Source organism: Pantoea sp. CFCC18177, assembly GCF_059412425.1.
On record NZ_JBNBPL010000037.1, the window covers coordinates 1 to 41,131 of the forward strand.

General features: G+C 52.3%; 37 protein-coding genes and 1 pseudogene. 15 read left to right on the forward strand and 23 right to left on the reverse strand.

What is annotated here, in order from left to right; genetic code table 11:
- Positions 1 to 262: 262 nt before the first annotated feature.
- Positions 263 to 1,129 carry a DeoR/GlpR family DNA-binding transcription regulator gene (locus ACPUC8_RS24510; protein ID WP_039328665.1) on the forward strand — a complete coding sequence of 289 codons (867 nt, stop codon included), beginning with the start codon at positions 263 to 265 and terminating at the stop codon, positions 1,127 to 1,129.
- A 228-nt stretch (positions 1,130 to 1,357) separates the two neighbouring features.
- Positions 1,358 to 1,567 (forward strand): YMGG-like glycine zipper-containing protein, encoded by a 210-nt coding sequence (locus ACPUC8_RS24515; protein WP_034823502.1) that lies wholly within the window; start codon positions 1,358 to 1,360, stop codon positions 1,565 to 1,567.
- A 71-nt stretch (positions 1,568 to 1,638) separates the two neighbouring features.
- Here ACPUC8_RS24515 and ACPUC8_RS24520 read toward each other — a convergent pair whose 3' ends face one another.
- Complete coding sequence (locus ACPUC8_RS24520) at positions 1,639 to 3,009, reverse strand: amidohydrolase (protein WP_494927639.1); 1,371 nt, start codon at positions 3,007 to 3,009, stop codon at positions 1,639 to 1,641.
- 919 nt (positions 3,010 to 3,928) lie between these two features.
- Between ACPUC8_RS24520 and ACPUC8_RS24525 the strand changes: the two genes are divergently transcribed.
- From ACPUC8_RS24525 to ACPUC8_RS24545, 5 genes are all read left to right on the forward strand, one after another.
- A complete protein-coding gene (locus tag ACPUC8_RS24525) occupies positions 3,929 to 5,371 on the forward strand; it encodes a cytochrome ubiquinol oxidase subunit I (RefSeq protein WP_039328663.1) in 1,443 nt (480 codons plus the stop codon).
- A 17-nt stretch (positions 5,372 to 5,388) separates the two neighbouring features.
- Positions 5,389 to 6,435: a cytochrome d ubiquinol oxidase subunit II gene (locus tag ACPUC8_RS24530; protein ID WP_494927640.1), complete on the forward strand. Its 1,047-nt coding sequence runs from the start codon at positions 5,389 to 5,391 to the stop codon at positions 6,433 to 6,435.
- A 7-nt stretch (positions 6,436 to 6,442) separates the two neighbouring features.
- Entirely contained in the window at positions 6,443 to 8,203 is a 1,761-nt protein-coding gene (gene cydD, locus ACPUC8_RS24535) for a thiol reductant ABC exporter subunit CydD (protein ID WP_494927641.1), read from the forward strand.
- Entirely contained in the window at positions 8,200 to 9,846 is a 1,647-nt protein-coding gene (gene cydC, locus ACPUC8_RS24540; RefSeq protein ID WP_494927642.1) for a thiol reductant ABC exporter subunit CydC, read from the forward strand. The genes cydD and cydC overlap by 4 nt, the downstream gene beginning before the upstream one ends.
- Positions 9,847 to 9,957: 111 nt before the next feature.
- A complete protein-coding gene (locus tag ACPUC8_RS24545; RefSeq protein ID WP_071885740.1) occupies positions 9,958 to 10,128 on the forward strand; it encodes a YlcI/YnfO family protein in 171 nt (56 codons plus the stop codon).
- A 341-nt stretch (positions 10,129 to 10,469) separates the two neighbouring features.
- Here ACPUC8_RS24545 and ACPUC8_RS24550 read toward each other — a convergent pair whose 3' ends face one another.
- The 5 genes and pseudogenes from ACPUC8_RS24550 to ACPUC8_RS24570 all read right to left on the reverse strand — a co-directional run bounded on the left by ACPUC8_RS24550 (position 10,470) and on the right by ACPUC8_RS24570 (position 13,595).
- A complete protein-coding gene (locus ACPUC8_RS24550; protein ID WP_494927643.1) occupies positions 10,470 to 10,991 on the reverse strand; it encodes a hypothetical protein in 522 nt (173 codons plus the stop codon).
- A gap of 85 nt (positions 10,992 to 11,076) precedes the next feature.
- Positions 11,077 to 11,280, reverse strand: a complete 204-nt coding sequence (locus tag ACPUC8_RS24555) for a helix-turn-helix domain-containing protein (protein ID WP_494927644.1) — start codon at positions 11,278 to 11,280, stop codon at positions 11,077 to 11,079.
- A complete protein-coding gene (locus tag ACPUC8_RS24560; RefSeq protein ID WP_494927645.1) occupies positions 11,280 to 11,837 on the reverse strand; it encodes a hypothetical protein in 558 nt (185 codons plus the stop codon). The genes ACPUC8_RS24555 and ACPUC8_RS24560 overlap by 1 nt, the downstream gene beginning before the upstream one ends.
- A gap of 426 nt (positions 11,838 to 12,263) precedes the next feature.
- A pseudogene (locus ACPUC8_RS24565) lies at positions 12,264 to 12,923 on the reverse strand (ISNCY family transposase); the annotation flags it as partial.
- A gap of 369 nt (positions 12,924 to 13,292) precedes the next feature.
- Complete coding sequence (locus ACPUC8_RS24570) at positions 13,293 to 13,595, reverse strand: hypothetical protein (protein ID WP_156138033.1); 303 nt, start codon at positions 13,593 to 13,595, stop codon at positions 13,293 to 13,295.
- A gap of 237 nt (positions 13,596 to 13,832) precedes the next feature.
- On the opposite strand from ACPUC8_RS24570, the gene ACPUC8_RS24575 reads away from it, so the two are divergent.
- Positions 13,833 to 14,492, forward strand: a complete 660-nt coding sequence (locus ACPUC8_RS24575; protein ID WP_039328686.1) for a DUF1345 domain-containing protein — start codon at positions 13,833 to 13,835, stop codon at positions 14,490 to 14,492.
- On the opposite strand, the gene ACPUC8_RS24580 is transcribed toward ACPUC8_RS24575, so the two are convergent.
- Positions 14,489 to 14,797, reverse strand: coding sequence for a hypothetical protein (locus ACPUC8_RS24580; protein ID WP_039328659.1), 309 nt, complete (start codon positions 14,795 to 14,797; stop codon positions 14,489 to 14,491). The genes ACPUC8_RS24575 and ACPUC8_RS24580 overlap by 4 nt on opposite strands.
- A 110-nt stretch (positions 14,798 to 14,907) precedes the next feature.
- On the opposite strand from ACPUC8_RS24580, the gene ACPUC8_RS24585 reads away from it, so the two are divergent.
- Positions 14,908 to 15,186, forward strand: a complete 279-nt coding sequence (locus ACPUC8_RS24585; RefSeq protein WP_039328657.1) for a VF530 family protein — start codon at positions 14,908 to 14,910, stop codon at positions 15,184 to 15,186.
- 191 nt (positions 15,187 to 15,377) lie between these two features.
- Positions 15,378 to 16,808 (forward strand): purine-cytosine permease family protein, encoded by a 1,431-nt coding sequence (locus tag ACPUC8_RS24590; protein ID WP_039328655.1) that lies wholly within the window; start codon positions 15,378 to 15,380, stop codon positions 16,806 to 16,808.
- Positions 16,809 to 16,845: 37 nt separating this feature from the next.
- On the opposite strand, the gene ACPUC8_RS24595 is transcribed toward ACPUC8_RS24590, so the two are convergent.
- The 4 genes from ACPUC8_RS24595 to ACPUC8_RS24610 all read right to left on the reverse strand — a co-directional run bounded on the left by ACPUC8_RS24595 (position 16,846) and on the right by ACPUC8_RS24610 (position 21,539).
- Positions 16,846 to 17,397 carry a YbhB/YbcL family Raf kinase inhibitor-like protein gene (locus ACPUC8_RS24595; RefSeq protein WP_039328654.1) on the reverse strand — a complete coding sequence of 184 codons (552 nt, stop codon included), beginning with the start codon at positions 17,395 to 17,397 and terminating at the stop codon, positions 16,846 to 16,848.
- Positions 17,398 to 17,473: 76 nt separating this feature from the next.
- On the reverse strand, positions 17,474 to 19,573 hold the full coding sequence (locus ACPUC8_RS24600) for an FUSC family protein (RefSeq protein ID WP_039328653.1): 2,100 nt from the start codon (positions 19,571 to 19,573) through the stop codon (positions 17,474 to 17,476).
- A 350-nt stretch (positions 19,574 to 19,923) separates the two neighbouring features.
- Complete coding sequence (locus ACPUC8_RS24605; RefSeq protein ID WP_494927646.1) at positions 19,924 to 21,039, reverse strand: lactonase family protein; 1,116 nt, start codon at positions 21,037 to 21,039, stop codon at positions 19,924 to 19,926.
- A gap of 248 nt (positions 21,040 to 21,287) precedes the next feature.
- A complete protein-coding gene (locus tag ACPUC8_RS24610) occupies positions 21,288 to 21,539 on the reverse strand; it encodes a helix-turn-helix domain-containing protein (protein WP_052205924.1) in 252 nt (83 codons plus the stop codon).
- 127 nt (positions 21,540 to 21,666) lie between these two features.
- Between ACPUC8_RS24610 and curA the strand changes: the two genes are divergently transcribed.
- Positions 21,667 to 22,698 (forward strand): NADPH-dependent curcumin/dihydrocurcumin reductase, encoded by a 1,032-nt coding sequence (curA, locus tag ACPUC8_RS24615; RefSeq protein WP_039328650.1) that lies wholly within the window; start codon positions 21,667 to 21,669, stop codon positions 22,696 to 22,698.
- Between the two features lie 310 nt (positions 22,699 to 23,008).
- Here curA and rluF read toward each other — a convergent pair whose 3' ends face one another.
- Positions 23,009 to 23,890: a 23S rRNA pseudouridine(2604) synthase RluF gene (rluF, locus tag ACPUC8_RS24620; RefSeq protein WP_494927647.1), complete on the reverse strand. Its 882-nt coding sequence runs from the start codon at positions 23,888 to 23,890 to the stop codon at positions 23,009 to 23,011.
- Positions 23,891 to 24,080: 190 nt separating this feature from the next.
- Here rluF and ACPUC8_RS24625 point away from each other — a divergent pair, with 190 nt between their 5' ends.
- Positions 24,081 to 24,794, forward strand: a complete 714-nt coding sequence (locus ACPUC8_RS24625) for an HPP family protein (RefSeq protein ID WP_039328648.1) — start codon at positions 24,081 to 24,083, stop codon at positions 24,792 to 24,794.
- 20 nt (positions 24,795 to 24,814) lie between these two features.
- Here ACPUC8_RS24625 and ACPUC8_RS24630 read toward each other — a convergent pair whose 3' ends face one another.
- The 11 genes from ACPUC8_RS24630 to ACPUC8_RS24680 all read right to left on the reverse strand — a co-directional run bounded on the left by ACPUC8_RS24630 (position 24,815) and on the right by ACPUC8_RS24680 (position 36,683).
- Complete coding sequence (locus ACPUC8_RS24630) at positions 24,815 to 25,720, reverse strand: metallophosphoesterase (RefSeq protein WP_494927648.1); 906 nt, start codon at positions 25,718 to 25,720, stop codon at positions 24,815 to 24,817.
- 12 nt (positions 25,721 to 25,732) lie between these two features.
- Positions 25,733 to 26,551, reverse strand: coding sequence for a carbohydrate ABC transporter permease (locus ACPUC8_RS24635; protein WP_039328645.1), 819 nt, complete (start codon positions 26,549 to 26,551; stop codon positions 25,733 to 25,735).
- Complete coding sequence (locus ACPUC8_RS24640; protein WP_058972748.1) at positions 26,548 to 27,459, reverse strand: carbohydrate ABC transporter permease; 912 nt, start codon at positions 27,457 to 27,459, stop codon at positions 26,548 to 26,550. Before ACPUC8_RS24640 ends, ACPUC8_RS24635 begins: the two co-directional genes overlap by 4 nt.
- 10 nt (positions 27,460 to 27,469) lie before the next feature.
- Entirely contained in the window at positions 27,470 to 28,747 is a 1,278-nt protein-coding gene (locus ACPUC8_RS24645; protein WP_039328642.1) for an ABC transporter substrate-binding protein, read from the reverse strand.
- 27 nt (positions 28,748 to 28,774) lie between these two features.
- Positions 28,775 to 29,878 (reverse strand): ABC transporter ATP-binding protein, encoded by a 1,104-nt coding sequence (locus ACPUC8_RS24650; protein ID WP_494927649.1) that lies wholly within the window; start codon positions 29,876 to 29,878, stop codon positions 28,775 to 28,777.
- Between the two features lie 202 nt (positions 29,879 to 30,080).
- A complete protein-coding gene (locus tag ACPUC8_RS24655; RefSeq protein ID WP_039328640.1) occupies positions 30,081 to 31,046 on the reverse strand; it encodes a sugar-binding transcriptional regulator in 966 nt (321 codons plus the stop codon).
- A gap of 107 nt (positions 31,047 to 31,153) precedes the next feature.
- The gene (locus tag ACPUC8_RS24660; protein ID WP_039328639.1) at positions 31,154 to 32,011 is read right to left on the reverse strand and encodes a phosphogluconate dehydrogenase C-terminal domain-containing protein; all 858 of its coding nucleotides are present in this window, start codon (positions 32,009 to 32,011) and stop codon (positions 31,154 to 31,156) included.
- A 5-nt stretch (positions 32,012 to 32,016) separates the two neighbouring features.
- Positions 32,017 to 32,826, reverse strand: coding sequence for a sugar phosphate isomerase/epimerase family protein (locus ACPUC8_RS24665; RefSeq protein ID WP_494927650.1), 810 nt, complete (start codon positions 32,824 to 32,826; stop codon positions 32,017 to 32,019).
- Complete coding sequence (locus ACPUC8_RS24670) at positions 32,826 to 33,599, reverse strand: triose-phosphate isomerase family protein (protein ID WP_494927651.1); 774 nt, start codon at positions 33,597 to 33,599, stop codon at positions 32,826 to 32,828. The genes ACPUC8_RS24665 and ACPUC8_RS24670 overlap by 1 nt, the downstream gene beginning before the upstream one ends.
- A gap of 2 nt (positions 33,600 to 33,601) precedes the next feature.
- Entirely contained in the window at positions 33,602 to 35,347 is a 1,746-nt protein-coding gene (locus ACPUC8_RS24675) for a dihydroxyacetone kinase family protein (RefSeq protein WP_494927652.1), read from the reverse strand.
- A 1-nt stretch (position 35,348) separates the two neighbouring features.
- Positions 35,349 to 36,683 carry an MFS transporter gene (locus tag ACPUC8_RS24680; protein WP_494927653.1) on the reverse strand — a complete coding sequence of 445 codons (1,335 nt, stop codon included), beginning with the start codon at positions 36,681 to 36,683 and terminating at the stop codon, positions 35,349 to 35,351.
- A gap of 442 nt (positions 36,684 to 37,125) precedes the next feature.
- Between ACPUC8_RS24680 and ACPUC8_RS24685 the strand changes: the two genes are divergently transcribed.
- The 3 genes from ACPUC8_RS24685 to lplA all read left to right on the forward strand — a co-directional run bounded on the left by ACPUC8_RS24685 (position 37,126) and on the right by lplA (position 40,825).
- Positions 37,126 to 37,584, forward strand: a complete 459-nt coding sequence (locus ACPUC8_RS24685; protein ID WP_039328632.1) for an RpiB/LacA/LacB family sugar-phosphate isomerase — start codon at positions 37,126 to 37,128, stop codon at positions 37,582 to 37,584.
- Positions 37,585 to 37,613: 29 nt separating this feature from the next.
- Positions 37,614 to 39,605, forward strand: coding sequence for a transketolase (gene tkt, locus ACPUC8_RS24690; RefSeq protein ID WP_494927654.1), 1,992 nt, complete (start codon positions 37,614 to 37,616; stop codon positions 39,603 to 39,605).
- A 203-nt stretch (positions 39,606 to 39,808) separates the two neighbouring features.
- Complete coding sequence (lplA, locus tag ACPUC8_RS24695; protein ID WP_494927655.1) at positions 39,809 to 40,825, forward strand: lipoate--protein ligase; 1,017 nt, start codon at positions 39,809 to 39,811, stop codon at positions 40,823 to 40,825.
- Positions 40,826 to 41,131: the final 306 nt, after the last annotated feature.

Sequence of the window (41,131 nt, forward strand, 5' to 3'; positions counted from 1 at the left end):
AAAAAGCTGCTGCAGCTGGCTTATGGAGTGCTGAAATCAGGCCGCCCGTTCGATGCAGAAATATGTCTTGCCAGGTAACTGGCAAGACGGTATCTACAACGTTGGGTGCGCATGATGCGCACCTGGTTCCGGCATGAGTTGTAGAGTGCCCATTTATGCGCACTGAGTTCCTCGCATTAAATGCAGTTTGTTTGCAAAAAGCCCATTTCCGCGTTGTAATCATGACGAACCCGCATTTCTGCATCACTTTCCCGGACGAAACATGGCGCACAACCCGCAGGACTCTTCTCTAAACGTATTTATGGCCGAACCCTTACCCAGCGATAGCCGACAGGCGCGACAACTGGCGCGGCGCCAGCTGATTGCAGAAGCGGTTATGGCAGAAGGTGCGATTCGTATTGAAGATATCACTGAGCGTTTCGGCATCAGCCTGATGACCGCGCACCGTGATATTGATGAGATGGTCGAGCGCGGGTTACTGCATAAATCACGCGGCGTGGTGTCAGCCACCTCAACCAGCCTGGTTGAATCCAGTGATATTTATCGCGCCACACGTCAGTTGGAAGAGAAGCAGGCGATTGCCGAAGTGGCCGCCAGCTATCTTGAGCCTGGGCAGGCGATTTTTCTCGATGATTCCACCACGGTGCTGCAGATGGCGCGTTTATTATCTGCCCGAGCGCCTCTTACCGTGATCACCAACTCACTGACGCTGATGAATGAGCTTCGTAATGGGCGAGACATCACACTGATGGGGTTGGGAGGGCAGTTTTATCACTGGTGTAACGCCTTTATGGGGCGGATGACGCGTGAGGAAATCGCCAGCCTGCGCGCCGATGTGTTTTTCGTCAGTATGTCGGCAATTATCGATGATGCGGTATTCCACCAATCTGCTGAAACCGTGGAAACCAAACGCGCGATGTTTGATGCCGCGCAAAAACGCATTCTGATGATGGATAACACCAAATTTGAACGCCGGGCGCTGCACCGTTTTGCTCACCTCAGCGAGTTTGATGTGGTGATTGTTAATCAGGGCACACCGGTTCCCATTTTGCGTCGCCTGCAAGATCTCGGGGTAAACGTGGTGGTTGCGCCAATGAAGAGCAGTTATATCCCGCACGAAGAACAGTAACTTCCCACACCGTACGGCGCGGCCTACGAGAGCCTCAGGCACTGAAATGCCTGGCTTTTCGCCGCTTCGCCAGTACCGTCTTAAAATAGGAATTTTTACCTATCCCCGTTTTCGATTTCGCCATAAATTAGCGCCGACGAGCAGTGCAAGCCGCCAATGTCCTGGCGCCTTAACAACAATCAAATTAAAACAATGACATTCCATTGAATAATGGTAATGAGGATTTCGATGCTTTTAAAACGCAGCTGCAGTATCGCCATTGTCGCATTAGTGTGTTTGTCCGTCACCGCTTGCGGTATGTCGCATCGTGGCCGTAATACCGCGATTGGTGCAGGTGTCGGTGCAGTCGGTGGTGCCGTATTAACCGGTGGCAGCACCTTCGGTACTTTAGGTGGCGCGGCTATCGGCGGTTTAATCGGACACGAAGTCAGCCGCTAATGTTTAATTCCGCCGCGCAGATTTTGCGCGGCGGAATATACCTGTCACATCTCTCTCTTCATTCCCTGCAATTACACCTTCGCAAGGCTACCAAATACCTGCTTACCGTTATGGAATGTCGCCACCACTGGCGCAACATGGGCGACGGCTTCAGCCGAACAACTGGCTGCGACCAGCATCATGGTTGCCGTATCCTGCGCTTTTGGCCATTGCTGCTCCCCTTGGCTGTTCAGCGGTAACACCTCATTAGTGGCAATACCCAGCGCACGACTCAGTGAAAATTCATCTGGCCCACGGTAGAGCTGTGAATAGACGTTGGCTTTTTCCAGCATGCTACCACTGCCAAACGGCTGCCAGTGGTCGGCAATGGTATCGGTGCCTGACCACACGGGAATCCCTGCAGCGCGCAGTTGCGGCAATGGCATGATGACGCGCCCAATCGGTACTGTGGTGGCAATGCTGAACTGCTGCTCCTTCAGTTCCTCAATCATCGCATCCAGCTCTTTACCCGAGAGTGTGCCTAAAGCGAATGCGTGGCTGATCGTCACTTTACCTTTCAGCTGCGGATTTTCACGCACCGTTTTCAGCATGTAACGGATCGCCGCCACGCCGTGGGGTTCGGTTTCATGCAGGTGAATATCAATTGGGGCAGCAAAATCCAGTGCGATGCTGAACATGGTATCAAGCGACTTCTCCATCGCGCCGTCCACATTGGTGGGGTCCAGCCCGCCGACATAGTTAGCCCCCATCTTCATTGCCTCACGCATCATGCCTTCGGCATGTGAGCGCAACAGGCCGTGCTGAGGAAAGGCAACAATCCTGGCACTGAAATCGCTACGATGACTGGCAATGGCTTGCTGGAGATGGGCTAAACCCTCCAGCTTGCTGATCGGGTCTATGTTGCAGTGGCTGCGCGCTTCGGTACTGCCTTTCGCTTGCAGCAGGCCAATCAGCTTTTCCGCACGCATCTCAGAGGTTGGCACCAGCTCCGGCAGGATCTGCTCTTCCTGATGGATCATATCGATAACGCTTTTACGCGGCAGCGGGGCGCGCCAGCCTTCACCATAGAAGGTTTTATCGAGATGAATGTGCATATCTCGCGTGGCGGGCAGCAGAATGTGCCCACCGGCATCCCAGACCGGAAGAGGGCTGCTCACCCCCGAGGCATGGATCGCGGCGATACGGTCACCGTTGATTTCAACATCATATAAGCCGGTACGGGTCGCGGTGATGACATCCTGCTTACGAATGAATCCTTCTTCGAGGCGGACATTGCGCAGCAGGTAATGGCTGACATTAATCGAACTATGATTTTCCGGCACACAGGTTTGTGCCGCGGACGCACGGCTGACTAAGCCTGTGCCAAGCAAAGTGCCTGCAGCGGTTAACTTGATGCCAGAAGTGAGAAAGTCACGGCGATTGCCGGCAGATAAGAGGCTCATGTTTTATCTCCTTGTAGGGGAGATTTACCCTAAAGAAGCAGGTAGCGCTGTGCTGTGATTTTTTCCACTGATGGCTATGGGGAAAAGTAATGATGCCGGAGGAAGCAGGAGTGTGAGGGGGACATTTATCAATGTGCGCACAGTGTGACTTAATTGTTGCGCATTGGTGTCTTTAAATTAACGTATATAATAAATTAATTACATGACTGTGAAAAATTCACAAGGTAATAATTGTTCCTTGTCTGTTAAATTAATTAACACCCGCTGTTATAGAAAAATATCAAACGATCCATTGTTAATTATCTGTGTCATTAATGTTGAGTGGGTGTCTCAATAATTTGTCACTCAGATAAACAATGCTGCATAATGACTATTGTTGTTATTAGCCATGCACTTATCTAAGTCGTCTAAACTTGTTTCATATCAATGAAATTTTATGTTATTGAAATTAAATAAAAAAATCCAAATCCGCTTGTGTGTGACTCTTCGCAACACATTGATTTAACTGCAATCAAAACCCGACCAGGAAACTCCCATTAGCTTTTTGTTACAAGTTACCCCTGTAATTGGGGTGCCTTTGTGTAAGTGAGAATATAGAATAATTTACAGAAGTTTTCTTATCTCGAGCATGTTCCATCGCTTATTTCTGTGAGTTTCACCTGCCAACAATCAGTTCACATTGTTGATTGTTTATTTGTGCTCATTCAGAGGTAAGCACCGCAGTGGATATTATATTTTTCAGCCAACCCCTGTCTGGAAAATATACTGTCGGTTGCGGATCGTAGATAAGTGGAAGACGACAGTGTGACACCTTTTCTACTTGTTATGCCTGAGCTTGGCTCATCTCACTTGTATGACAAGAGAAACGGCGCTGCGTTGCCGTTAACTAACACGGTCACTCATATATAAGAAGATAGTCATGTTAAGTAACGATCTTACATCGCTGATCACGCGCATAGACTTCGCGCTAATTTCATCTATTCACATCATTTTTCCTCCGCTAACCATCGGCCTGGCAGCACTGCTGTTCTTTTCAGAGTTGATGTGGGTCCGTAAGCAGGATGAGAAGTGGTATCGACTGTGTCGCTTTTTTGAAAAGCTGTTCATCGTTAACTTCGGTGCGGGTGTCGCCACCGGCGTCACCATGGAGATGGCCTTTGGTATTCTTTATGGTCGCTTCTCTCAGGCTGCCGGTCCTTTCTTCGGCCAGGTTTTAGGCTACGAGACCATTACGGCCTTTATGTATGAAGCCGGATTCATCGGTCTGATGATTTTTGGCTGGGGCAAAATCAGCCGTGGCATGCACCTCTTTGCCACCTTCAACGTTGCGCTCTCTTCAACGCTTTCTGCCATGTGGATTCTGGTCGCCAACTCGTGGATGCAAACCCCGACGGGCGTTGAGCTGCACAATGGCATCTTCATTGTCACGGACTGGTTGGGTGCACTGTTTAACCCGAATGCGCGCAGTGCTTTCCCGCACATGCTGTTGGCCAGTTTTGAGCTGTCGCTTTGTTTTGTGGTGGCAACCTGTGCGTGGTTCGTATTGAAGCAGCGCCATGTTGAACTGTTCCTGAGACCGCTGAAATACGCGCTGGTGGCACTGGCGGTGGTCGCTGCGGCACAGATTTATATGGGTGACGTCTTGGGTGAAGATACTCTTGAGCATAAGCCTGCAGCGCTGGCTGCAATGGAAGGTCATTACGACACCTATGATGCTAACGGTAACGTTAACAGTGCCTGGCACATCCTCGGCTGGCCAAACAAAGAAGGCACCGGTCTGGCGTGGTCTCTTGATATTCCGCACGGCCTGAGCCTGATTGAAACCAAAACCTGGAATGGTCCGGTGAAAGGTTTGAACAGCTTTGCGAAAGATGAACAGCCGCCTGTCGTTTTACCGTTCTACGCTTTCCGTGTGATGTCCGGTGCAGCAGCTGCGATTCTGGCCGTTGCGGTTTGGGGGCTGTGGTTAATGGCACGTCGTCGTATGACGGTTGAACTCGCGCCACGCAATAAGCTGTTCCTGTTACTGGCAGTCGTTATGGTGGTTCTGCCTTACCTGGCGGTGATTGGTGGCTGGTGGACGCGTGAAATTGGACGCCAACCGTGGATCGTGTACGGCCTGATGCGCACCGAAGATGGTATGAGCGCGATGACCTTAGGTCTGGCTATCTTCTGGCTGGTGGGCTTCGCCATCTTCGAAACGGCCGTCGTGGCGGGAACCATCTGGTTCCTGGCGAAGGTGGTGCGTAACGGACCGGACTTGACCAGCAAAATACCGGGCGAAGGGCATGAACATCTGGGGCACCTTGAGATGCCAGCCAGTGGTCACGCTGATCATCCTGAATACATCCGTCCGGTTTAAGGGGAGCAGAGACACTCATGGACATTAATTCTTCACAGCATTTCCTGATCATCGCGTGGTGGTTGGCATTTGGCATCAGCGTTCTTTTATATATCGCGCTGGATGGCGCGGACTTGGGCGCAGGGATCTTCTCGCTGTTCGTGCGTGACCATGATGAACGTGGCGCGATCATGGCGGCGATGGCAGGGACCTGGGATGCCAACGAGACGTGGCTGATCGTCGCCGGGGGTATCATGTTCGGTACTTTCCCGTTTGTGTACGGTTCCGCGTTTAGCTATTTGATGGTGCCGATGGCGCTGGTGTTATGGGGCATTATGTCCCGCGCAGTCGCGCTGGAGTTCCGCCACCTTGCGTCACCATTCTGGCAGAAATTTTCAGATGGCATTTTCGGTGTCGCCAGTCTGGCGGTGACCTTCTTTGGTGGTATGAGTGTCGGTGCCATCTTGCAAGGTTTTGGTCTGGACCACCCAACCCAAGGCGTTCCTCACTATATCGGCGGTGCGTTCAGCTTTGTCTCTGCCTTCTCCATCTGGACGGGTGTGGCTTCCTGTGTCGCCATGACGTTAGCGGGTGTTCTGTTTGTCCGTGCTCGTTTTGAAAAAAATGAGCCAATCCGTCAGGATGCCGCGCGTTGGACGGCGGTAATCTTCTGGCTGGCAATTGCTGCAGTTGTGATTACCTGGGTGTGGAGTGCGGTGCTGTTCGACTGGGCGCGTGCTAAGTGGTTCGGCCCACACTTCTGGATCTGGGGCCTGTTTGGTCTGCTTGCGCTCTACTGCATTGAGCAGGTGCGTCGTGACACCCTGAAAGACAAAGATTTCGCTGCCGTGCTGTGGTTCAATGCTGCCGCTGTGATTCTCGGTTTCGGCATGCTGATCACCATGTTCCCGTATATTGTTCCGGGCACATGGACCATCTGGGATGGCGCAAGTCCTCAGGTTTCAATGATCACCTTCACCATGACCATGGGCGGTTTTGTTCCGGTCATGCTGATGTACAACTGGTATCAGATCTGGGTATTCCGCGGCCGTATTTCTAAACTGGTCGGTCACGGGGGGCACTAAGCGCATCATGTCTGCTAGTCCTCCTCCTAGTGGAATAGCAGCCCGGCTGGCTGAACGGTGGCTTTCGAGCCTCCGTCGCCAGGCGGGCGGTTTATTTTCACTATCCATCAGTATGGCGGCACTCAATGCCATACTGATGATTGCACAGTGTTGGCTCCTTGCCTGGCTGATTAATCAAGTGGTCATGCACGGTACGCGCTTTACTGGGTTGATGCCTTTCCTGTGGTTGCTGCCTCTCGTGATGTTGTTGCGAGCCGGGGTGGAAGTATTACGTCAGGGATTTGCTTTTGAAGCTTCAGCGCGTATCCGCCAAGGGTTGCGCGGTATGTTACTGGACCGTATTGCAGCGCTGGGCCCAGCCTGGAGTCAGAACCAACGCACCGGCAGCATCGCCAACTCACTTGGCGAGGGCGTCGAAGCCATCGAAGCCTATTTCTCCGGTTTTCTTCCGCAAAAAATCATCATCGGCATTGTGCCGCTGGCCATTCTGGTCGCGCTATTTCCTTTTGACTGGGTATCCGGTCTGATCATGCTGATCACCGCACCGCTAGTTCCGCTGTTTATGATTGTGGTGGGTAAGGGCGCGGAGAAGATGAGCCTCAAGCAGTGGCATAAACTCAGCCTAATGAGTGCCCACTTCTTTGACGTGATCGCCGGTTTGACTACGCTGCGCCAGACCAATGCCGCACGCCGCCAGGCGAACATTATTGCGGCGATTTCTGACAGCTATCGTCAAACCACCATGAAGGTGCTGCGCCTGGCCTTCCTCTCTTCTCTGGTACTGGAGTTTTTCGCCACCATCAGCACCGCCATGGTGGCCGTGTACGTTGGGTTCCGTCTATTCTATGGCGAGATGAGTTTTCTGCCCGGTTTGTTTGCATTGTTGTTGGCACCGGAATTCTTCCGCCCACTGCGCGATCTGGGTACGCACTATCATGCGCGTATGGATGCCATCGGCGCGACAGAAGGGTTCCTGGCGATCCTGAATGCTGAACTGCCTGCGTCTGCACAGGGCAAAGCATTACTCTCCGCGCAACCGCGTGAAATCAGCATCGAGGGTGTGAGCTATCAGTATGAAGAGGGCGGCGGCGTAACGGATATCTCCTTCACATTGCGCCGTGGCGAAACGCTGGCGATTGTCGGGAGCAGCGGGGCAGGCAAAACCACGTTATCGCGCTTACTGCTGGGCTTTATCACGCCAGCCTCAGGACGCATCGTTATCGACGGTTGCGACCTTTCATCACTGGATCTCGCCGCATGGCAGCAACACTTGGGCTGGCTGCCGCAGCGGCCGACGCTGTTTGCCGGTTCGATTACTGAAAATATCCTGTTATCGCGTCCAGATATCAGCCGTGAAGCCATCGAGTCCTCGACGCAACTGGCACAGGCTGAAAGTTTTATCCAGACGCTGCCCGGGGGGTATGACTACACCGTAGGAGATGGCGGGCAAGGGTTATCTGGTGGTCAGATTCAGCGTATTGCGATGGCCCGTACGGTGTTGAACTCGCCCCCGATTGTGATCCTCGATGAGCCGACGGTGGCACTAGACCGCCATACGGCACAGCAGATGATTGTGGCAATGCGTGACCAACTACCCGAGACAGCAAGTTTGATTATTACCCACGATACCGAAATCGCGTCGACGGCTGACAGGGTGATTGTTCTGGAGCGTGGTCGAGTGATCGAATTCGGTACTCCGCAGGCATTGCGCGACCAGGCTGGCGTATTCGCTGAGCTTGAGCGGCTGCAAAAAGGAGCGCTCTCATGAATGATCTCTGGCATCTCTTGCGCCTCGCGCGACCATGGCGTTTACGCATGGCAATAGGCGTTTTACTCTCCGTCATTGTGATTATCTCCAACGTTGCGCTGCTCGCTTTGTCTGGTTGGTTCATCACCTCAATGGCACTGGCTGGCGTGGGCTCACTGGCGCTGGAGTTCTTTACTCCGGCAGCCGCGATCCGCGGTCTTGCCGTATTACGCACCTTCGCGCGATATCTGGAAAGGCTGGTCACGCACGATGCCACACTGCGGCTGTTGTCTGTGTTGCGCGTCTGGTTCTATCAGCAAGTGGCTCCGCTGGCACCTGCTCGATTGCAGGATTTCCGTGAAGGGGATGTTCTGACGCGTTTCCGGTCAGACATTGATAGTCTCGACAACTTCTATCTGCGCATCTTAACGCCGGCGATTTCAGGGTTGATCTCGGCCATCATCATTCTGGCGGGGCTGTACTGGTTTTCACCTACCGTAGCCTTGATTGATGCCATGGTGTTGATACTTGCCGGGGTGATTGTGCCTTATATTGTCGCATCGTTAACCAGAACCAGTGGCAACAAGATTGCTGTGGGCCGTTCGGCAGTGCAGGCGGCCTCCACTGATTTGATGCGTGGTCTGGGAGAGTTGCAGGTTGTTGGGGCTGTCAGCCATCAAACCGACCATTTGCGTCAACTTTCTCAGCAATTGATTGGTGCACAACGTCAGCAAGCGTGGATGAGTGCCAGTGGCGGGGCGGTCTGCGCATTGATGGGACAACTTGGGTTGTTCATCGCCTTCGTGCTGTTATTCGCTCCCGGACAGTCGGGCGGACTGACGCCAAGTGAGATCGTCATGTTGCTGTTCACGGTGCTCGCCAGCACTGAAGCGGTGGCCGGATTGCCTGCCGCCTTCGCGGCACTGGGCACGACACGCGAAGCGGCGCGCCGTCTGTTCTCGATGACGGAACTGACACCCGCGATCGTGTTGCCGGAAACCTGTACGCTGCCAGAGAGCAGCGAATTGACTTTCGCATCGGTGACCATGCGCTATGCGCCAGAGGCACCAACGGTATTGGATAAGCTGAGTTTCACGGTGCCCGTTGGCCACTGTTTGGCAGTTCTTGGCCCAAGCGGCGCGGGAAAAACGACGATTCTGAATCTGGTGCAAGGGTTCTGGGACAGTAACGACGGCGAGGTGTTGATAGGTGGGCATCCAGTCAGTTCGCTTTCTGAAGCGACATTGCGTCAGATGATCTCCGTCGTCAGCCAAAAGACCTATCTGTTCAATGCGTCTATTCGTGACAACCTGCGTCTGGTTTCGCCTGATGCAGATGATGATGCGTTGTGGGATGCACTGACTCGCGCCGCCTTAGCTGACGAAATCCGTCGCTTCCCGCAGGGACTGGATGCCATGGCAGGAGAATTAGGTGTACGCCTGTCTGGCGGCCAGGCTCGCAGAATGGGAATTGCCCGCGCGTATCTCTCAGATGCACCCATTGTTCTGTTGGATGAACCGACCGAAGGGCTGGACGCGGTCAATACCGAGTTAGTCCTGAAGAGTTTAAAAGAGCTGATTAAGGGTAAAACCACATTGTTGGTCACCCATCAGATCCAGCCGCTGTCGCTCGCCGATAGTCGGTTACTGCTTGATATTCAATAACAAGGGCAGGGATCTGAGGTTTGTAAGATTGAATGTTTGCTCGGGGGAGACCCGAGCCATTTTCATCAATACAACAATAAATTTAGTGAGACAACTGACCAGGGATAAATCATGGATAAAATGACAAATGCCAAAACCCGACGAAAACATATTCGTTTTCCTCATCTGCTGATTGATCAGATTGAAGAGAGTATGAAACTGGAAAACAGCCAAAACTTTTCAGCTTGGGTGGTAGAGGCCTGCCGTTTGAAAGCGCGGGAAGCCAATAGCGGAAAGAAGTAATTAAACATTGTCCCATCAGTGGCACGTCTTTATCGCGAGAGGTGTTGCTGATGGGGCCCGGGAGATGTCTGCCTCAACAGTTAGCCTTAAGCGACCCATCAACGATGCCGCGTATTTAATGACTCAGTTCAGCACAATACAGGCTGCTTTCTCTATAGAAAACAGCCTGTATTGTGCTTACTTCTAAGGTAGAGTGTGCTCAATAGCTGATAGAGAAGGGCGTATCCGTAAACTCTTTGCAGGGCTGAAGCAACAAAACCGCCCAAGGGTGGTTTTATCTGAAACAAGTGGTTCTGCTACGCAGAACCAGAACGAACCCAGATTTTTCCTGTCAGGTTATCTTAAAAGCCCACGCTGAAACCCAGATTGAACATCCCTCTGTCACGCTCTCTGAAATCAGCGTGTTCATACCCCATTTGAATGCCGGTGTATTCATTCATGCTGATAAACAAATTCACGCCTCTCATTAATCCGTATTGGCTTTCACGGCCTGTATTTTTACTGCTATGATCCCCGCCTTTTATCGCGGACAGATAGGATGCCCCCAGATAGGAGGATACGGTGATATATTCATTAATTTCCAGGTATGGCCCAATGCCTGCACTGTAATAAGGCGGATGCGCGTGCATTATTAATCCGTCTGTCTCTTCCTTGTTATGACGCCCGGTGGATCTGCCGTTCAGCATCAGACCTGCATCATCTATTCTGCTGTGCAGATAGAAGTTATTTACTCCGGATGTTTCATTTTTATAGAGATTTTTAATTAACCGGTTATTTTCGATGCTACTCCGGTCTTCTGCATTGGAAAAGCAGAACGGAGAATACAGTATCAAAGAAACGCGTATAATTATCCTGTAAAGCATAGCATAACTCCCTGCGACAGGCTTTATGCGCACTTATTAAAATGCGCAGCATGTTGATTTGGTTTTTCAGCTAAAAATGCAGGTATTAATCTTTGTATTTGATTATGTCGCCGGGCTGGCAATTAAGCTGCCGGCAGATTTCATCCAGGGTACTGAATCTGATAGCCCGGGCCTTTCCTGTTTTTAAAATGGACAGGTTTGCCTCAGTTATCTGAATCATCACTGCAAATTCCTTCGAGCTTATACCTCTTTCCTTAAGCAGCCTGTCAAGGTCAATATAGATGGCCATTATATTACGAGCTCATTATCTTCATGAATAAATTTAGCAAGCGAAATTATCCGGGCCATAACGAAAAGGCCGAAGCCAATAATAATTTTTAAGATGTGCGTGCTTTCAATCTGGAGGATGAAACTGCCAACGGATATGCCTGCAGAAATCATACTCTGGCTGACCCCTTCCAGAAGAGCGCGCTGAGAAAACTGTAGCTCAGCTATTCCTCCGGCTCCCCACAGTATAAAAACAACACCGGAAATATTTATCAGAAACACAATTTTTGAGGAGAAAAAGTTTCCCTTTCTGACCTCGCCCAGAATAAAGAAAATGAGTGATAACAGTAGTATACTGAACATATCATTCGCATACTGGATCCACGCCGGGGCAGGCACTGCATACTGAAGTATCTCTGCCGTTTCGAAGCCGGTATCAGTTTCATGAAGTAAACCGGAGAAGAGCAGGCTGGCAGCCGCTATTGAAATGACAGAAACCACGATGAGGCTTCTGAGTACGAAGCATAATCTGGCCAGACTTTTCAGCGGCTGTGATGAAAGAAAGAACTCTGCAAACATATGGCACCTCCTTGATTATTGTTATTCGATAATACACGGAATTTATCGAATAACAATAATCCACGGACTTTCTGTTTGGACATCATTTAGCGTCACCGGAAGGTTGTCTGCCAGATCCTTTAGGAAAAAAACACAATAATTCATAGCGTTATTCAATATTTTGTTCATAAACAGTCTTCCTCATCAGGGCTATCTGTCACGCCAGTTCCTGCCGATAAGTGTTAACCAGATCCCCTTTCTGCCGCATCGGGACCGGGATACACGGCGCCCCGGCACTGCAAAGCGCAAAGTAGCAGTCCATCAGCCTGACGCTGGCGCGCAAAACAGGCCGCGCCGTTGACGGGACATACGCGGCGATCTGGATGAATGCATGTCTGAATGCGCAAAATGTAAAACCGCGAGTAAAATGCGAGCCTGTTCGCCAGTCAGCCCCTTTGCAACCCGCTTGTTATCTACGATCGCACCCTGGTCAACTTCAGACAGCCGGTCGTAGGCAGAGTAGGGAAGTACCGTGCCGTGACTCCTGAGTTCGACGCGACCATCCGGGTACTGCCAGGCATCCAGGTATTTACCCATTGCGCGGCGGCTGTCATCGTTATCCTCAAGCAGCAACAGCATTTTATCGTAGCGGACCGTCAGCGCTTTCGAAACCTTGCGCGGTTCACGCCAGGTAAATATCTGGTTCAGGTTGTCGTCTGCATCGAGCGGACGGTGCACGTCAAAATCATGCCTTGGTGCCTTCGCGAAACGCCGGTTGTAGTCCGCCATAAACTCAGCGGCAAAGGCGTTAGCCGCGTCAGGCGTACTGATGTCACGCAGCCTGAGTTCCTTGACCAGTCGGTACTGTAACGTGAGATGCGCACGCTCCACACGGCCCTTGGCAGAGCTGGTGTTGGCGCAGATGCCGGTGATGTTCAGCTCGTTCATCGCGCGACCGAACTGCGTTTGACCGTCGCCGCCAGCCGCATTCCTGTTGTTAATGCGGAACACGCTGGCCTTGTCGCTGTAAAACGCCAGCGGCTTGCCGTGCTGCTCCAGGTAGCCGCGCGTGGCTTCAAAGTAGGTGAACGTGGACTCGGAGCGGACTCGCGATAACGCGCTAACAGACGCCGACAGTGCAGATCCGTTATGCCAAGTCGTTGTGATGCAAGCGAGGTTGTAAGCCGGGCATCAATGACGTCCTGCAGGATCTTGAGGCGGTTAACTTCGTTCATCGTGAAAAACTCCGCACCAGAAGCCGCCATAGCAGGTTCCTCAGCAGGTAGCCCGAAGCGGCCAGGTAAGTTTAGCTCAGAACGGCCAGGACAGCTTTGCTTCTATATTAAAAGTGCGCATAATCATGATTATGTTAAATAAGGTATCTGGTACGCACTCATCACTGGCTCACGACATTCCCTGCCATCACTTACTCTCCGTCCTGATGCTGTTCTCTCTTGTTTCTGCCACCACTCGTCATCATCTGAACCCCTCCGTGATATCCATCAACCACTTCCCGTAACGTCGTATCCGTTCGATGGTTGTTTCCAGCACGACGGCATATCGTGGGCGTGCAACAGGCTTAACGCAATTGATCCCTCTTTCCGTTAGCGCCTTCCCGGCTGCTAACCTCACTTGAAAGACATAATCATTTTTCGCCAGATATTGTAATGCCTCAATGCTGCGTGGATCAGCGCATGTCTTTATTTCCTTTATGAGATTCAATCGCTTATGGAAATCTGTCTTATCTTTCAGAATCGTTTCCACTTCATCAAACTGCACGGCCACCTTCACTAAGCCTATAAACACGGCGTCGCTACGCAAATCCTTGCGGGTAAAGTCTCACGTGTATCTACAGAATTCACGTAGACGCGTCTCAAATGAAGCCTATTTATCACTCATTTTGTCAGATTTCGCCGTCACGTCATGTTCGTCACCAGAATCGATCCCGCGTTAACCTGGCTAAGCCAACAATCGTCTACAGTTAAGATACTCAATCTCTGGGAAATTATGCTCGCCATGCCCTTTTCTCTTATGCCTCATCTTTTCGCGCGCCTGCGCCTGCTTATCTCCGTTGCGGCCGGGATCGTCTGCTATTTGCTACTCCCTGCACAATTGGGCGAAATGCAGCGATTACTGATTGGCTGGAATGTGCTGGCCTGGCTCTATTTATGGTTTCTTTGGTTCCGGATGTTGCGCACTGACTCAGGGGAAATCAAACGTATTGCCAGGATGCAGGACCAAAGTGCGGCGCTGGTACTGGGTATGGTGATCTTGGCTTGTATGGTCAGTATTGTGGCCATTATGAGTGAGTTGCCCACATTGAAAAGCCTGCATGGTACGCCCAAAATATTGCATTTGGTGCTGACAGCGATGACGCTGATTGTTTCATGGGCGTTGCTACCTAGCTCTTTTGCCATGCACTACGCCCATCAACATTACCTGCGGAAAAGTGACAACGTCACACCGATGATCTTCCCTGAAAAACCCGATGACCCCAATTACTGGGATTTTCTCTACTTCTCCTTCACCATCGCGGTCGCCTCACAAACCGCCGATGTGGCAACGGGCACCACTGAGATGCGCAAACTGGCCCTGCTTCAATCCGTGATCTCGTTTATCTTCAATCTGGCCATTCTTGGATTATCCGTGAATGTCGGCGCCGGGTTACTGAGCTAACGGCGGCCCTTAATCACCGAGGCCGACCAGCTAAAATCACTGACCTCACTCGCCGATTGTGCTTCAGGTTTTTTACGACGAGTGGGCGTTTTCTTGGCTTTGTCGGCTTTCGCTTTCTCTTTGGCCAGCTTGAGGCTCATAACCTGTTGGCGCGCTTCGGCGGTGTACTCTTTTTCTTTCTTCGCGTCAGGCTCTTTACCGCTGCGCAGCCGATGTTTTTGCATCAGCCCTTTGAAAATCTCATCCACTTCTCCTCGCTCAGCCTCATTAAACTGATCGATTGAAATCATTTTCTTGTCGCTCATTGCGTCTGTTCCTGTGATAAATGGCCCGACCTCAGTTTACATCATTGCTGCAAGCTCGGCTTTCTTGTAACCTTGCCCGCCAATCTCTCGCCTGTAAACAAGGATTCATCATGACCGCACACCCTTCTAAAGATCCGCTGCACGGCGTGACGCTGGAGATGATCGTGAATGCACTCGTGGCCCGCTACGGTTGGGATGAACTCGGCAAGCTGATCAATATCAACTGTTTTAAAAACGACCCCAGCGTCAAATCCAGCCTGAAATTTTTGCGCCGCACGCCGTGGGCTCGCGCGGAAGTTGAAGCCCTGTACCTCGATTCACTGGATCAACCCGCAGACAACAATGAGGAAGCAGCAGGATTTAACCCATGGACCGAGGGCCGTAAATAACGCAAGGCACTACGCATGCCATTCGATTAGCAACCTTGCCAGCGTCATCACATTTTCCAATGACCCGCCGCCTTGTAACTTCACATCTCGCATGACAATATCGGCACATGTATATACATGTATCTTCAATTGCATTCACACCACACTAACAATAAAGCCCCTGTCGCGTTCATTGTTTCAGCGAGGAAACTATGTCAACCGAATCACCTGCAGCAGACTATAAAGGCACTGACAAACAAAGCCTGACAGAAACCCGTTCTATCGATTACATCCCGTTGCACGAACGTCATGGCCACCCTTTCAGCCAGTTCACACTCTGGTTTGGCGGAAACTTACAAATCACCGCGATTGTCACTGGTGCGCTGGCCGTGGTGCTGGGTGGCGATGTGGTATGGTCGCTGATCGGTTTACTGGTTGGGCAGATCGTTGGTGCAGCCATCATGTCATTACACGCCGTTCAGGGCCCACGCCTCGGTTTACCGCAAATGATCACCAGCCGCATGCAGTTCGGCGTGTTTGGCGCAGTGATTCCCTTGGTACTGGTGTGCATAATGTATGTGGGCTTTTCCGCAAGCGGTACCGTGTTAGCCGGGCAAGCATTAGCGAAGCTGATCAACGTCAGCAATGCGGCTGGCATGATCCTGTTTAGCGCCATTATTGTCGTGATCGCGGTACTGGGCTATCGCGTAATTCACAAGCTGGGTAAAGTGGCCAGTGTGATTGGGGTACTGGCTTTTGCCTACCTGTTCATCACCTTGCTCTCTACACATGATTTGTCAGGGGTTTGGCAGAATCAGCACTTCACCCTCGCCAATTTCCTGTTGGCCGTTTCGCTGTCATCCTCCTGGCAAATCGCCTTTTGCCCTTATGTGTCGGACTACTCGCGCTATCTTCCGGCTGATGTCTCAGCCAGGAAGCTGTTTAGCTCCGTGTTCTTTGGCACCGTATTGGGTACTCAGGCGTCCATGAGCTTGGGCGTGATTGTTGCCGCAATTGCCGGGAAAGCTTTTTCAGGTAACGAAGTGGGCTACATCGTCGGCTTGGGCAGTACAGCTACCATGGCGATGGTGATCTATTTCGCCATCTGCTTCGGCAAAATCACTTTTACTACGCTTAACGCTTACGGCAGTTTTATGTCACTCACCACCATTGTTTCTGGCTTCCGCCAGCAAACCTCGCTCAGCCGAGGGAGCCGCATACTGTTTGTGGTGCTGATGGTGACGGTGGCTTGCATCATCGCGCTGATCAGTGAACCGGCCTTCCTGAAATCCTTCACGCATTTCCTGTTGTTCCTGCTCGCTTTCTTCGTGCCATGGAGCGCCATTAGCCTGACTGATTTCTATCTCATCACCAAAGGCAAGGTCGATGTCCCTGCGCTGTCACAGCCCAATGGCCGTTACGGTCGCTGGAACTGGACGGGTATCACGGTTTACTTCCTGGGCGTGCTGGTGCAGTTGCCTTTTATCGACAACCCCTTGCACCATGGTTCGTTAACCTGGATTTTCGCCGGCAATGATGTGTCGTGGATTATCGGTTGGTTTGTCACTGCACTGCTGTGGCTGGCGGCAAGTCGCTGGGATCGTCGTGGAAAATTAGTACGTTCAGTCTACCCGTTTGAGTGACATTGTCACGGCCGCCCAATGTGGCGGCCGTTCTGCATTACTTATCGTTGGTAAACTTGCCAATCAGCGTTGCTCCGCCTAAGGCATGCCCCTTCAATTTTGCTATCAGCTCATCATGCGTCAGGCCAGCCGGTAGCTGATTAACGGGCAAATCGGTCGCAACCAGTACAAAGTTGTAGTTATGCATACCACTCCCTACCGGTGGACAAGGTCCATAATAGCTTGTGGTGCCAGGTGAGTTTTTACCACCGGTATAACCCACTCCTTTGCTCAATTCACCTTGCGCAAACTGACTGCGATCGGCCGCAATGTTATAGGCTACCATGTGCGTCACACCCAACCCTTTACCGCCTACCGGGTCCGTGAGCACCAGAGCAAAACTGCGGGTTCCCGTCGGTACATTTGACCAACTCAATGCCGGGGACACATTGTCGCCGGTGCAGGATGGATTGTTTTTGTTGTTGCCCGCGAAGGTCTTGTTCAGCACCGCACTGTCATTAAAATCTGACGATTGTAGTGTAAACACCGGGGCAGCCATCACGGCTCCGGGTAGTAGCGCCAACAATAAAATCGGTTTCAACCTAACCATCATTCACTCCTGTTGATGAAAAATCAGTCACGGGAACAAGTATATAGCCTGATTGTGTCGCTGCTGCTTTTATCGCTTAGTAGGCGCGCTGGCGATAGTCCTGCAGTTGCATCATCTCGATTTGGCGTGGTGTTGCCACCGGCCACGACTGTTGCGGGTACAAATAAAGCCGGATGCTGAACAGATGGAAAAGTGGCGTCAGCAAGCTGTCATCGCGCTTCGCCAGTCGCTCCAGCAATAACAGTAGAAGATCCAATTCATCCAGCAGATCCTGGTGCGGCGGTGTTTGTAGTGATTTAAGGCGACGCTTAAGAAACAGCGCCAGCTCATGAAACATCTGGCCACTGTCCAACTGGTATTTAGCCAACAGATCTTTATGGCGTGCGTAATAATCGAAACTGTTTACCCCCAACCAAACCTCGGTGAGTAACATGCCAGCAGTTGACATGTCGGGCTGCGGATCGAGTCGCAGGCGTGGTAGCACCACATTGACCTTGTCCAACATCAGGCTGATAAATCGCTGCCGTCCAAGCAGCGACGAACCGTTACGTTCCAGCTCTTTGATGAAACGCAGTAGCTCCCGTAATCCCTGACGCACTGCACGTCGCGCCGTCCAGGACGGTCTTTTGTTACGCATTAATACCGTGACAATCACCGCAAACAGTACGCCCGTTAACGAAGCGATGGCATTGTTGATTAGCAGTACCAAGTCAGGCTTGAGGTGATGCCCTAAACCGATAAAACCGGGGATTTGGATCGCTACGCTAATCCCAATCATGTTGGTTGAGGGGCGCGCAATCATTAGTCCTAACACTAACAAGCCCGGCGCGAGACAGATGATCAAGGCTTCAAACGAGGTCGCCTGTGGTATCAGTAACGCCACGTAAATCACGCTAATAAAAATGGCGACGATGACACCTCGCACAAATAACTTCATCGAGGTAAGTGGTGTGTCCATGCTGGCGAACAATGAACTTAAGATCGCTGCCATTACCGGTGCGGAGGCACCATCATGCCAACCGGTGCCGATCCACAGCAGGCATGATCCAAAGATGGCGCAAAAAGCCGTTAATGCAGAGAGCCGTATCAGCCCCTTATCATAGAAACGATGCGTTCGCTTGCCGCGAGCTGGCGTGGTATCCCCTGAGAGATCGCTGACCAACCCGCCCACACTTTGATAAGCACCGGCAATGCGCACGAAATCGGCCATGCGCTCCAGTAGTCCGGTTAGCAGCATGCAGTGTTCAGTCGGCAAATCACCGTTGCGCCATGCGGCGTTGATATCACTTTGACAACGACTGAGTTCCAGTTGAATACCGCTGGTTTCGCCTACCGCTTCACCATCGTTGAGCCAATGCAAAAACAGCCTGAAAGCCACGGCTACGTTGTCTGGGAACGCAATCTGCTGCGCCGACAACCGCTGCAGGCGCATTTCAATCGCCGTCAGGGTTGGGATCAAATAGGACAGATGTTGATACTGTACGCTTACAAGACGGATCAATCGCCTTGCTGCATCACCTTCATACACACAGTGGGTGATCAGCATTTCCACCTGCTGGGGGTTGGTGGCCATACGCGTCAGAATCTCATCGCGCTCTGGTGATTTATCGCTGGGAATACCTGAAAACAGGTCATTGCATAGCTTACGCGCATTGAGATACCACTGGCTGACGCTCTGCTCCAGCAAACTGCGCATAGAGACCGGGAACAGTAAGGCATGCACCAGGCTGCTGCATAGCGTACCCACCGCAATTTCTTCGATACGGGATAACACGGTATTGGTGATCGCCATCGGCGTCATGACTTCAGGAAAACCCATGATGGCGGCACTGTAGCCAGCCAGCATAAAGACATAGCTTTTGGGCGTGCGGTCATGTAACGACAAATAGAGACAAACACTTACCCACAGCGAAATAGACAGGCTAAACAGCAGCGGATGTTCAACGGTGAGCGGGAACACAAAGAAGACAAATACGCCACCCAGCAAGGTGCCAAGCATACGGAACAAGGATTTAGAGATCGTCGATGCTGAGTAGAGTTGGGAGGCAATAAATACGGTAGTAATTGCCCAAGCCGGTTTATCCAGATTGAGTTCCAGTGAGAGATACAGTGCCAGAAAGGCAGCCAGACAGGTTTTTACAGCAAAAAAAACGGCGTTTTTTGAAAACCACTGCATGACAGTATTGAGACCAAACCAGCTTAAGTGCGGCGTATCCTGACAGAATAATATTTCTGCTCACGGCGATAAATATGTCAAATTATTACATCATCGAAAATGGTGTTTTAACCTCGCAATCGATATCAGGATAATTATTAAGGTTTACTTATGTTCTTTAATCTAAAAAACCTTAGTTTTGGCGAATCCCTCTGATTTATATAGGCTTTTAAATGCAGATGGTTATCAGCACCATAAATGTGTTCTGGATCACACTTTTAAAAATAACCCTAACAATAACAACGGCTCCATAAAAACATTTCGCGCAATCTGGCGCAGTCTCCTGCGCCAGATCATCGCGAAGTCGACATTCAGTCACTGACTATCGTCACCCAGTTTGCATCTCCGCCTGCCGGTGCTTCACCAACGCGTTTTAGCGCCCCGCTTTCCGCATCGATGTCATAGCTGCCGGTCACCTGGCTTTTCTCACCGCTGGCAACAAGCCAACGTCCATCCTGAGTAATCGCAAAGCTACGTGGCTGTTTTTCTACTGGCCAGCTGCCAATCAGCGTGAGTTTTCCATCCGCGCTATTCACGCGATAGCCGGTTAAGGTGCTACTGGTACGTTCGCTGACATAGAGAAAACGCCCGTTGGGAGTGAGATGAATATCCGCCGACCAAATGCGTGGCGTGGTGTCACTGTATCCAGCTGGGCGTTCGTGACCGTGTTGCAATTTATACTCTGCGGCCACAGCATTAGGTGTCTCACCGACTTTAGACAGCTCACCCTGCTCATTTCGGCGGAACTGCGTGATGATGCCGCCCATTTCACCCACGTTATAGAGGTAACGTTGGTCCGGTGATAACACCGAGTGGCGTGGGCCGTTTTCTGCTTCAGTTTTGACGTAACCATTCGCCAGTGCGCTGAGTTCACCCTCGGAACTCAGTTTTAGTTGCAGCACGCGATCGGTACCGAGATTGCCGACATAGGCGGTTTGCCCTGCATCATCAACAATCACCGAATGCGCTGCATGGCCCGTTTTATAACTGCCCACCGGTGGCGCGATTATCTTGCCATCTTTTGCCAGGCGATAGACATGTACCACATCACCGTCATAAGAGGCACCGAGTAAAAAATGCCCTTGTTTGTCGGTGCTGATATAGGGATAGCTCGCTGCAGCAGCGACTTCGCCGGTTTTACTGAGATCGCCCGTAGCGCGATCGATGTGCCAGCTCACCAGTTTTAACGGTTTGCTGCGAATAGCGGCGTATAAATGCTGGCTGTCAGCACTGAGTGCCATCGGCATGACTTTGCCCCCTGCTGGCGTTCGACCGAGCAGTTGCAAAGCGCCAGTTTGATCATTCAAGGTATAGCGCGCGATAGTGCCGTCGTCCGCTTCTGAAACATAGACAAAGGTTTTAGCCAGCAACGGTGTGCTGAGCGTCATCGCCGCCAATATAGTCGCGGCCTGTAAAGCTTTTTTCATTTCATCCTCTCCACGCACCTGTATTGGCACCGCAATAGGTATAGTCAGCTGATTTAAAAGCCGTTATGTGAGATTGCCTGAGACCGGCTGTGCGCTTGTACAAGCTTTGAATTTATTCAAGGGGTTATGAAATTTGGCGTAGAGAAGTTTAGTGTGGGTTTGTGCGCTGGCTCACTGGGAAGAAGTATGCTCCCCAGCGTGTTCAGAGTAAGGAGTCTGTCTTGCGTTTTTTTGGGCGTTTCACATCATCAGTCATCGCTAAACAACGCCTCTAGTTCATCTAACTGCGGAATGCCCGCTGACTGCACGGTAAGCTTTAACCCAAGTGTATTGAGGTATAAGGTCAATACTTTCAAAGATCCTGAGTAATGGCCATTTTCTATCTGAGAGATAACCGTTCGGTGTATCCCCGCATAGGTTCCAGCTGTGGCTTGTGTCCAGCCGTTGGCCTTACGCTTCTCTTGGCACTTCTTCCCGATTTCACGCATACCTGGCAACATAGGCCCTCAAATGTTGTTATATAGCAACATAAAGCCAATAATGAACCTTTTGTTATTATATAGCAACACTGCCATCTGACTTTGCATCAACTACACTTGCCTTATCGAACACTACTATGAGGTTTACATGCCACAACCAACACAGGTAAATCACGCTTGGCTACTCGCCTCACGCCCTCACGGCGAACCGACAAAAGAGAATTTCAGGCTAGTTGAACAGCCCATCCCTGCCTTAAAACAGGGTGAGATGCTGCTGCGTACCGCGTATTTGTCACTTGACCCTTACATGCGTGGACGTATGGATGACAGCAAGTCTTATGCGGCCCCGGCACAACTCGACCAACCTATGGTGGGCGGCACCGTGTCTCAGGTGACGGAATCATTGCATCCTGATTTCAACGTTGGCGATTGGGTAGTCGCAGGCAGTGGCTGGCAGAGTTATGCCGTGTCCGATGGCAGTGGCGTGAGTAAAATCGGCGACCTTCCCCATCCTTCCTGGGCGTTAGGGATTCTGGGTATGCCCGGATTTACCGCCTATATGGGTTTAATGGACATTGGACAACCCAAAGACGGTGAAACATTGGTGGTGGCGGCGGCAACCGGACCCGTTGGCGCAACAGTTGGACAGCTCGGGAAATTAAAAGGCTGCCATGTGGTGGGTGTTGCGGGTGGTGAAGAGAAGTGCCGCTACGCAATTGAAACCCTCGGTTTCTCGGCCTGCCTTGATCATCATAAAGAAGATTTCGCTGAGCAACTCGCAGCAGCTTGTCCTGATGGCATTGATATCTATTTTGAAAACGTTGGCGGTAAAGTGTTTGATGCGGTCTTCCCGTTACTCAATACCGCTGCGCGCGTACCGGTTTGTGGGCTGGTTTCGACTTACAACACACGCAACGCTCCGACGGAAGGCCCCGATCGCACCCCACAGATCCTTGGCAGCATATTAAAACGCCGCATCCGCCTACAAGGATTCATCATTTTTCAGGATTACGGTGATCGATATCCAGAATTTCTACAGGCAATGACGCCTTTAGTTGAGCAGAAAAAAATTCACTATCGCGAACACATGATTGAAGGCCTGGAGAATGCGCCGCAGGCATTCTTTGATATGCTGAAAGGTAAGAACTTCGGCAAAACAGTCATTAAGGTTGCCGGTTAGTAGCGATGAAAGCCGGCTGTTTCAACTGATTCAACCGGCGTAATGGACATTCACTTTTGCCTGGTCTGTGGCATGAGCAGTTCAGAAAGGATTTGACTGCGCTGCTGGGTAGAGAGCCAAAACAGGCGTGGAACCCAAGCGGGTCGAGTTTGAACTGCGTATAGGCATTGCATCTCTTTTAACCATTGTGCGTTATTCATTGTTTCCTCCTTTGTTATGAAAAGTATGGAGGCATAAAACCGGAACAAATAGTGAGGTGTTTAAAATTACTGTTCCGGGTTTATGTATTCAATCAAATAACACTGAGAAACTAGCGCCCTTTCTTTTTACGACCGGGTTGGGTAAAGCGCTGACGTCCAGCAGGCTTACCCGCCGCTTTCTCGCTCTGTTTAGGTCCGTTAGAGCTGGGTTTCTTCGCCGCCGTGGCCGGTTTTTTCTTAGCCTGACTTTTCTGTGTTTTTTGATCTTCTGAAGAGGAGTCTTCAATCAGCTTAAATAAGTCAATCAGCTCATCATCAGTAAGATCGCGCCACTCACCCAGCGGAATCCCCTTGAGGCTGACGTTCATAATGCGTGTGCGCTCAAGTTTGGTGACTTCAAAACCAAAGTGCTTGGTCATACGGCGAATTTGACGGTTTAAACCCTGTACCAAAATAATGCGGAATACAAAGGTCGACTCTTTCTTCACTTTGCATTTTTTGGTCACCGTACCCAGCATCGGCACACCGGCTGCCATCCCGGCGATAAATTCATCGGTGATAGGTTTATCAACCGTGACCACGTACTCTTTTTCGTGATTATTGCCAGCACGCAGGATTTTATTGACCAAATCACCGTGGTTGGTCAGAAAAATCAGGCCCTGCGAATCTTTATCCAGGCGACCAATCGGGAACACGCGTTTACTGTGGTTAACGAAATCACCAATATTATCGCGCTCGCCTTCTTCCATGGTGGTAATAATGCCCACCGGTTTGTTAAGCGCGATCAGTACCAGGTCTTCTTCGTTGCGCGGTTCGATCAACTGCCCGTTAACCTTCACTTCATCCCCGGCGAACACCTGCGCACCCACCGCGGCGCGTTTACCGTTAATAAAAACGTTGCCTTGTTCGATGTAGCGATCGGCGTCACGGCGTGAGCAGATTCCGCTCTCGCTGATATATTTGTTCAGGCGCGTGGATGAGTTGGGCAGCATGGATCCTCCGAAAAAAAACGGACTATACAGCAACCTTAGACGTTGTGTAAGCCACTGTTAACCATCACTGCATTGATGGGCATTTTAATCACCAAACCGTAACAACACACTAACAGTGTGGTTGCTCCTGACGAATCGATCAGCGACAATCGCCATCCATCGTTTTTTCTTATGACAGAGTAATTCCACTATGACAGCCAGATGGCTCCTCTCGCTGCGAACTCTTCTCGCGCGTCTCTGGCCGCATCCGCTTCCCGTGGCCAAAAAGCAGATGGCGATAGCCAGTTTTGGTGCAGGCCTTGGATTAATGATCACCAGCCTGATCAGCCACAAGTTGCTCGGCGAGGTGAACCTCTGGTTTGTTGCCCCAATGGGCGCTTCCGCAGTATTGCTTTTCGGTTTGCCCAACAGTCCATTGGCACAGCCATGGTCGATTGTCGGTGGGAATCTGGTTGCAGGATTGATCGGTGTGACCACGGCGATGTATGTTCCTTACCCCGCTTTGGCCTGCGGCATTGCCGCTTCACTGGCGATTGCCGTGATGTTTCAACTGCGCTGCTTACATCCACCCAGCGGCGCAGTGGCGTTGACGGCAATTCTTGGCGGCAGCGGGGTGCAACAACTGGGCTACCACTTCATTCTCACACCGGTATTGTTGAACTCTTTGTGTCTGGCGCTGCTGGCCGTGCTGTTTAACAATCTTGCTGGCCGACGTTATCCTCACCCGCTGGCGGCGAGTGAATCCAAGCCTCAACCGATTGCTTTGGAGGTCCCTATTACGCGCGCCGACCTGCACCAAGCGCTGGAGGGAGGCCAATTGCTCGATATTGATGAGGACGATTTGCAGCAGTTACTACAGCGAGCAGAAGAGATCGCCAGATGCCGGCAACAGCAAGGTGAATAATTTTAAGAGCCGGGCGCGCATCACGTCCGGCTAATTTCACCACCAAATCCGCTAATACTTACCCGTTCTTCGCTTAATTCCACAACCGCAAACGGGACGTTGCTGGGGTCATCCAGCATCCCTTTCATGGTATAAAAGCCTGTTTGACCGATACGAGCAACGTTGCCGCGATGGTCATGACCAGAGAAACAAAATCGTATGTTGTAACTAGTTATAAGATCCACCAGCACACTGCTGTTCATCAGGGTATGTGTCGTCAGTGGTGCCAGCGGATAGTGGCCAAATACCCCAACATTTTCGCCCTGCAACTGAGCCTCAATAAGCTGCTGCTCAATCCAGGCTAACTGCTGTTGCCCTACCGCACCATTCCACGGCTGGGCCTGTGGTTGTTGTTGCGCCTGTAACTCAGCTAGCAAGGTTTCGGCTTGATAATAATCATCGCCATTCAACGCATTGCAGTAGAGACTGACATCGTTTCCGTCATAAACAATAAAACGCCACCCACTGAAACGAAATGCGTAATAGCTTTTCGGTAAGGGCGCACGATTGCGAAGATGCTGTGCAATGGTCTGAGCATCATGATTACCCAACACCACCGCATGCGGGTGCTCCAGCCGATCGTACAGCGGCAAAATAGCGCTATAGCTCTCCCAACCGCGGTCAACGATATCCCCTAACGTGACGACAAAATCCAGGGGCTGTTGATTCAGTGCCGCTATCGCTTGTGGCAACTTTTGCAGCGCATGGCGATAGTAAAGATTATTGGCAATATCCGGGGTCACATCGGCATACTGCGGATCGGCAATCAGGCCAAAGCGCAGCGTGCTGTTTAATGGATTAGCTCGCAAATCGGGCATGGCGTAGAGTTCGGCAACATCACCCAACAGTTCGCGCTGTAATGAGGTCAATGGATGCGGATTTGTCACGGAAAGCACTCCTTAGCGAATACCGGCACGCATAAATGACTGAATAAACTGACGCTGAAAAATCAGGAACAACACCAGCAATGGCAAGCTGGTCATCAACGTCGCCGCCCCAATCAGCGCCCATTGCACGCCCTGCTCCGGCGCGGAAAATAACTGTAATCCCACGGTCAGTGGTCGCACATTAACCGAGTCGGTAATCACCAACGGCCACAGGAAATCATTCCAGTGGAAACTGATCGACACCAGCGCAAAGGCGATATAAATCGGCTTTGCCAACGGCATATAGATTTTACGCAGAATATAAAAGCGACTCGCCCCTTCCACTATTGCCGCCTCTTCCAGCACCAGCGGAATGCTTTTGAACGTCTGACGCAGCAGGAAGATAGCAAAAGCAGAGGCAAAATAAGGCAGTGCGATGCCCGTCAAGGTATCGCGCAAACCCAGTGCGCCGATGGTTTTGTAGTTATTCAGAATCAACACATCGGGGCTGATCATGAGTTGCAGCAAAATCAGCGCGAAGATGCATCCTGAGAACTTCATTTTGAAGCGCACCAGAGCGTAAGCCGCCATGGTCGCCAGAATCAGTTGCACCACCACAATCATCAGTACCAGCAGCGTGGTATTGAGGAAGTAGCGTGCAAAGGGTGCGGCATGCCAGGCGTTGATAAAATTATCAAACGTCAGAGGGGATAACAGCGAGAAGCTGGCCTGATCCGAAGCGGGATGAATCGCCACCCATAATGCCACCAGTATTGGCAGAAACCACAGTAGCGCGGCCAGCCAAATGACCAGGTTCAAACACTTGCCACCCAACGAATCTGTTGTCTTCATTGATAGTGAGCTCGCTTGTCCAGCAGGTTAAATTTAATCAGCGCAATCGCCGCCAGAATCACCAGTAGTACTACTGTCATCGCAGCCGCCGCAGGCATATCCCAGAAGCTGAACGCGGTGCGATAGATATAGAACAGCAGCAGACTACTGCTGTTGTTAGGCCCGCCGTTGGTCATCGCAATCACCTGATCAACAATGCGGAAGGCATTCATAGATGCATTGATCAACACAAACAGCGTGGTGGGCATCAGCAGTGGCCACTGCACGCGTCGGAAAAAATATCCGCGTGACGCTCCTTCAATCTCTGCAGCTTCACTCAGACGCGGATCGATCTGCTGCAATGCAGCAAGATAAAAGATCATAAAGAATCCGGCCTCACGCCACACCGACACTGCCATCAAGCAATATAGAGATGTACCAGGTTCACCAAGCCAGTTCACCGCAGGCAACGAAAACAGCGCCAGCAACTTATTGAGTAACCCTAACTGCGGCGTATAGAAAAACAGCCACAGATTCGCGATGGCAATCATAGGCAACAGTGAAGGAATAAAGAACGCAGCACGCACCAGTGAGTTACCCGCCAGACGGCGATTTACTGCCAGCGCCATCAGCAAGGCCAGGATGACGGCCAGAGGAATGGTGATCAACGCATACAGCAGATTGTTCCACAGCGACTGGATGAAGATATCGTCATCGAGCAAGGCCAGATAATTATCCAGCCCGACAAAATGGGCTGGATGGTTACTACGCGAAGCACTGAACAGACTCTCCCAGACGGTTGCTACCGCAGGATAGTGAGTGAACAGCAGCAAAAAACACAGCGCCGGTAGAATTAACAGATATCCATAAAGTTGCATCGACCATAAACGCGGACGATGCAACGGCATACTGGTGAGAGTCGTGCTCATAGCGCTTCCGTTACTGATACGATTTTAACAGGCGATCGGCTTGCTTCTGTGCACCTTCCAGCGCTTCAGCAGGGGTTTTGGCCTGCGTCACTGCGGCTTCTACCGCATGATTGAGTGCATCCTGAATCTGCACGCTGTTGTAAGTAGAGAGTTCTGGCTGGGCATATTTCAACTGCTCGCGAGCCACCAGTGCCTGAGGCACTTGTTTCACGTAATCCTTCATCACAGCGGTGTCCCATGCAGCTGGAGACGTTGCGACGTAACCTGTTGCGATACTCCAACGCGCGGCCTGCTCAGGCGACGTCACCCAACGGATAAACTCCATTGCTGCTTTTTGCTGCTCAGGTGAGCCATTTTTGAAGACGTAAAGGTTGCCACCCCCGGTTGGGCTGCCGCGCTGGGTTTTCTCTGGCAGCATGGCCACGCCAAACGGGAATTTAGCGTTATCACGCACGTTGGTCAGATTGCCGGTAGTCGTCACCATCATGGCGGTTTTCCCGCTGATGAAATCCTGCGGCGTTGTGCCCCAGGCGATCGCGCCTTTTGGTGAGACCTCTTCTTTCTGACCCAAATCGGTCAGCCACTGCAGGGTCTCAATATTGCCCGGCGTATTGAAATTGACCGCAGTGCCCTTGCCATTATCCAGGCGACCGCCATTGGTGGCAGACAATCCCTGGAAGGTCCAGTAACCAATTGGCGTTGAGGGGATTTCGATGCCCCACTGACTCACATCATTGCCATTTTTGATGGTCAGTTTCTTACCAAAATCGACCACTTGCTGCCAGTTGGCCGGTGGAGTATCAGCATTCAGGCCAGCTTTATCGAACGCCTGCTTGTTCCAGAACATCACGATAGTCGATCGCTGGAACGGCACACCCCAGACCTTGCCGTCAATATGACGCAGAAACGCCGGATAGAAACCTTCGATCCACTTTTTACCCTCATCACCGGTTGCCAGATCGCTGGCGGCAACAATCGCACCCGCATCAATCAGCGAATAGGCTTCAATATCACCGATCACCGCCAGTTGTGGCGCATTACCGCCACGGAAGGCGGTCAGTGCTTTGGTGACTGTCGTCGAGTAGTCACCGGTGTACACCGGTTGAATGCTCACTTCCGGATGCACTTTTTCGAAATCAGCGACCAGCGCGTCAACGGTATGGCTGACTTTGCCACCCACCGCGATCGGATAGTACATCTGCAATTTGACAGGATCGGCCGCAAAGGCCGAGGCAGTGACGCAAAGTAGTACAGCAGAGGCCAGACGTGAGTAACGGATCGCAGACATGATTTTCCCTTGGGCGAAAAACAACGGTTAAACAGCGTATTTATTCTGTGAAGCAAACATGTGTTGTTCAGCGGAGGTGCTGCGTTTGCCACTGGTGGTTGAAAACAGGTATTGGCGGGCGGCAGACCACTGCAATCCCACCTGGCTGCCCTCGTCATAGCGCTGCATGCCGGGCACTTTGACGGTGATAACTTCGCTCAATCCAGCCAACTGGCAGGCCAGTAAGGTGTCAGCCCCCATATATTCGTAACTGACAACGCGCGCAGTCAGTGCCGCACTGGCGGGGGAAATCAGCTGGATATCTTCGGCACGCAGCCCGAGGCTCAGCGCGACCTCATCGCAATGCTCCACCACCGGAGTCTGTAAATGGCTGAGATAGTGATGCTCACCCTTCGCATGCAGCGGCAGGATGTTCATCGGTGGCGCGCCGATAAACTGGGCAGCAAAGATACTGGCCGGATTGTTATAGAGATCGTTCGGTGTGCCGTGCTGTTCAATCTGGCCGTCATTGAGCAGGATGATGCTGTCAGCCATGCTCATGGCTTCTGTCTGGTCATGCGTGACATACAGCATGGTCAGTCCCAGCTTCTTCTGTAACGCGCGGATCTCGCGACGCATGCTTTGGCGCAGCTTGGCATCAAGATTGGATAATGGCTCGTCCATCAGACACAGATTGTTATTGGCGATCACCGCCCTACCCAACGCCACGCGTTGCTGCTGCCCACCAGAGAGTTGCGAGGGCAAGCGTTCCAGCAGTTTATCCAGTTCCATCAACTTGCTGACATCATCAAGCCGCGAGGCGAATGACTGCTTATCTTCACCGCGTGCTTTCAAACCAAACAGCAGGTTCTCCCGCACGTTGAGGTGCGGAAACAGCGCATAGGACTGAAACACCATTGAGAGCTTGCGCTGTGAGGGTGGCAAATGAGTGATGTCGCTGTGTTTAAAATGGATCTGACCGCTGTCTGCGGTTTCCAGTCCTGCTATGGTGCGAAGCAGTGTCGATTTACCACAACCAGAGGGACCAAGTAGCGCGACAAAGCTGCCTTCTGCGGCATCGAAGCTGATGTTGTCCAGGGCAATTTTTTCACCCCAGGCTTTAGTAATGTGATGAAGCGAAAGATGGCTCATGCATCCGCAGTCCTGAAAACAGAATGGCGGTAAGCTAGCGTAGGGAAATGAAGGATTTATGTAACTGGAGTGACGGTTGAGTGACTGGCAAAAAATGACAGCATTCGACCGCAAGGAAAGTTTATAAAACTTGTTATCAACGGCGATAATCGCCGTTGATTTAAGATCTTATAAACTCTCTTGAGCGAACAGTGATTCTAAATTACTGCGACATACTCAAAATCGTGCGGATATTCTGTGCAGTGGTCGCCACAATATCGATCGCGCCGGTGCGCAGTGCGCCGAGAATCGCCAGCGCTTTGGTATTCTCTGAGGCAATGGCAATCACACAGGGGATCTTACGTAACTCTTCGATGCTGAGACCAATCACACGATCATTCATTACCGTGTCCACATGTTGTCCCTGCGCATTAAAGAAGTCATAGCCAGCAACATCGCCTGTCACGCCCTGATTAACGTGCGCATCAATAATTTCGTGCGGCGTAAACCAGCCCAGTTTCACCATATAACTGTTTTCATTCATATCCCCGATGCCCACTAAAGCGACATCGGCTTTACGTGCACGGTCTAGCGTCTCTTTAATGGTGCCGTTTTGCATAAAGGCATCACGTAACCCGCGGTTTTCGACGTAGGCCGGCGCATACAGGGTTTCACTGATGCCACCAAACTTCTTCGCCAGACGACGGCTAATGTGGTCAGCATTAATCGCATCACCCGGACGATGAGTACCCCCAATCCCGCTGATAAACAGACAGTTGCGCGTGGGAACCTGACCAGGATAATCGGCGACGGCGGCAACATTGCGCCCCTGTCCTACCGCGACAATGGCGTTATCTTTTAGCGACTGGGCAAGATGCGAGGAGACGAGCGCAGCCACCTGACGGCGCTGTTCTTCATCATCGGGGGAATCCAGGGCGATCAATGCGCGTTGCAGTTGCGGGAAACGATTTTGCAGTTGTTGTTCAAGACGCGTACTGAACACCGGATGGTAGCGCACATTAATTTCGACGATGCCCTCTTCACGCGCACGTTTGAGCAAGCGACCTACCTTAATGCGGGAAATCCCAAACTTACGCGCAATCTCCTCCTGGGTGATTTCGTCCTGATAATAAGCCACTGCAATTTCTGTCAGCAGCTCGGAGTCCTGAGAAAGCGTGTTTTTTTCCATCCGTTACCTGTCTTGTATCGTGACACTTGATTTGAGGAAGGAGTTATATCATTGATACGACTCGCTTCGCCAGACAGCGACGATGCGAGTCGTTGACCACATCACGCTTAACGCTTGATCGCGTCGATTTTCAGCATGCGGGCAATCACGATATCCAGTTCTTTCTGATCGAAGATCTGCTTCCAGTCTGGCTTCACAATCTTCTCACGGCCGTACTCCATGGCGATCATGCAGGCATCAGAGAACGGGTTTGTTGCACGGAAGGCCACGGCCAGTGCGATCTGAATATGACCATACAGCATCGCTTTAGCGGCTTCTTCTGGTACACCGCTGTGTTTCACGGTCTCATCCAGCGCTTCTTTCATAAAGGCACCGACCATACAGGCCACAGTTTCTACCAGCGTTGGCTCCAGATAAGCCAGCTGCGTCACGGTGACCCAGTGCACTTCCTCCACCGGGCCGTACATCACGCTGATCACTTTGCTGAGCTCGGCTTTCTGTGCGTCGCTGCCGGTTTCATAAGAAGCCGCTACGTGCTGAACAGCGGCGATGCCGCCGAAGGCATCAGCGTGCTCTTCTTTGGTGTAGCGCTCCAGGAACACGGATGGATGGCAAGGATGCGCAACCGCATACTCAATACCCTCACGATGGGCAATCAGATTCGCGTAGGCTGCAGCCGGGTCGAGGGTCAGCAGAATCGCGCCTGCCTTCATCTGCGGTACCACGCCTTCAGACACTTTGCCCAAAACGATATCTGGCACCGCCAGAATCACCACGTCACTCAAAGGCACCACTGAGGCAGCATCAGACAATTCGCGACCTTGAGCGGTAACTTGTTCCTGTGCTTTTGGTGAGTTCTCAACGTAAAACACCTGGTAATCGCTTTTCTGGAAGTTGGCAGAAATACGCATACCCATTTTGCCGCCCGCGCCAATCACGGTGATGGTTTTCAATGCATTGCTCATGTGTGTTACTCCTGATCTTGTTTACTACGTAAGAATTCAACGGTGCGGCGAGTCCATTCGGCTTCTCGCTCGCAGGTCAACGTGGCATCGTCTTGCCACGGCAACCAGTGTTCGACGATTTGGTTAATCTCTCTTTCGACCGGGCGCACGCTGGCGATCATCCGGTCGTAATCCAGTAGCCCTTCGCCCATCGGGCAACCGGCAAAGGTAAAGCCGACCCAGCCATCACGCCGGGTGAAGGCGAAATCTTTGATATGCAGATTGCCAACGCGTGCTGCGGTATTGGCGACCACCTGCTCCGGCAGTTCCAGTCCGGCAACACAGTTTGCCGGGTCCAGACAGACGCACAGCCACGGCGACAGAAACTTATTGATCACCGACATCATGGCGCCACTGTTCACCTGCTCATAGGTCTCAAGGCAGAGGCGTACTTGCTGGCGGGCGAAATCAGGCAACACCGCACCAATTAATTCTGCTGCTTCATCCAGTGACGGACGATGATCGGCGGTATAGAACATCGAGCGCACCACACGCGCATCAAGAATGTTGGCCATGTGCAAATAGCGACGCAGATGGGCCGTGCCCAACCCACGCGTGCCCAGCTCAAGCGTGATACCCAGCGTATCAGCCTGCTGACGCAGCGCCTGCAACTGTTCGTCAGACCAACTCTCTATCGCTGGGTAGTCACAAATCTGGAATACCGACACATCCATCTCTGCGGTCTGTTGCAACATCTGCTCCAGCGTCAGGGGATGCGGCACTTTGCTGGACATACGCCAGAAAAAGGCATAAGTACTGAGTCCGATACGGCTCATTAACGGATCTCCTTTGCCAGCACGCTGGCTTCTTCAATAATTTGCGCCAGCGCATGCGGATCATGGGCAAAGCGACCAAGGAACAGACCATCCACATCTGCCCCCAGGCGTTGAATCAGCCCCGGCCCAGCACTGCCGCCGTAGATAATCTTCAAGGTAATGCCTTCAGGCGTTTTCAATTGCTGCAAGCCCGCGCATACCGCACGAATGTAACTGTCAGGTGCAGGTTGCGGCGCACCAATCGCCCACTGTGGTTCATAGGCGAAGAACACTTCACCGCGTAATCCTTGCTGCGTGGCATCGGCCAGCGCTTCGGCGAGTTGCTGCTCGCACAGTGCAATCGCCTGCTCCGGTTCAGCCTGTTGCTCTTCCCCGATGCACAGCACCGGCGTCAAACCGTGGCGCAATGACCTCGCCACCTTGGCCGCAATTTGCGCTTTATCTTCATGAAAATGACGGCGGCGCTCAGCATGGCCAATTTCAGCCAGGGAACAGCCCAACTCCTGCAACATGCTGGCGCTGACTTCGCCGGTCCAGGCACCGTTTTCCGCCTGACAGACATCCTGTCCGCCGAAGCGTATTGGCGTGCGGGAAAAAATCTCGGCAATCGCCGGAATTGCCGGATAGGCCGGCAAAACAAATAAGCCTACGTCGCCGTTTTTGACAGCCGGAAGCTGCGCCAATCCGGCCACTTTGCGGCACCAGTCCAACGTTTGCTGGTAGCCGAAGTACATTTTCAGGCTCACGCCAAGCCAGATTTTAGGCTGAGACATCATTAGGCTCCTTGCTGAGAGGCACGGTATTCTTTTAGCAGGTCGCCGACCGTGTTGACGATCATCGCCAGCGAAATCGCACCGGCATCAGGCGTACCCACACTTTTTTCTGCTAAAGGACGCGCACGGCCCATTTTTGGCACCAGTTGCGCAGTATCCTGAGCTGCTTTGTCCGCGATTTTCGCTGCAGCCAACCATGCTTCAGTGAGTGACGAACCCTCAGCAACCGAGGCATTCAGGCTGTCGCTGAATGGCACCAGCACATCCACCATAGTCTTATCGCCGACTTTCGCTTTACCAAAGTGCATGATGCCCTCTTTGGCTTCTCGCACGCCCGTTGCAACGCGCTGCGCATTCGGTGATTGCTGATCGCCGATTGCCGTACCCAGCGCCGTCAAGGCTACGCCCCACAATGCACCTGAAGTACCACCGGCTTTATCTGCCCAGGCATCTGCAGCACGGCACAGCAAGCTGCCCGCACCCGCACCGCGCGCAGCCACTTCACGCGCTTTTTCTACGGCACCAAGAACACCGCGCTCCATACCAATGCCGTGGTCGCCATCTCCAGCTACCGCATCAATATCACCCAACTTGCCAGCGTTACGTTGTAACAGGTCGGCAACGGCTTCTAATGTCTGCAACACGCGCTGCGCGCTTTGCTGCGACTCAACAGAGGCCTGCGGCAACGCTTCTTCGCTACTTTCTTCACACTCTGCCGCGCTCAGCGGTTCCGCAATCAACACGCTGCCTTTACGGTAAGCCGGCGTATTAGCCGGTGCGCGCCACAGTGTTTCCAGCTCGTCGTCAAGCCACATCAAGGTCAGTGACACACCGGCCATATTAAAGCTGGTGACAAACTCACCCACGTCCGGCTCTACCACCTGCAATCCTGCCGCATCAAGCAATTGCGCGACGCGGCGGTACACCACAAACAGCTCTTCATACTTCACCGACCCCAGTCCATTCAGGATCACCGCCACGCGCTGACCTTCAGTTTGCTGGATATCGACAGGCAATTCACTCAACAGGCGCTCGACAAAGATTTCGGCCAGTTCATCTGCACGCGGAACAGCGGTTTCACTGATACCCGGTTCGCCGTGAATACCTAATCCCAACGCCATACGCCCTTTTTCAACTTCAAACAGCGGATGAGACGCACCAGGCAGCGTGCAGCCCGAGAACGCCACACCAAAGGTGCGGGTACGATCGTTAGCATGCTGTGATTTTTTCAGCACGGTGGCTAAATTATCACCTGCTTCTGCCGCCGCACAGGCGGCTTTGAACACGCATAAGTCTCCGGCCACGCCGCGGCGCTTCGCCAGTTCGTCTTTGCTGGCACTGGAGATATCATCCGTTACCGCCAGAATCTCGCAGGCAATGCCTTCAGCACGCAGGCGTTCGCAAGCCTGGCCAAAGTGCAACACGTCACCCGCATAGTTTCCGAACATCAACAACACGCCCGCACCGTTATGTGCCGCACGCGCCACGTTGTAAATCTGCTGGGCAGATGGCGAGGCAAACAGGTTACCCATTGCCGCGCCATGTGCCAGACCTTGTCCAACCAACCCGGCGAAGGCCGGATAATGACCGGAACCGCCGCCCACAATCACCGCAACGGTATTGGGCTGGCTGCGCGTACTGCGCACCACACCACCGGTGACCTGACGAACTTTATCGGCGTTGGCGGCGACAAAGCCTTCAATGAGTTCAGCAGCAAAAGCTGAAGGTTGATTAAACAGGTAAGTCATTTTAGTGCTCCTGTGCGATAGAGGTCGGCTGAGACTGCGGACGGCGGCGGTTAAGTAACAACATGAGGACAGCAGACAGCAGCATGAATCCACCGACCACGAACATCGGTAAGACGTAGCTGTTGGTGGCGTCATGCAGTGCGCCGGTGATATAGCCCGCGGAGAAGCCCGCCACGTTTCCTAAGGTATTAATCAATGCAATCGCCGCCGCAGCGGATGCGCCCGTCAGGAACTGCGTAGGCAGTGTCCAGAAATTCGGTAAGGCAGCAAAGATTGAGCTGGCTGTAATAGCAATGACCATGATGGTGGTGAACGGAGAGTCCATATACAGCGCCAGGGGCACGCTGATCCCCCCCGCCAGTGCCGGAATGGCAATGTGCCAGGTTTTACAGCCGCGGCGAGTGGCATCTTTTGACCAGAAATACATCACCACAGCCGCGAGGAGGTATGGCACGCCGGTAATCAAGCCTTTCTGCATCACGTTAAAGGTGGTGCCAAACTGCTGCTGGAACCCAGCAATGATGGTTGGCAGGAAGAAGGCCAACGCATACAGGCCATAGATAAAGCCGAAATAGATCAGGCACAGCATCCACACACGGCCATTACCCATCACTGAACGCAGGCTGTGTTTCTGTTGCCCCTGCTTCTGCTGGTGCTCGGCATCCAGTTCGTTAGTCAGCCAGGTTTTCTCTTCGGCTGTCAGCCATTTGGCCTGGCGTGGGGAATCCACCAGCCAGAACAGCGCTGCAATACCGATCAGAATCGCCGGGACGGAAACCCCCAGGAACATCACGCGCCAGCCGTCCAGACCAAACAGACCGTGCTGTTCGATCAATCCGGCTGCCAGCGGTGCACCGAACACCACGGTCAGCGGCTGCGCCAGATAGAACAGTGACAGAATTTTGCTGCGATGACGGCCTGGGACCCACATGCTCAGGTACAGAATCGCGCCTGGGAAAAAGCCCGCTTCGGCGATACCCAGCAACAGACGCAACGTATAGAGCCCTTCCACACTGCTCACCCAGGTGAACAGCAATGAAACGATACCCCAGCTGATCATGATGCGTGCCAGCCAGCGACGCGCACCAAACTTATGCAGCGCCAGGTTGCTTGGCACTTCCAGCAGGATGTAGCCGATAAAGAAGATACCCGATGCCAGACCAAACTGAACGCCCGTCAGACCAAGGTCTTGGGTCATACCGTTAGGGCCAGCAAATGAAATCGCCGTGCGGTCAAGGAAGTTGATAAAGAACATCAGCGCCACGAAGGGCACCAGACGCCAGGAGATTTTGTTGATAGCGGATTTTTCAACCGCTGTCATGGTTTGCTGACTCATAACGCACCTCCGTGACGTGCGTGGTTAAAGCTTTTGATTGGTGTTGACCAGCTGCCAAAGTGGCGCTGGGTGCAGGTGTACTGAGAGGTACGTTTTAAATGACACATGTTCGAGTCCTCGATGGGTCTTCTTGTACATTGGTATCGTTATGCGAACAAATGAACACTACACGGATAATTGTGCATCTCTCAACTGCAAATGATGAAAGTGTGAGCCTGCTCATGAGATTTGAATTTGCTGCCAAATCGGAGGAATACGGCAAAATAGCGGCTGAGCAGCGCTGGGACTACGTTCCTCTCCTGTTATGGTGGGCAATCAGCACTCAAAACATATGAACAACCATTGAACATATGATGGAATTTATGGCAGGCTGTCAGTGAACATCTTATCGCCTACGTAACAAACGCTCAGGCATAGGAACCCAACCTGCTGGAGAACGACGATGAAAACAATCGCTATTGGCGCCGATGATGCGGCTATCGAATTGAAAAACATCATTAAGAAACTGCTGGAAGAGAAAGACTTTCAGGTGACGGACTATACCAATGACGCGCAGAACGACCGTCCTATGTACCCGGATGTTGCTTTTGCGCTTGCCACCGCCATTCAGAAAAATGAATTCGAGCGCGGCATCCTGCTGTGCGGCACCGGTATCGGCGTTGCCATTGTGGCGAATAAGGTTGAAGGCGTGCGCGCCGCTCAATGCCACGACACCTTCTCTGCCGAACGTGCCCGTAAAAGCAACAACGCACAGATCATGACCATGGGCGCGCGCGTGATTGGTCCAGAGCTGGCGAAAAATATCGTTAACGCCTGGCTGGCTTCAGAATTTGAAGGCGGCGGTTCAACGGCCAAAGTCGAGAAGATCGGTTACTACGAACAGGTTTCACATACTAAATAATCGCCGACTTCCACCTCTGGAGAATCCTTATGTCAACACGCCGGGAAAGAGCAAACGCCATTCGTGCATTGAGCATGGATGGCGTTCAGCAAGCGAATTCAGGACATCCGGGTGCCCCGATGGGCATGGCGGATATCGCGGAAGTTTTGTGGCTTGATTTTTTGCAACATAACCCTACTCACCCTCAGTGGGCCAACCGTGATCGCTTCGTGCTGTCTAATGGCCACGGTTCGATGCTGATTTATAGCCTGCTGCATCTCACCGGCTACGATTTGCCCATCGCTGAACTGAAAAATTTCCGCCAGTTGCATTCTAAAACGCCAGGGCATCCGGAATACGGCTATACACCGGGGGTGGAGACCACCACTGGCCCGCTCGGTCAGGGCATCGCTAACGCCGTAGGTTTCGCAATTGCTGAACGTACACTGGCGGCACAGTTTAACCGCCCTGGCCATGACATTGTCGATCACCACACTTACGTGTTTATGGGTGACGGTTGCATGATGGAAGGCATCTCACACGAAGTGTGCTCTCTCGCCGGTACCCTGAAACTGGGCAAACTGGTGGCCTTCTATGATGACAATGGCATTTCTATTGATGGTCACGTTGATGGCTGGTTCACCGATGACACGGCGATGCGTTTCGAGTCTTACGGCTGGCACGTGGTACGTGGCGTCGACGGGCACGATGGCGACGCCATTAAGCAGGCAATTGAAGAAGCCAAAGCGGTGACCGACAAACCTTCACTGCTGATGTGCAAAACAGTCATCGGTTTCGGTTCGCCGAACAAAGCGGGCACCCATGATTCGCACGGTGCCCCGCTGGGTGTTGACGAAATCGCCTTAAGCCGGAAGCAACTGGGTTGGAACCACGCCCCGTTTGACATTCCTTCAGATATCTATGCCCAGTGGGATGCCAAAGAAGCCGGTCAGGCCAGAGAAGCGGCATGGAATGAAAAAGTAGCGGCTTATACTGCGGCATACCCGGATTTGGCTGCAGAGTTCAAACGCCGTATGAATAACGCGTTGCCAGACAATTGGGCCAGTGAATCGCAGAAGTTCATCGAACAGCTGCAGGCTAACCCAGCCAAAATCGCCAGTCGTAAAGCTTCTCAGAATGCTATTGAAGCCTTCGGTAAGATCCTGCCAGAGTACCTGGGTGGATCTGCTGACCTGGCACCCAGCAACCTGACCATGTGGTCTGGCTCTAAGCCGATCAATGAAGATGCTGCCGGTAACTATATCCATTACGGCGTGCGCGAATTCGGTATGACCGCTATCGCCAACGGCATCGCCCTGCACGGTGGTTTCCTGCCGTACACCGCCACCTTCCTGATGTTTGTTGAATACGCCCGCAATGCTGCGCGTATGGCTGCGCTGATGAAAGTGCGTCAGATCATGGTCTACACCCACGACTCAATCGGTCTGGGCGAGGACGGTCCAACCCACCAGCCGGTTGAGCAGATGGCCAGCCTGCGCGTGACACCCAACATGAGCCTGTGGCGTCCGTGCGATCAGGTTGAGTCGGCTGTGGCGTGGAAATACGCAGTTGAGCGCCTGGACGGCCCAACGGTGCTGGTGTTCTCCCGTCAGAACCTGGCGCAGCAGGATCGTACCACTGAGCAACTGGCTAACGTGGTACGCGGTGGTTACGTGCTGAAAGACTGCGCTGGCACGCCAGAGCTGATCCTGATCGCGACCGGTTCAGAAGTCGAGCTGGCTGTCGCCGCTTACGAGCAACTGACCGGCGAAGGCCGTAAAGTGCGTGTGGTGTCTATGCCATCTACCGACGCCTTCGACAAGCAAGACGCGGCATACCGTGAATCTGTGCTGCCGAAAGCGGTGGCTGCACGTGTCGCCATTGAAGCCGGTATCGCCGATTACTGGTTCAAATACACTGGTCTGCACGGCGCGATTGTTGGCATGACTACCTTCGGTGAGTCTGCACCGGCAGAGCTGCTGTTCAAAGAGTTCGGCTTCACCGTTGAGAACGTGGTGAAGACCGCGAAATCGATTCTGTAATCCGTGGTCGCCATAAATGGCGACCGTACAGATTTCGATAACCGTAGCGTGCGCATTTATGCGCACTTTTTTTAAGCCCGCACTTGAGCTGATACTTGTCCCCCATGCGACCCCGGACGGCTTTAGCACAGGTTGCTTACCTTCGCCCCTGAATACGCGTATTCTGTCCCCCGCTTGCCCTTTCTCATGGAACCGGAGGAACGATGTCCACCTTACGCTTACTTATCTCTGACTCACACGATCCCTGGTTTAACCTCGCGGTTGAGGAATGCATCTTTCGTCAAATGCCCACCACCCAGCGCGTGCTGTTTTTATGGCAGAACGCGGAAACCGTGGTCATCGGACGCGCGCAAAATCCGTGGAAAGAGTGCAACACACGGCGCATGGCTGAGGATGGCATCAAACTGGCGCGACGCAGCAGCGGCGGCGGTGCCGTGTTTCATGACCTGGGTAACGCCTGCTTTACCTTTATGGCGGGCAAACCGGAATACGATAAAACGGTTTCAACTGCCATCATCTTGCAAGCGCTGGAAAAGCTTGGCTTGCGTGCGGAAGCCTCGGGGCGCAATGATATCGTGGTCGATGTTGAAGGCGTCATGCGTAAGATTTCCGGGTCTGCCTACCGCGAAACCCCAGATCGCGGTTTCCACCACGGCACCTTTTTGATGAATGCTGACCTGTCACGGCTGGCGGATTACCTCAATCCCGATATCAAGAAACTTCAGGCCAAAGGCATTACCTCTGTGCGCTCTCGCGTGGCCAATATGGCCGAGTTCATCCCAGATATCAGTTTTGCTGATATCTGCCGTGAAGTGATTGCTGCCTATTTTGCCTACTACCGGGAAACCTGCGAACCGGAGTACATCTCGCCACTGGCATTGCCGGATTTGCCCGGATTTAAAGAGCAGTTTGCGCGTCAGAGCAGTTGGGAATGGAATTTTGGTCAGGCACCGGATTTCTCACATGTGCTGCAAGAGCGTTTTGTTTGGGGCGGCGTGGAAATCCACTTTGATGTTGAGCGCGGCGTGATTACCCGCAGCCAGATATTTACTGATAGCCTCAATCCTGCCCCGTTAGAAACACTTGCGGTGCGCCTGCAGGGCGTGGCCTATCGCCCGGAGTCTCTGCAAACCGAAATGCAAAAACTCATCGACGAATATCCTACACAATCGAGTGAGTTTATTGAATTCGAACACTGGTTGCTCAAAAGCATTCGATAATGGCTACGATGTTAGACGGATATTCTATTCTGCCCGGCGATGTTCCCCTCGGGCTTTTCCCAACCAATAGCTGGCAAAGTCAGCAATTGCAAAGGATCCTAAAAAACCCGTTAGTTTCATCGGTAAATTATTGATAAGTGGCCTTTCTTTTCTGTGCGGGCTCTGCCGCCACTACTGCCCCCTCTGGGCCGTCCTCGCGCCGCTTAAGCGGTACCTTCGACTTCCACGTCGTGCCGGACGGACCGTTCGCGGATGACCATCCATGGTCGGCCGCGAACTGCCCCACGCCTCCCCGCGTGGGGCTCC

What these genes read in the sequence shown, in the direction of transcription:
- ACPUC8_RS24510 (WP_039328665.1), top strand. Translation starts at nt 263, where the DNA reads ATGGCGCACAACCCGCAGGACTCTTCTCTAAACGTATTTATGGCCGAA.
- ACPUC8_RS24515 (WP_034823502.1), top strand. Translation starts at nt 1,358, where the DNA reads ATGCTTTTAAAACGCAGCTGCAGTATCGCCATTGTCGCATTAGTGTGT.
- ACPUC8_RS24520 (WP_494927639.1), bottom strand. Translation starts at nt 3,009, where the DNA reads ATGAGCCTCTTATCTGCCGGCAATCGCCGTGACTTTCTCACTTCTGGC.
- ACPUC8_RS24525 (WP_039328663.1), top strand. Translation starts at nt 3,929, where the DNA reads ATGTTAAGTAACGATCTTACATCGCTGATCACGCGCATAGACTTCGCG.
- ACPUC8_RS24530 (WP_494927640.1), top strand. Translation starts at nt 5,389, where the DNA reads ATGGACATTAATTCTTCACAGCATTTCCTGATCATCGCGTGGTGGTTG.
- cydD (WP_494927641.1), top strand. Translation starts at nt 6,443, where the DNA reads ATGTCTGCTAGTCCTCCTCCTAGTGGAATAGCAGCCCGGCTGGCTGAA.
- cydC (WP_494927642.1), top strand. Translation starts at nt 8,200, where the DNA reads ATGAATGATCTCTGGCATCTCTTGCGCCTCGCGCGACCATGGCGTTTA.
- ACPUC8_RS24545 (WP_071885740.1), top strand. Translation starts at nt 9,958, where the DNA reads ATGGATAAAATGACAAATGCCAAAACCCGACGAAAACATATTCGTTTT.
- ACPUC8_RS24550 (WP_494927643.1), bottom strand. Translation starts at nt 10,991, where the DNA reads ATGCTTTACAGGATAATTATACGCGTTTCTTTGATACTGTATTCTCCG.
- ACPUC8_RS24555 (WP_494927644.1), bottom strand. Translation starts at nt 11,280, where the DNA reads ATGGCCATCTATATTGACCTTGACAGGCTGCTTAAGGAAAGAGGTATA.
- ACPUC8_RS24560 (WP_494927645.1), bottom strand. Translation starts at nt 11,837, where the DNA reads ATGTTTGCAGAGTTCTTTCTTTCATCACAGCCGCTGAAAAGTCTGGCC.
- ACPUC8_RS24575 (WP_039328686.1), top strand. Translation starts at nt 13,833, where the DNA reads ATGCCCTTTTCTCTTATGCCTCATCTTTTCGCGCGCCTGCGCCTGCTT.
- ACPUC8_RS24580 (WP_039328659.1), bottom strand. Translation starts at nt 14,797, where the DNA reads ATGAGCGACAAGAAAATGATTTCAATCGATCAGTTTAATGAGGCTGAG.
- ACPUC8_RS24585 (WP_039328657.1), top strand. Translation starts at nt 14,908, where the DNA reads ATGACCGCACACCCTTCTAAAGATCCGCTGCACGGCGTGACGCTGGAG.
- ACPUC8_RS24590 (WP_039328655.1), top strand. Translation starts at nt 15,378, where the DNA reads ATGTCAACCGAATCACCTGCAGCAGACTATAAAGGCACTGACAAACAA.
- ACPUC8_RS24595 (WP_039328654.1), bottom strand. Translation starts at nt 17,397, where the DNA reads ATGGTTAGGTTGAAACCGATTTTATTGTTGGCGCTACTACCCGGAGCC.
- ACPUC8_RS24600 (WP_039328653.1), bottom strand. Translation starts at nt 19,573, where the DNA reads ATGCAGTGGTTTTCAAAAAACGCCGTTTTTTTTGCTGTAAAAACCTGT.
- ACPUC8_RS24605 (WP_494927646.1), bottom strand. Translation starts at nt 21,039, where the DNA reads ATGAAAAAAGCTTTACAGGCCGCGACTATATTGGCGGCGATGACGCTC.
- ACPUC8_RS24610 (WP_052205924.1), bottom strand. Translation starts at nt 21,539, where the DNA reads ATGTTGCCAGGTATGCGTGAAATCGGGAAGAAGTGCCAAGAGAAGCGT.
- curA (WP_039328650.1), top strand. Translation starts at nt 21,667, where the DNA reads ATGCCACAACCAACACAGGTAAATCACGCTTGGCTACTCGCCTCACGC.
- rluF (WP_494927647.1), bottom strand. Translation starts at nt 23,890, where the DNA reads ATGCTGCCCAACTCATCCACGCGCCTGAACAAATATATCAGCGAGAGC.
- ACPUC8_RS24625 (WP_039328648.1), top strand. Translation starts at nt 24,081, where the DNA reads ATGACAGCCAGATGGCTCCTCTCGCTGCGAACTCTTCTCGCGCGTCTC.
- ACPUC8_RS24635 (WP_039328645.1), bottom strand. Translation starts at nt 26,551, where the DNA reads ATGAAGACAACAGATTCGTTGGGTGGCAAGTGTTTGAACCTGGTCATT.
- ACPUC8_RS24640 (WP_058972748.1), bottom strand. Translation starts at nt 27,459, where the DNA reads ATGAGCACGACTCTCACCAGTATGCCGTTGCATCGTCCGCGTTTATGG.
- ACPUC8_RS24645 (WP_039328642.1), bottom strand. Translation starts at nt 28,747, where the DNA reads ATGTCTGCGATCCGTTACTCACGTCTGGCCTCTGCTGTACTACTTTGC.
- ACPUC8_RS24650 (WP_494927649.1), bottom strand. Translation starts at nt 29,878, where the DNA reads ATGAGCCATCTTTCGCTTCATCACATTACTAAAGCCTGGGGTGAAAAA.
- ACPUC8_RS24655 (WP_039328640.1), bottom strand. Translation starts at nt 31,046, where the DNA reads ATGGAAAAAAACACGCTTTCTCAGGACTCCGAGCTGCTGACAGAAATT.
- ACPUC8_RS24660 (WP_039328639.1), bottom strand. Translation starts at nt 32,011, where the DNA reads ATGAGCAATGCATTGAAAACCATCACCGTGATTGGCGCGGGCGGCAAA.
- ACPUC8_RS24665 (WP_494927650.1), bottom strand. Translation starts at nt 32,826, where the DNA reads ATGAGCCGTATCGGACTCAGTACTTATGCCTTTTTCTGGCGTATGTCC.
- ACPUC8_RS24670 (WP_494927651.1), bottom strand. Translation starts at nt 33,599, where the DNA reads ATGTCTCAGCCTAAAATCTGGCTTGGCGTGAGCCTGAAAATGTACTTC.
- ACPUC8_RS24675 (WP_494927652.1), bottom strand. Translation starts at nt 35,347, where the DNA reads ATGACTTACCTGTTTAATCAACCTTCAGCTTTTGCTGCTGAACTCATT.
- ACPUC8_RS24680 (WP_494927653.1), bottom strand. Translation starts at nt 36,683, where the DNA reads ATGAGTCAGCAAACCATGACAGCGGTTGAAAAATCCGCTATCAACAAA.
- ACPUC8_RS24685 (WP_039328632.1), top strand. Translation starts at nt 37,126, where the DNA reads ATGAAAACAATCGCTATTGGCGCCGATGATGCGGCTATCGAATTGAAA.
- tkt (WP_494927654.1), top strand. Translation starts at nt 37,614, where the DNA reads ATGTCAACACGCCGGGAAAGAGCAAACGCCATTCGTGCATTGAGCATG.
- lplA (WP_494927655.1), top strand. Translation starts at nt 39,809, where the DNA reads ATGTCCACCTTACGCTTACTTATCTCTGACTCACACGATCCCTGGTTT.